This window comes from Nitrosopumilus sp. Nsub (assembly GCF_001541925.1).
Classification (GTDB): domain Archaea; phylum Thermoproteota; class Nitrososphaeria; order Nitrososphaerales; family Nitrosopumilaceae; genus Nitrosopumilus.
The window spans coordinates 1-56,405 of sequence record NZ_LQMW01000009.1 but is presented as its reverse complement, the minus strand read 5'-3'; the positions used below and the strand labels follow the sequence as shown (position 1 = coordinate 56,405).

71 protein-coding genes, 2 tRNA genes and 2 pseudogenes (1 of these 75 running past the window's edge) are annotated in these 56,405 nt (G+C 31.2%); 32 read left to right on the top strand and 43 right to left on the bottom strand.

Translation table 11 applies throughout. The features are described from left to right. Positions 1-38 carry the 5' portion of a chromosome segregation protein ScpA gene (locus AW732_RS01930; protein ID WP_067957737.1) on the bottom strand. 643 nt of this gene lie to the left of the window's left edge, so only the first 38 of its 681 coding nucleotides appear in the window; it begins with the start codon at positions 36-38; its stop codon lies off the left edge, out of view. A gap of 94 nt (positions 39-132) precedes the next feature. Here AW732_RS01930 and AW732_RS01925 point away from each other — a divergent pair, with 94 nt between their 5' ends. Then, the gene (locus AW732_RS01925) at positions 133-1,182 is read left to right on the top strand and encodes an alcohol dehydrogenase (RefSeq protein WP_067957733.1); all 1,050 of its coding nucleotides are present in this window, start codon (positions 133-135) and stop codon (positions 1,180-1,182) included. Between the two features lie 7 nt (positions 1,183-1,189). Here the strand turns inward: AW732_RS01925 and AW732_RS01920 are convergent, their stop codons facing one another. Next, a complete protein-coding gene (locus AW732_RS01920) occupies positions 1,190-1,753 on the bottom strand; it encodes a YkgJ family cysteine cluster protein (protein WP_067957730.1) in 564 nt (187 codons plus the stop codon). Positions 1,754-1,850: 97 nt separating this feature from the next. Between AW732_RS01920 and AW732_RS01915 the strand changes: the two genes are divergently transcribed. The 3 genes and pseudogenes from AW732_RS01915 to AW732_RS09050 all read left to right on the top strand — a co-directional run bounded on the left by AW732_RS01915 (position 1,851) and on the right by AW732_RS09050 (position 3,606). Next, on the top strand, positions 1,851-2,162 hold the full coding sequence (locus AW732_RS01915) for a translation initiation factor eIF-1A (protein ID WP_067957868.1): 312 nt from the start codon (positions 1,851-1,853) through the stop codon (positions 2,160-2,162). Between the two features lie 49 nt (positions 2,163-2,211). Further along, positions 2,212-2,403 carry a cold-shock protein gene (locus tag AW732_RS01910; RefSeq protein WP_067957727.1) on the top strand — a complete coding sequence of 64 codons (192 nt, stop codon included), beginning with the start codon at positions 2,212-2,214 and terminating at the stop codon, positions 2,401-2,403. A 394-nt stretch (positions 2,404-2,797) separates the two neighbouring features. Next, positions 2,798-3,606, top strand: a pseudogene (locus AW732_RS09050) (V-type ATPase subunit). Positions 3,607-3,651: 45 nt separating this feature from the next. Here AW732_RS09050 and AW732_RS01895 read toward each other — a convergent pair. Next, positions 3,652-3,778: transfer RNA gene (locus tag AW732_RS01895), tRNA-Tyr, on the bottom strand. A 95-nt stretch (positions 3,779-3,873) separates the two neighbouring features. Between AW732_RS01895 and AW732_RS01890 the strand changes: the two genes are divergently transcribed. From AW732_RS01890 to AW732_RS01865, 6 genes are all read left to right on the top strand, one after another. Continuing rightward, on the top strand, positions 3,874-4,485 hold the full coding sequence (locus tag AW732_RS01890) for a hypothetical protein (RefSeq protein ID WP_067957719.1): 612 nt from the start codon (positions 3,874-3,876) through the stop codon (positions 4,483-4,485). 30 nt (positions 4,486-4,515) lie between these two features. Continuing rightward, the gene (locus AW732_RS01885) at positions 4,516-4,929 is read left to right on the top strand and encodes a translation initiation factor IF-5A (RefSeq protein WP_067957715.1); all 414 of its coding nucleotides are present in this window, start codon (positions 4,516-4,518) and stop codon (positions 4,927-4,929) included. A gap of 189 nt (positions 4,930-5,118) precedes the next feature. After that, a complete protein-coding gene (locus AW732_RS01880; protein WP_067957713.1) occupies positions 5,119-5,808 on the top strand; it encodes a diphthine--ammonia ligase in 690 nt (229 codons plus the stop codon). Then, positions 5,801-7,126: a signal recognition particle receptor subunit alpha gene (locus AW732_RS01875; protein ID WP_067957710.1), complete on the top strand. Its 1,326-nt coding sequence runs from the start codon at positions 5,801-5,803 to the stop codon at positions 7,124-7,126. Before AW732_RS01880 ends, AW732_RS01875 begins: the two co-directional genes overlap by 8 nt. Before the next feature lie 22 nt (positions 7,127-7,148). Further along, on the top strand, positions 7,149-8,303 hold the full coding sequence (locus AW732_RS01870; RefSeq protein ID WP_067957707.1) for a tRNA pseudouridine(54/55) synthase Pus10: 1,155 nt from the start codon (positions 7,149-7,151) through the stop codon (positions 8,301-8,303). A 162-nt stretch (positions 8,304-8,465) separates the two neighbouring features. Next, positions 8,466-9,176, top strand: a complete 711-nt coding sequence (locus AW732_RS01865) for a hypothetical protein (protein ID WP_082697390.1) — start codon at positions 8,466-8,468, stop codon at positions 9,174-9,176. A gap of 19 nt (positions 9,177-9,195) precedes the next feature. On the opposite strand, the gene AW732_RS01860 is transcribed toward AW732_RS01865, so the two are convergent. After that, a complete protein-coding gene (locus AW732_RS01860) occupies positions 9,196-9,381 on the bottom strand; it encodes a 30S ribosomal protein S27ae (RefSeq protein ID WP_067957704.1) in 186 nt (61 codons plus the stop codon). Beyond that, positions 9,381-9,752 carry a hypothetical protein gene (locus AW732_RS01855; RefSeq protein WP_067957701.1) on the bottom strand — a complete coding sequence of 124 codons (372 nt, stop codon included), beginning with the start codon at positions 9,750-9,752 and terminating at the stop codon, positions 9,381-9,383. Before AW732_RS01855 ends, AW732_RS01860 begins: the two co-directional genes overlap by 1 nt. Before the next feature lie 82 nt (positions 9,753-9,834). Between AW732_RS01855 and AW732_RS01850 the strand changes: the two genes are divergently transcribed. Further along, positions 9,835-10,395 carry a DUF309 domain-containing protein gene (locus tag AW732_RS01850; protein WP_067957699.1) on the top strand — a complete coding sequence of 187 codons (561 nt, stop codon included), beginning with the start codon at positions 9,835-9,837 and terminating at the stop codon, positions 10,393-10,395. Here the strand turns inward: AW732_RS01850 and AW732_RS01845 are convergent. After that, entirely contained in the window at positions 10,367-11,665 is a 1,299-nt protein-coding gene (locus AW732_RS01845; RefSeq protein WP_067957862.1) for an alkaline phosphatase family protein, read from the bottom strand. The genes AW732_RS01850 and AW732_RS01845 overlap by 29 nt on opposite strands. 187 nt (positions 11,666-11,852) lie before the next feature. Here AW732_RS01845 and AW732_RS01840 point away from each other — a divergent pair, with 187 nt between their 5' ends. Together AW732_RS01840 and AW732_RS01835 are read left to right on the top strand one after the other, a co-directional pair. After that, complete coding sequence (locus tag AW732_RS01840; RefSeq protein WP_067957695.1) at positions 11,853-12,866, top strand: HIT domain-containing protein; 1,014 nt, start codon at positions 11,853-11,855, stop codon at positions 12,864-12,866. Positions 12,867-12,907: 41 nt separating this feature from the next. Continuing rightward, positions 12,908-13,351 (top strand): hypothetical protein, encoded by a 444-nt coding sequence (locus tag AW732_RS01835; protein WP_067957689.1) that lies wholly within the window; start codon positions 12,908-12,910, stop codon positions 13,349-13,351. Here AW732_RS01835 and AW732_RS01830 read toward each other — a convergent pair. From AW732_RS01830 to thiD, 3 genes are read right to left on the bottom strand one after another with little or no spacing between them, the layout of a single operon-like run. After that, positions 13,348-13,785, bottom strand: a complete 438-nt coding sequence (locus AW732_RS01830) for a GNAT family N-acetyltransferase (protein WP_067957686.1) — start codon at positions 13,783-13,785, stop codon at positions 13,348-13,350. The two genes, AW732_RS01835 and AW732_RS01830, sit on opposite strands and share 4 nt — an antisense overlap. Next, complete coding sequence (locus AW732_RS01825) at positions 13,782-14,483, bottom strand: nucleotidyltransferase family protein (protein WP_067957683.1); 702 nt, start codon at positions 14,481-14,483, stop codon at positions 13,782-13,784. Before AW732_RS01825 ends, AW732_RS01830 begins: the two co-directional genes overlap by 4 nt. A gap of 48 nt (positions 14,484-14,531) precedes the next feature. Further along, positions 14,532-15,833 carry a bifunctional hydroxymethylpyrimidine kinase/phosphomethylpyrimidine kinase gene (gene thiD / locus AW732_RS01820; RefSeq protein WP_067957680.1) on the bottom strand — a complete coding sequence of 434 codons (1,302 nt, stop codon included), beginning with the start codon at positions 15,831-15,833 and terminating at the stop codon, positions 14,532-14,534. 100 nt (positions 15,834-15,933) lie between these two features. On the opposite strand from thiD, the gene AW732_RS01815 reads away from it, so the two are divergent. The 3 genes from AW732_RS01815 (at position 15,934) to thiC (ending at position 17,900) form a co-directional block, all read left to right on the top strand. Next, a complete protein-coding gene (locus tag AW732_RS01815; protein ID WP_067957676.1) occupies positions 15,934-16,125 on the top strand; it encodes a hypothetical protein in 192 nt (63 codons plus the stop codon). Further along, positions 16,122-16,346 carry a hypothetical protein gene (locus AW732_RS01810; RefSeq protein WP_067957673.1) on the top strand — a complete coding sequence of 75 codons (225 nt, stop codon included), beginning with the start codon at positions 16,122-16,124 and terminating at the stop codon, positions 16,344-16,346. The genes AW732_RS01815 and AW732_RS01810 overlap by 4 nt, the downstream gene beginning before the upstream one ends. Positions 16,347-16,571: 225 nt before the next feature. Beyond that, positions 16,572-17,900 (top strand): phosphomethylpyrimidine synthase ThiC, encoded by a 1,329-nt coding sequence (gene thiC / locus AW732_RS01805; protein ID WP_067957669.1) that lies wholly within the window; start codon positions 16,572-16,574, stop codon positions 17,898-17,900. Here the strand turns inward: thiC and AW732_RS01800 are convergent. The 10 genes from AW732_RS01800 to AW732_RS01755 all read right to left on the bottom strand — a co-directional run bounded on the left by AW732_RS01800 (position 17,883) and on the right by AW732_RS01755 (position 27,231). Next, positions 17,883-18,287 carry an NUDIX domain-containing protein gene (locus AW732_RS01800; protein WP_067957666.1) on the bottom strand — a complete coding sequence of 135 codons (405 nt, stop codon included), beginning with the start codon at positions 18,285-18,287 and terminating at the stop codon, positions 17,883-17,885. The genes thiC and AW732_RS01800 overlap by 18 nt on opposite strands. 3 nt (positions 18,288-18,290) lie before the next feature. Continuing rightward, positions 18,291-19,142 carry a prephenate dehydrogenase/arogenate dehydrogenase family protein gene (locus AW732_RS01795; protein WP_067957663.1) on the bottom strand — a complete coding sequence of 284 codons (852 nt, stop codon included), beginning with the start codon at positions 19,140-19,142 and terminating at the stop codon, positions 18,291-18,293. Further along, positions 19,139-20,509 carry an aminotransferase class I/II-fold pyridoxal phosphate-dependent enzyme gene (locus tag AW732_RS01790; protein WP_172790370.1) on the bottom strand — a complete coding sequence of 457 codons (1,371 nt, stop codon included), beginning with the start codon at positions 20,507-20,509 and terminating at the stop codon, positions 19,139-19,141. The genes AW732_RS01795 and AW732_RS01790 overlap by 4 nt, the downstream gene beginning before the upstream one ends. Positions 20,510-20,513: 4 nt before the next feature. Then, positions 20,514-21,611: a chorismate synthase gene (gene aroC / locus AW732_RS01785; protein WP_067957660.1), complete on the bottom strand. Its 1,098-nt coding sequence runs from the start codon at positions 21,609-21,611 to the stop codon at positions 20,514-20,516. A gap of 133 nt (positions 21,612-21,744) precedes the next feature. Then, positions 21,745-23,013 (bottom strand): 3-phosphoshikimate 1-carboxyvinyltransferase, encoded by a 1,269-nt coding sequence (gene aroA, locus AW732_RS01780; RefSeq protein ID WP_067957656.1) that lies wholly within the window; start codon positions 23,011-23,013, stop codon positions 21,745-21,747. Continuing rightward, the gene (locus AW732_RS01775; protein ID WP_067957654.1) at positions 23,003-23,857 is read right to left on the bottom strand and encodes a shikimate kinase; all 855 of its coding nucleotides are present in this window, start codon (positions 23,855-23,857) and stop codon (positions 23,003-23,005) included. The genes aroA and AW732_RS01775 overlap by 11 nt, the downstream gene beginning before the upstream one ends. Continuing rightward, positions 23,857-24,675: a shikimate dehydrogenase gene (gene aroE, locus AW732_RS01770; protein ID WP_067957651.1), complete on the bottom strand. Its 819-nt coding sequence runs from the start codon at positions 24,673-24,675 to the stop codon at positions 23,857-23,859. The genes AW732_RS01775 and aroE overlap by 1 nt, the downstream gene beginning before the upstream one ends. A gap of 40 nt (positions 24,676-24,715) precedes the next feature. Further along, entirely contained in the window at positions 24,716-25,393 is a 678-nt protein-coding gene (gene aroD / locus AW732_RS01765) for a type I 3-dehydroquinate dehydratase (RefSeq protein WP_067957649.1), read from the bottom strand. A gap of 1 nt (position 25,394) precedes the next feature. After that, positions 25,395-26,456, bottom strand: a complete 1,062-nt coding sequence (locus tag AW732_RS01760) for a 3-dehydroquinate synthase II (RefSeq protein ID WP_067957647.1) — start codon at positions 26,454-26,456, stop codon at positions 25,395-25,397. Continuing rightward, positions 26,449-27,231 (bottom strand): 2-amino-3,7-dideoxy-D-threo-hept-6-ulosonate synthase, encoded by a 783-nt coding sequence (locus AW732_RS01755; protein WP_067957644.1) that lies wholly within the window; start codon positions 27,229-27,231, stop codon positions 26,449-26,451. The genes AW732_RS01760 and AW732_RS01755 overlap by 8 nt, the downstream gene beginning before the upstream one ends. 145 nt (positions 27,232-27,376) lie before the next feature. Between AW732_RS01755 and mqnC the strand changes: the two genes are divergently transcribed. Then, positions 27,377-28,495 (top strand): cyclic dehypoxanthinyl futalosine synthase, encoded by a 1,119-nt coding sequence (mqnC, locus tag AW732_RS01750; RefSeq protein WP_067957641.1) that lies wholly within the window; start codon positions 27,377-27,379, stop codon positions 28,493-28,495. Here the strand turns inward: mqnC and AW732_RS01745 are convergent. Continuing rightward, on the bottom strand, positions 28,490-29,932 hold the full coding sequence (locus AW732_RS01745) for a menaquinone biosynthesis decarboxylase (RefSeq protein ID WP_067957855.1): 1,443 nt from the start codon (positions 29,930-29,932) through the stop codon (positions 28,490-28,492). The genes mqnC and AW732_RS01745 overlap by 6 nt on opposite strands. A gap of 60 nt (positions 29,933-29,992) precedes the next feature. Next, positions 29,993-30,367 carry a hypothetical protein gene (locus tag AW732_RS01740; RefSeq protein ID WP_067957852.1) on the bottom strand — a complete coding sequence of 125 codons (375 nt, stop codon included), beginning with the start codon at positions 30,365-30,367 and terminating at the stop codon, positions 29,993-29,995. 96 nt (positions 30,368-30,463) lie between these two features. Here AW732_RS01740 and AW732_RS01735 point away from each other — a divergent pair, with 96 nt between their 5' ends. Next, positions 30,464-31,414: a trans-sialidase gene (locus tag AW732_RS01735; RefSeq protein WP_067957638.1), complete on the top strand. Its 951-nt coding sequence runs from the start codon at positions 30,464-30,466 to the stop codon at positions 31,412-31,414. 14 nt (positions 31,415-31,428) lie between these two features. Here AW732_RS01735 and bcp read toward each other — a convergent pair whose 3' ends face one another. Continuing rightward, the gene (gene bcp, locus AW732_RS01730) at positions 31,429-31,887 is read right to left on the bottom strand and encodes a thioredoxin-dependent thiol peroxidase (protein ID WP_067957635.1); all 459 of its coding nucleotides are present in this window, start codon (positions 31,885-31,887) and stop codon (positions 31,429-31,431) included. 120 nt (positions 31,888-32,007) lie between these two features. Between bcp and AW732_RS01725 the strand changes: the two genes are divergently transcribed. The 5 genes from AW732_RS01725 (at position 32,008) to AW732_RS01705 (ending at position 34,564) form a co-directional block, all read left to right on the top strand. Beyond that, a complete protein-coding gene (locus AW732_RS01725; protein ID WP_067957632.1) occupies positions 32,008-32,721 on the top strand; it encodes an aquaporin in 714 nt (237 codons plus the stop codon). Positions 32,722-32,768: 47 nt separating this feature from the next. Next, positions 32,769-33,203 (top strand): hypothetical protein, encoded by a 435-nt coding sequence (locus AW732_RS01720; protein ID WP_067957630.1) that lies wholly within the window; start codon positions 32,769-32,771, stop codon positions 33,201-33,203. Beyond that, complete coding sequence (locus AW732_RS01715; protein WP_067957627.1) at positions 33,196-34,032, top strand: hypothetical protein; 837 nt, start codon at positions 33,196-33,198, stop codon at positions 34,030-34,032. Before AW732_RS01720 ends, AW732_RS01715 begins: the two co-directional genes overlap by 8 nt. Before the next feature lie 22 nt (positions 34,033-34,054). Beyond that, positions 34,055-34,129, top strand: a tRNA-Arg gene (locus tag AW732_RS01710). Between the two features lie 36 nt (positions 34,130-34,165). After that, positions 34,166-34,564, top strand: a complete 399-nt coding sequence (locus AW732_RS01705) for a CBS domain-containing protein (RefSeq protein WP_067957623.1) — start codon at positions 34,166-34,168, stop codon at positions 34,562-34,564. Here the strand turns inward: AW732_RS01705 and AW732_RS01700 are convergent, their stop codons facing one another. Further along, positions 34,565-34,990, bottom strand: coding sequence for a hypothetical protein (locus AW732_RS01700; RefSeq protein WP_067957620.1), 426 nt, complete (start codon positions 34,988-34,990; stop codon positions 34,565-34,567). Positions 34,991-35,041: 51 nt separating this feature from the next. On the opposite strand from AW732_RS01700, the gene AW732_RS01695 reads away from it, so the two are divergent. The 3 genes from AW732_RS01695 (at position 35,042) to AW732_RS01685 (ending at position 36,360) form a co-directional block, all read left to right on the top strand. Next, entirely contained in the window at positions 35,042-35,596 is a 555-nt protein-coding gene (locus AW732_RS01695) for a DNA-3-methyladenine glycosylase I (protein ID WP_067957617.1), read from the top strand. A 67-nt stretch (positions 35,597-35,663) separates the two neighbouring features. Continuing rightward, positions 35,664-35,948, top strand: coding sequence for a hypothetical protein (locus tag AW732_RS01690; protein ID WP_067957614.1), 285 nt, complete (start codon positions 35,664-35,666; stop codon positions 35,946-35,948). A 40-nt stretch (positions 35,949-35,988) separates the two neighbouring features. Further along, a complete protein-coding gene (locus AW732_RS01685) occupies positions 35,989-36,360 on the top strand; it encodes a carbonic anhydrase (RefSeq protein ID WP_067957611.1) in 372 nt (123 codons plus the stop codon). A 9-nt stretch (positions 36,361-36,369) separates the two neighbouring features. Here AW732_RS01685 and AW732_RS08655 read toward each other — a convergent pair whose 3' ends face one another. The 5 genes from AW732_RS08655 to AW732_RS01670 form a co-directional block, all read right to left on the bottom strand. Continuing rightward, the gene (locus AW732_RS08655) at positions 36,370-36,543 is read right to left on the bottom strand and encodes a hypothetical protein (protein ID WP_172790369.1); all 174 of its coding nucleotides are present in this window, start codon (positions 36,541-36,543) and stop codon (positions 36,370-36,372) included. A gap of 35 nt (positions 36,544-36,578) precedes the next feature. Beyond that, a complete protein-coding gene (locus AW732_RS01680; protein ID WP_067957608.1) occupies positions 36,579-36,878 on the bottom strand; it encodes a hypothetical protein in 300 nt (99 codons plus the stop codon). 18 nt (positions 36,879-36,896) lie between these two features. Further along, complete coding sequence (locus AW732_RS08650; protein ID WP_172790368.1) at positions 36,897-37,055, bottom strand: hypothetical protein; 159 nt, start codon at positions 37,053-37,055, stop codon at positions 36,897-36,899. Between the two features lie 55 nt (positions 37,056-37,110). Continuing rightward, complete coding sequence (locus AW732_RS09045; protein ID WP_348625410.1) at positions 37,111-38,232, bottom strand: CFI-box-CTERM domain-containing protein; 1,122 nt, start codon at positions 38,230-38,232, stop codon at positions 37,111-37,113. Positions 38,233-38,327: 95 nt separating this feature from the next. Then, a complete protein-coding gene (locus AW732_RS01670; RefSeq protein WP_067957604.1) occupies positions 38,328-38,510 on the bottom strand; it encodes a hypothetical protein in 183 nt (60 codons plus the stop codon). Positions 38,511-39,031: 521 nt separating this feature from the next. Between AW732_RS01670 and AW732_RS08505 the strand changes: the two genes are divergently transcribed. The 3 genes from AW732_RS08505 (at position 39,032) to AW732_RS01665 (ending at position 39,898) form a co-directional block, all read left to right on the top strand. Then, the gene (locus AW732_RS08505; protein WP_156416047.1) at positions 39,032-39,202 is read left to right on the top strand and encodes a hypothetical protein; all 171 of its coding nucleotides are present in this window, start codon (positions 39,032-39,034) and stop codon (positions 39,200-39,202) included. An 18-nt stretch (positions 39,203-39,220) separates the two neighbouring features. Next, positions 39,221-39,355, top strand: coding sequence for a hypothetical protein (locus tag AW732_RS08970; RefSeq protein ID WP_256381630.1), 135 nt, complete (start codon positions 39,221-39,223; stop codon positions 39,353-39,355). Positions 39,356-39,451: 96 nt separating this feature from the next. After that, the gene (locus tag AW732_RS01665; protein WP_067957602.1) at positions 39,452-39,898 is read left to right on the top strand and encodes a pyridoxamine 5'-phosphate oxidase family protein; all 447 of its coding nucleotides are present in this window, start codon (positions 39,452-39,454) and stop codon (positions 39,896-39,898) included. A gap of 5 nt (positions 39,899-39,903) precedes the next feature. Here the strand turns inward: AW732_RS01665 and AW732_RS01660 are convergent, their stop codons facing one another. The 8 genes from AW732_RS01660 to AW732_RS01625 form a co-directional block, all read right to left on the bottom strand. Next, positions 39,904-40,665, bottom strand: a complete 762-nt coding sequence (locus AW732_RS01660; RefSeq protein WP_067957598.1) for a DNA repair protein — start codon at positions 40,663-40,665, stop codon at positions 39,904-39,906. 37 nt (positions 40,666-40,702) lie between these two features. Continuing rightward, positions 40,703-40,903 carry a hypothetical protein gene (locus AW732_RS01655; RefSeq protein WP_067957595.1) on the bottom strand — a complete coding sequence of 67 codons (201 nt, stop codon included), beginning with the start codon at positions 40,901-40,903 and terminating at the stop codon, positions 40,703-40,705. A gap of 2 nt (positions 40,904-40,905) precedes the next feature. After that, positions 40,906-42,498, bottom strand: a complete 1,593-nt coding sequence (lysS, locus tag AW732_RS01650) for a lysine--tRNA ligase (protein WP_067957592.1) — start codon at positions 42,496-42,498, stop codon at positions 40,906-40,908. A gap of 9 nt (positions 42,499-42,507) precedes the next feature. Further along, positions 42,508-44,094: a tRNA uridine(34) 5-carboxymethylaminomethyl modification radical SAM/GNAT enzyme Elp3 gene (locus tag AW732_RS01645; RefSeq protein ID WP_067957588.1), complete on the bottom strand. Its 1,587-nt coding sequence runs from the start codon at positions 44,092-44,094 to the stop codon at positions 42,508-42,510. 29 nt (positions 44,095-44,123) lie between these two features. Further along, positions 44,124-45,374, bottom strand: a complete 1,251-nt coding sequence (locus AW732_RS01640) for a cation:proton antiporter (RefSeq protein WP_067957585.1) — start codon at positions 45,372-45,374, stop codon at positions 44,124-44,126. 74 nt (positions 45,375-45,448) lie between these two features. After that, positions 45,449-46,471: a phosphoribosylformylglycinamidine cyclo-ligase gene (purM, locus tag AW732_RS01635; protein ID WP_067957582.1), complete on the bottom strand. Its 1,023-nt coding sequence runs from the start codon at positions 46,469-46,471 to the stop codon at positions 45,449-45,451. A gap of 48 nt (positions 46,472-46,519) precedes the next feature. Then, on the bottom strand, positions 46,520-47,245 hold the full coding sequence (locus tag AW732_RS01630) for a PAC2 family protein (protein WP_067957579.1): 726 nt from the start codon (positions 47,243-47,245) through the stop codon (positions 46,520-46,522). A 21-nt stretch (positions 47,246-47,266) separates the two neighbouring features. Beyond that, positions 47,267-47,614, bottom strand: a complete 348-nt coding sequence (locus AW732_RS01625) for a DUF4364 family protein (RefSeq protein WP_216634404.1) — start codon at positions 47,612-47,614, stop codon at positions 47,267-47,269. 223 nt (positions 47,615-47,837) lie between these two features. Between AW732_RS01625 and AW732_RS01620 the strand changes: the two genes are divergently transcribed. After that, on the top strand, positions 47,838-48,773 hold the full coding sequence (locus AW732_RS01620) for a calcium/sodium antiporter (protein WP_082697389.1): 936 nt from the start codon (positions 47,838-47,840) through the stop codon (positions 48,771-48,773). Between the two features lie 20 nt (positions 48,774-48,793). Here AW732_RS01620 and AW732_RS01615 read toward each other — a convergent pair whose 3' ends face one another. Genes AW732_RS01615 through AW732_RS01590 form a run of 6 tightly spaced genes read right to left on the bottom strand, consistent with a single transcriptional unit; the run spans position 48,794 to position 55,487 of the window. Further along, a complete protein-coding gene (locus AW732_RS01615; RefSeq protein ID WP_067957574.1) occupies positions 48,794-50,155 on the bottom strand; it encodes a TldD/PmbA family protein in 1,362 nt (453 codons plus the stop codon). Next, on the bottom strand, positions 50,156-51,415 hold the full coding sequence (cofH, locus tag AW732_RS01610; RefSeq protein WP_067957570.1) for a 5-amino-6-(D-ribitylamino)uracil--L-tyrosine 4-hydroxyphenyl transferase CofH: 1,260 nt from the start codon (positions 51,413-51,415) through the stop codon (positions 50,156-50,158). Next, positions 51,412-52,581 (bottom strand): 7,8-didemethyl-8-hydroxy-5-deazariboflavin synthase subunit CofG, encoded by a 1,170-nt coding sequence (cofG, locus tag AW732_RS01605; RefSeq protein WP_067957566.1) that lies wholly within the window; start codon positions 52,579-52,581, stop codon positions 51,412-51,414. The genes cofH and cofG overlap by 4 nt, the downstream gene beginning before the upstream one ends. Before the next feature lie 47 nt (positions 52,582-52,628). Further along, a complete protein-coding gene (locus tag AW732_RS01600; RefSeq protein ID WP_067957563.1) occupies positions 52,629-53,792 on the bottom strand; it encodes a trypsin-like peptidase domain-containing protein in 1,164 nt (387 codons plus the stop codon). 43 nt (positions 53,793-53,835) lie between these two features. Further along, on the bottom strand, positions 53,836-55,044 hold the full coding sequence (locus AW732_RS01595; RefSeq protein WP_067957560.1) for a glycosyltransferase: 1,209 nt from the start codon (positions 55,042-55,044) through the stop codon (positions 53,836-53,838). A gap of 2 nt (positions 55,045-55,046) precedes the next feature. Beyond that, on the bottom strand, positions 55,047-55,487 hold the full coding sequence (locus AW732_RS01590) for an SRPBCC family protein (RefSeq protein ID WP_253805527.1): 441 nt from the start codon (positions 55,485-55,487) through the stop codon (positions 55,047-55,049). A 148-nt stretch (positions 55,488-55,635) separates the two neighbouring features. On the opposite strand from AW732_RS01590, the gene AW732_RS01585 reads away from it, so the two are divergent. After that, entirely contained in the window at positions 55,636-55,833 is a 198-nt protein-coding gene (locus tag AW732_RS01585) for a hypothetical protein (protein WP_067957556.1), read from the top strand. Positions 55,834-55,870: 37 nt separating this feature from the next. Continuing rightward, on the top strand, positions 55,871-56,200 hold the full coding sequence (locus tag AW732_RS01580; protein WP_067957553.1) for a tRNA-binding protein: 330 nt from the start codon (positions 55,871-55,873) through the stop codon (positions 56,198-56,200). Between the two features lie 11 nt (positions 56,201-56,211). On the opposite strand, the pseudogene AW732_RS01575 reads toward AW732_RS01580, so the two are convergent. After that, positions 56,212-56,405 (bottom strand): annotated as a pseudogene (locus AW732_RS01575) (TATA box-binding protein); the annotation flags it as partial.

Here is a 56,405-nt window from a genome sequence, read left to right as displayed (position 1 = left end):
TCTTGAGAAATACTGTTTGGTGTTTTAGATTCATTCACAAATTGACTATTTTATTATTCCATAATATCTAATTACTCTACTTTTTTCTTACTTCCAGTCAACTCTTATATTGCAAAATAATGAATTCATTTTATGAAAGCAGCACGAATTATTGAACCTGATAAACCACTTGAACTAAATCAAGTTGAAATTTCTGATCCTACTGGAACTCAAGTATTACTCAAAGTTATTTCCACAGGTGTCTGTCACAGTGATCTTCATCTTTGGGAAGGTGGATATGATACAGGTGATGGATTCATGAAGGTAACAGATAGAGGTGTAAAATTCCCTGTTACTCCTGGTCATGAGGTTGTTGGTACTATTGAAAAAATTGGTGAATCTGTAAAGGATGTGAAAATTGGTGATACTGTCTTAGTTTACCCTTGGATTGGATGTGCAAAATGCCCAACTTGTGAAAAAGGTGATACAAATTTGTGTGAAACTCCAAAATCATTAGGTGTTTTTCAAGATGGAGGATATGCTGAAAAAGTTATTGTTCCTGATTACAAATTTTTAGCAAATATAGGTGATGTCGATCCTGATTCAGCATCTTCACTAGCATGCTCTGGATTAACTGCTTATACTGCAGTCAAGAAAGCATTAGTAAATAACCCTGAATCAATTTTGATTGTAGGTGCAGGTGGTTTAGGTTTGATGGGTGTTCAGATTGCAAGCCATATGGCAAAATGTAAAATCATTTGTGCAGACATTGATGATGAGAAACTAAAAACTGCAAAAGAATTGGGTGCAACTGATGTTGTTAACACAAAAGAAAGTGGTGCATCACAAAAAATTATGTCTATCTGTAATGAAAAGGGTGTTGATAGTATAGTTGATTTTGTTAATGCACCTCCAACTGTAAAACTTGCTTTATCTGTTGTAAGGAAACGTGGAAATATTATCTTAGTTGGTTTGTTTGGTGGTTCTGTAGATTTACCATTAGTTTCTGTACCGTTAAAGGCAATTACAATTCAAGGTGCTTATACTGGAAACTACAAAGACATGGTTGAATTAATTGAACTTGCAAAACAAGGTGTTATCAATCCAATTGTATCAAAACATTATACTTTGGATGAAGCAACCGGTGCTTTAGATGATCTAAAGAATAGAAAAATTATTGGTCGTGCAGTAATTAATCCTTAATCAAAACTTATTCTTCTAAAATCCAACCTTTCTTGATTATTTCTTTATCTTCACTTTCACCAATTCCAGTTGCATATCTCCAAATATGACTTGCGTTAGTTTGCATATTGTTTTTAATTTTTAATAGTGACTCTGTTTCAAATTCTAAATTTTGATTTGCAGTTCCACATTCTTTACAAAATTTACATTTTTCATCTAATGTGATTGGATTTGATTCAATAAGTGGATAAGCACTACATGCAAGTGGCTTGGTTTTGTATATTTTGCATGGATAACCTCCATGAGTTGATTTTTGTCCACTTTTAGTATCTAAAAAGGGACACGTATTGCCATTATCTTCGATTCCAATTAATTGATATGCTAAAATTTCTGTGGGAAGTTGATTTGGATTTTCTGAGACCCCTATCCTTGGTAAAATTTTAATTTTGATTTTATTGTCTTCAGCAATTTTTTCTATTTTTTCTTTTTCATCTGGTAAAATCAATACGCCTATTTTTCCAAATTGTTTATTTGGATAATATTCCCTTTTAACGCAACAATCAGAGCATTCTTCGACACATCTAAACTCCATATCTTGTTTATTCTTGAAATAGATAAAATTCCTTCTACTTTTTGTTTTAGTTTTTTAAGACCTCATCAGTTATATGGTTACTAGATCTAGACTTTTTGTGGGTAAGCGTCAAGTAAAAAATGAAAGTGCACTAAAAGAGATTCGTCTTCCTGAAGAAGGTGAATTGTTTGGACGAGTCTTGAAAATGATGGGCGGAGAAAATGTTATGATAAAATGTGATGATAATGTTACTAGGAGAGGTAGAATTCGTGGAAAATTAAAGAGACGTGTATGGATTCGAGATAATGACATTGTAATAATTGCTCCATGGGATTTTAATGATAACGAACGTGGTGATATTGTTTGGAGATTCACATTGCCACAAGTAGAGTGGTTAAAAGATAATGGCCATATTGCAAAAGATTTCTAGAATCAAAATATGCCTTAGTTAATATAGCGAATACATTGTTTTAGAGTTTATGGAACAAGGTACCGTAAAATGGTTCAACCGTACTAAGGGCTTTGGTTTTATCGAAAGAGAAAGTGGCGACGATATGTTCGTACACAAATCTGACGTTGATGGATTCATTAACGAAGGCGATAAAGTCGAGTTTGAAATCGGAGAAGGCCAAAAAGGCCCAGCAGCACAAAAAGTCAAAAAATTAGAGTAGACAATTGAATTTTTAAATTAAGATTTCATCTATGTTTTCTTAAACAGTCTATTTTTTTATTATTTTTAAATTAAATGTAAAAATTACATTTCTTTTTGAAATTTTCACATCTCTATGTTCGATAATCGTGAGGAATTCTTAAATTCATACTCTTCATTAGAGTTCAATGGTTGTAGGGTCCTTAATGACATACGCTACTGTAAAGGCATATAGTTTAAAAGGTAAATTACTTTCAAAAAAAAACATTTCAAACATTAGCAGAATCTAGAAACCTTGATGAATTTACAAGTCGTTTAAACAGTACTTCTTACTCTGATTACATTCGGAAAATTCCAAAACCTTACACTTCAAATAATCTTTAGATTAGTTTTAGGTGAAAACAATCTGAATTGTATTGCATGATGAATTCTGTAGGCGGTTCAAATTTACTAATGGCTTATTATTAAAAATTCATTTTAAAAATTTAAAAAATTTTCTTAAAGAAAAAATTTTGAGAAAAACTCAATCTGAGATAGAATCTACAATGGGATTAAAGACTGAAGAATTAATTCCACGTAGAGATGTTACACTGAAAACTTTAACTTCAAAAAATGTTGAAGAAGTAATTAGTAATTTAAAATCCTGTAATTTTGGAAACGATATTGAAAAAGCAGTAGTGCTTTACAATGATTTGGGTGAAATTGGTGTAATTGACACATATCTTGATAAAATTTTATATCAAAATTAGCTGATAGTATCAAAAGTAAGGTGGATTTAAATCTGTTAAAATTATTTGGAACTGAATTTGATTTGTATAATATCACAAATATTGTACGTGGAAAATTTTGGAATTTAAATGAACAATCCCTTCATGACTTGTTAGTTTCTCATATTTCTGGTAATAGTGATGAATTACTATCCAAGATGATTTCTGCTGAAAATCTTAAAAGTAGTTTTATGGAGTTATCTAAAACAAAATTTTCTGAAATTATTCCTTCTGAAGCAGATGATATTGTTATGATGAATGAATTTGATAGAAAATCTGATTTATTTTTGTATAATTCATTACTTCGAGAATTTACAAATATGTTCAAATTATCTACTGTGGTGTCTGTTGTTAGATTATATGATTATGGGATCATAAATTTATCTTCAATTTCATATGCCGTTGAAAATACCATTTCCAGCAATATTGTTGTGTCAAAAATAATCACTTCGGAATGACCAATATTTTGTTTAATGTGGATCTCTTTTTTTGTAAAAATTTTGTGGTCCCGCGGGCATGAATTGAACATGCGACAACCCGGTTTCTGTATGCCTGATATGCTGTTTTTCGGTCAGCCATCTTAAGCCAACAACTACAGCCGGAAGCTCTACCAGGCTGAGCTACCACGGGACAAAAATTATGTGTATTGAGTTATTAAAAAACCATCGTGCTTTTTTAATTTGGTCTAATATATTGATAAATACTCTAAAAATTTCTCATTAATAATGTCTGAATTAAAATTGTCTTATTCGGGATATGTTTGTGCACCTTATTTACACAATCGTGATTCTCTTGAATTAAAAGAATCTTGGTCAAGTTCTAAAAATATTGAAAAATTATTTTTTGTAACTGGAACTTTTTCAAGTGATAGTCAACCCTATTTTTCAACTTCAGCAAACCACTACTTATTAGCTAAATTTAAGGACAGTTCAATTGTAGAAAAAGAATTATCTCAACATGTACAAGAAAAAACTTCATTTGTTTTCAATATTCATGATGATCTCTTCGAACGGGAAGTTTTAGGTGAAACAAATTTCATTTCTATTTATTATCTAGAATATGGTGAAGATATGGATGATTTAGTTGAAATTGCTGGCTTATTATTAAAAAGAGAAAAAATTGAAGTTGCTGGAATTGGAAACATGACTACTACTTGCTCTATTCCTTCAAAATTTACGTTCCCCTATTCTGAAAATATGATTGTAATTGAAGTGGCAAGTGAAAAAAGTCATCAAAGCGTCAAAAAATATTGTGATCAAACACAACGTGATGTAACTAGGAAAGGTTTTACTTTATCAAATCTCTTGAGTCTTTCTATTCTTGATCAACTAAAGTAGAGTTAAATATTCGAGCAAAAACTGAATTTTATGAGTAAACCATCTGATTTGGGTTCATTGAAAATTGGATCATACATTCTACTACCTCACTCTGATCAACCTAGTGGGGAACCATGTAGAATTATTGAGTACGATACTTCAAAACCTGGAAAACACGGTGCAGCAAAAGCTAGAATCGTTGGTCAGGGAATTTTTGATGGCAAAAATAGACCTCATGTTGGACCTGTAAGTATGCAAATCCATGTTCCAATGATTAACAAGAAAGTTGGTCAAATAATCTCAATAAATGGTGATACTGTACAAGTTATGGATAATGAATCCTTTGAAACTATTGACATTGCAATGATTGACGACTCTGTTCAAGGAAAATTGGAAAACGGACAAAATGTTGAATATTGGGTTGTAATGGATAATACAAAAATCATGAGTATTAAAAATAGTTAAACTTAGAATTCTGCAACATATTTTCATTATTTGATTTCAATCATAGCACTAAAATTCTATAATTGTAACACTATTACAGATGCTGATGATTATCGGAAAAGCCGTCTGATTTGTGATGACGATTATGAGTATTGAGGCATCTCAATCAAAAATTTTAGAATTTTATTAGAGTCTCATTTTTATTAATTGATGAAATTAGCTTGTCTTTTTTCTGGTGGGAAAGATAGTACTTATGCAATTCATCTTGCTAAAAAACAAGGACATGAGATTGTGTGTCTCTTGAGTGTTTTTGCAAAATCTGATGAAAGTCATCTTTTACATCACCCAAATTTAAAATGGACAAAATTACAATCTAAATCCTTGAAAATTCCTCAATTAACTATCTCTTCTTCTTCAGATGAAACAAATGATGAATTAATTGTGTTAGAAAAATTATTGAAAAATGCTATAGATGAATTTAAAATCGAGGGATTGGTTCATGGTGGAATAAAAAGTAAATTTCAAAAAGAAAAATTTGAAAGTTTGTGTGGGAAATTAAATTTGATTTCTGTTTCCCCCTTATGGGAAAGTGAACCAAAAAAATACATGAATGATTTGATGGAATCCAATTTTCATTTTATTATGACTACTGTTTCATCTGATGGTTTAGACGATCAATGGCTAGGAAAATTAATTTCAAAATCTGATATGAAAAAATTAGAAATTTTATCTGACAAATTTGGATTTAATTTGAATTTTGAAGGTGGAGAGGCTGAAACCTTTGTTATAGATTGTCCTTTATTTTCTAATTCTATTAAAATTAATAAATTCACAAAAAATTGGGATGGTTATAGAGGAAGGTTTGAAATAGTGGATGCGGAGTTAAATTGCAATGCTTGATGGATTAAAAAGTAGCTTAGGAGATGCAATTAAAAAAATTGTTAAATCTTCAGGCATTGATGAGGAATTAATTAAAGATCTTTGTAAAGATGTTCAACGGGCTTTATTGACCTCTGATGTCAATGTTCGACTAGTACTTGAAATTACTAAAAGGTTAGAAGAACGCTCGTTAAATGAAACTCCTCCTCCTGGATTATCTCGTAAAGATCATATTGTGAAAATTCTATATGATGAATTATCAAAATTATTGGGTAACGAGTCTGATTTCGAACTTAAACCTGGAAAACAAAATAAAATTATTTTATTGGGAATTCAGGGAAGTGGTAAAACTACTGTTGCATCAAAACTTGCAAAATTTTTGACTGGACAAGGTCATAAGGTTGGTGTTGTTGGTGCTGATACTTATCGACCAGGTGCATTGGTTCAATTAAAAATGATGTGTGAAAAATCAAATGTCGAAGTTTATGGTGAAGAAAATAATAAAGATTCTCCAAATATTGTCCAAAATGGATTAAAACATTTTGCAGGACAACCTCTTGATGTAATAATTATTGATACTGCTGGTCGTCACAAAGAAGAACAAGATTTACTTGAAGAGATGAGTAGAATCAATAAAGTTGCAGATCCTGATTTAGCTCTACTTGTAATTGATGGAACAATTGGTCAACAATGTTTCAATCAAGCTGAAGCATTTCATAAAACTATCCCTGTTGGTGGTGTTATAATTTCAAAATTAGATAGTTCTGCAAAAGGTGGCGGCGCATTAGCTGCATCTGCAGCAACTGGTGCTCAAATTATGTACATTGGTACTGGTGAAAGAATTGATGATTTAGAAAAATTTTCTCCGACTAGATTTGTTGGCAGATTACTTGGGATGGGTGATATTCAGGCTGTATTAGATTTAGCAAAAAGATTAGAAAATGAAGGTGATGATGTTAGAATGAAACGTATTTCCAGTGGAAAAATGAACATGGATGATTTCTTTTATCAATTAGAAGAAGTAACAAAAGTTGGTTCACTAAAAGGACTTCTTGACAGTATGCCGGGAATGTCTGGAATGGTAAAAGAAGATCAAGTTGATCAAATGGAAGACAGAGTATCCAAATGGAGATACATTATTCAAAGTATGAATAAAGATGAAAAAGCAGACCCTGATTTACTCAATTCTTCAAGAATCAAAAGGATTGCTAGAGGTTCTGGATGGCCTGAAAGTGAAGTAAAAGAATTAATGAAAAATTATAAAAATTCAAAGAATTTGATGAAAGCTTCTAAAGGTCGTCAAATGCAGGGCACTTTAAGAAAAATGGGTTTGGGATAACTGATATTATCTCAAATCAAAAATGTCTAAATATTCTACTGTCCTTTCTTCTTCAAAGGAAATTATTGAAAAATATGATTTATGTAATTTTTGTTTAGGTAGATTATTTTCAAAACAACTTCGTTTATCTTCAAATAAATTACTTGGTAAAAAACTAAAGAATGGTCATAGTTCCAATAACCCATGTCACATTTGTAAAAATCTCTTTGATAATTTGGATTATTTTTCAAAATTAATGCTAGATTCATCCTTAGATTATGGATTTGATACTTTTAGTATTGGAACAATAGTTAAGCCTTCTATAATTGATAGAGATGATGCTTTAAAATCTGAATTTAAGTTACGAGGAATTGATGGTATAAAATCTGATATTGCAAAAGAATTGGGAAAACTTTTTTCAAAAAAGACAAAAAAAATTATTAATTATATTGATCCAGATGTCATTTTTACTGTTAATCTCAAAGAACATTCTTGTAATCTATATTCAAAACCTCTTGTTATTTCTGGAAGGTATACTAAATCTAAACGAGGATATTCTCAAAAACAGAAATCTTGTGATAATTGTTCTGGAAAGGGATGCAGAACTTGTAATTTTCATGGAATTACAGAATTTGATAGTATTGAGGGAATTATCTCAAAATTAATTTTTAAAAAATTTGGTGGAACTACGACAAAATTTACTTGGATAGGCGGTGAAGATAAATCTAGTTTGGTATTGGGTTCTGGTCGGCCTTTTGTAGTTAAACTCCAAAATCCTGTAAAAAGGAAAAAAAGACTTTTTGATTTTCTTTCTGATTCTATCTCTGTTTCAAATATGAAAATAATCGATGATTATCCTAAAACTCCTTTGAAGTTTTCTTCTTTGATTTCTATTAAAATTGCTACTGATTCAAAATTTGAATCCAAACATCTGAAAAAATTAAAAACTCTCAAAAATATTCCTATTATAATTTCTGAAAAATCTGGAAGATCTTACGAAAAAAAAATTTTTGATTTGAGTTATAGAAAAAACTCTGATCATTTGATAGTATTAAAAATTAAGGCTGAAGGTGGATTGCCAATTAAACGATTTGTGACTGGAACTAACGTTGAACCTAATGTTTCTGTAACTATTGGAACTAATTGTATTGCTAAGGAATTTGATTTTCTCAAAATTTTTGTAAATGATAACAATTAACTAGCACTAAATATCGTAATTTATCATGCCAATGAGAAAAAAAGGTAAACATCAAAGACATGCTGATCAAAGAGCAAATACTCGTAGAGTAAAAAAAGCAAAATGTGGAAAACCTAGATCGTAAGAAAATCAACATTTTTACATTAAAATTTTTAATAATTAATGTTGGATCCTTTAGTTCGTTTTAGAGATGCATATTCTAAGGGTCTTATACCTGAAGATGTTTATGATCTTACTTTGAAGCGTTTTCCAATTACAGTTGCTGGAATTAATCGAATTGAAAAAGCATCTGGTATTCAATACCCTGTAGCATATGTTGAACCTTCTTTGGTACTATCTTCATCTGATCCAAATTCATATGAATATGGAATTTTATTTGCAAGGACAATTCCTGTAATGTTTGAGGAAAAATTTCAAGTTGTTATTCAAATTTCTGCTCCTTTGATTGCTTATGGGTTGAAAGGTACCATACATGCAATTTTGGCTCATGAATTTTTACATTTTTTAGAATTAATTAGAAAAATCTCAAAAATGGAATTAATTTCTGACGAATTATCTGGAAATTTATTTGAAAATGTGTATAGTGATGAAACTAGATTGTTTGAACCTCGAGCTGTTTTTAATGATAGAACATTACTAAATCATATCACAAAAAAATTTCCATCTGGTTTTCGTGATTACAAACTTGAAGATAAAGTAATAAAATTTTGGTCTGATAGAAATTTGCCTAAATCTAATATTTCTTTAGATGCCAACAATGTGAAATTATCTGCTGAATCTTTATCCAACATTAAACTTGATCCTAAATTTATTTTAAAAATTACTGAGCTGGAAGAAAAAAGTGCAAAAATACGTAAAAAAATATTGTACTAAATAATTTATTTTATTGATTTTATTGTTTGAATTCTGTCAAACCACATTTTCCACATGTGTTTCTATCTTTATGTTCAGACATGTATACTCCTTTTCCACATCTTGAACAATTTTTCTTAGTTCTTGTTGCTTTATCGCCATCAATTTTGAAATAACCATAAACTTTTGGACTAGAACCTTTGCTGCCTTTTTTCTCTACAGGCATTATTCTGTTTTCTCCTCTGTTGGTGCTTCAGCTGCTGCATCTTCTGTTGGTGCTTCAGCTGCTGCTTTTTCAGCTTCAGCTATTTTTGCTTTAGTTTTTTCTAATCTTGAAAAGATTGTTGGATTGATGTGTTTTTTTGCCAATCCTTCATCATCATAAACATAGAAAGTTCCTGTAACTTTTGACATTCCAACATGAGTTTTTAGTCTCATTGGTATCACTACTTTGCCATCTAGTTTGAATTCTTTTGTAATCATGTCTACTGCTTCCATATTCTTTAATTTTCCACCTAACCCTGGAAAATCACAAGTTAATTCTCTTCTTGATAAGAAGGTATTATTGACATCTGAAAGTGTCTCAATAGTTGACATGTATCAAAAATCCTTTGGATATTTCATATAAACCTAGTTGAATTTACACAAGAAATTTAAGAAAATGGGATGAATTCATGATATGGAGCGATATTTGATTCATTTAAAAAATGAAAAATTTATTCCCATGAATTCTCGTGAAGTTCTTTATCGTGCAAGAGATCTGATTACTGGGACCGATGCTCATATTCGACTTTGTAGAGTTGCTACTAAATTTATTGAATTTGATGTAGCTATTGAAACAAAAGATGTAGATGAACTAGTTAAGAAATTGTCTCCAATTGGTGAATTAGATAATATTCGACATGTAATAGAAGAAGAAATTGAAATAGATCAAGGAATTAAGGACGGAATATTTTATTTTAACAGTGAACGATTTTGGGAATGTCATGAGGCATTTGAAGGTGTCTGGAAACAATGCTTTGGACGTGAAAAAGAATTAGTGCAAGGAATAATACTTGTGGCAGTAGCATATGCTCATGCTCAAGAAAATGAATTGAGTATTGGGGTTGCTATGCTTACAAGAGCATTAGAAAAATTAGGAACTTCCCCTTCAATATATCACTCAATAGACATTGAAAGAATTCGGGAAAAATCTATTGAGATGCAGAAAATTAATGATCTGGTTTTATTTGAGATCTGATTAGTTCTAATGATTTTGTAACAACTTCTGCCCCTTGTAATAATCCGATACTTCCTTTTTTTGCTTGATCTTCAGTCATTCTTGTGGTACCATCATTTTTGATAAAATCTGCTGAAACAACTACTGGCACTGGATCATCACTATGTCCTTTGTTAATACATGGAGTTGAATGGTCTGCAGAAATAATTATTGCAACGTTGTTTGAATCTATATTTTCTACTAGTGTTTTGAAAAATCTTTGATCAATTTCTTCTATGTTTTTCATTTTACCAATTGCATCCCCATCGTGGCCAAATTCATCAGGTCCTTTAAGGTGAACATAAATTGCATTATGTGTTTCCATTGCTTTTGCAGCAACTCTTGCTTTTTCCTCATAATCTGTTAAACCTCCTGCTTCAAATGCTTTCATTTTTAGAACTTCTGAAATTCCTAACTCTACTGGCATGTCTACAATACATGAAAATTTCATTTCATGTTTTTCATTAATTGGTGGCACATCCGGGTATTTGTTACCTGCATCTCGAAGTAGAATACAACTTAGTTGTTTTTTGTTTAATTCTTTTCTTTTTTTATTAATTTCACTGTTTCTCATAATTTTGATAGATTGTTCTGAAAATTCATTTACTAAGTTTGATGTAATTTCAGCATTATCGATATCTTCTAACGGTAAACATTTTTCAACTTTCAAATTATCTCCTATCTCTTTTGCTACACCCATTCCTCCAATGTTGCTATATGCAGGATCTGTATTTGTAATTCTTGATGATAATTTTTTAGACTGTGCTCTAATTCTAACTGTCACTCTGTGTCCTATTGTTGGTGCAACAACAACTTGAGTATCTGGTACTGAGAACTGAATTTTTTCTTCTAATTCTTTTGCAATTCCTTCTGCGTCTGCTTTTTCTATGTGTCTTCCAGCTCTTCTATCTGTAATAATTTCATTATCGTCTAATGTTGAATAATTTCCTCTTAATGCTAAATCCCCATCTTTAAAATCAATTCCAACTCCTATTGCTTCTATAACTCCTCTTCCAGCATAATCTGCATGTTCAAATTTGTAACCTAACATATTGAATACTGCAATATCTGATTCTGGGGCAATGCCTTTTCCTACTGAAATCACTTCCCCGATGACACCATTGCTTGCAATTTTGTCTAAAGTAGGCGTATTTGCTGCTTCTAAAGGTGTTTTTCCATCTAAATCTGGATGCGGTAGATCTCCAACACCATCTAAAAGAACATAGATAATGTGTGTGTTAGAATTGTCCATTTGAACTCTGATTGTTGGATTCTTTGATCTCTGTTTTAAATCTTGCAATGCCTTTTGCGATCAGTAATTTATTCTAGTGTTTTGGAAAATCAGTTATCCTAAAACAAAAATTATTTTTTCAGATTTGAAATAATTTTATTTTATTTTCAGTAAACATTTTAACATACAGTTACTTTCAATAACAATTATGGGTGATATGCGCAAGGATTATGTTTCTGAAAGATTTATGATTGTTTCAAAAAATAATAAATCTGTAGACGGTAAAAAAAATCCTTTTGCACCTGGAAATGAATCTCTTACCAATCCTTCGGTTTTATCTCTTGTTGAAAAAGATGGAATGTTACAACGTCTTCAAGACAGTGAAGATGATTTTGTTGAAGGTTGGTCTATACGTGTTTTTGAAAGTAAAAATCCTGTGGTTTCAGTTGAAACAGAAAACTCTTACAGTGAAAAACCATTTTACAGTGAACCCAATTATGGATATCATTATGTCATTGTAGCTTCTCCAAACACTAAAGATACTTTTTCTACAATTACTCCAGAACAATGGTCAAATGTTTTAGTTGTTGTTCAAGATAGATTACGATGGCTTTATACTCAAAAGGGTGTCACTTACGTCTCAATTTATGGTGATAATGGTGAGTTGGCAGGTAGTACTAACCCTCACCCTCACTTGAATATTCTAACTCTTTCTACTATCCCTCCTGTAATTGATGCAGAGGCAGAAGCTTCTCATAAAATCTTGAATGAAAAAGGAGTATGTCATATGTGTCAAACGATTAATGAGGAATTGAGCGGACCTAGACAAATACTTCAAACTGATGGATTCATTGCTTTTTCCCCTTGGGCTCCATCATATCCGTATGAATTTTGGATTGCCCCTAAAAAACACACAACTAGTTTCTCAAAAATCACTCAAAAAGAAATTAATGATTTGTCCCTAATTTTGAGAGCCACTTTAGGTGGTCTGACAAAAACTATCAAAAATGTTTCATATAATCTGGTTTTTCACCTTTCGCCTGAAAAGAAAAATACTAGACAAATTCATTGGCACATTGAAATTTATCCAATAACTAAACCCTGGTCTGGGTTAGAACGTGGTTATGGAATATTTTTGAATGATGTATCGCCTGAAGATGCTGCTGAAAAACTTGGAATAGCTTGTAGGAAAGAACTAGCTAACCTTGTTGGAATCCTTTAATTTCTGAATGGTTTATTTATCAACTCTATTTACTTCTGCTAATGGGGAATGTTGAAAAATGGCTTGCAGTAATTAGTGTCGCTCTTTTTGCAATGTTTGCTGGTGAATTGATCTCTGTTTATTATTTTATGTTGACAGTTCCTGAAGATGCTGTTATTGCACAAGGATTTGCTCCTGATCCAAAACTAATTCAATTTGTTTCCATTGGTGTTGCACCGGCTGGAATTTTAGCTGCAGTTGCTTACATTATGTCAAGGAATTATGGTTCAAAACAAATTGGTGGTTTAATTATTGTTGGAGGTATTGTTTTACTTGCCGGTAATCTTGTAGTTTTTTCTTGGGTTGACTCTGTTCCAGAAATTTATTTAACAGATGCAGTTCAATATCTGCCAATCTTATTCATAATCTTATCTGCTCCTGTAATGGCTGTTGGTGCATCTTTGATTCTGAAACGTAAAAAACGTCCAACGAAAGAATATTTTTAGTTGTGTTCAAATCTAAATTCATTTGAATGATATTTGAAACCTATTTTTTCATAAAATTGTTTAACTTCATCTGAACAATTTAGAATTGTTTTATAACAATTCTGTTTCTCAGCAATTTCTAATACATATTTGATAATTTTTTCGCCTATTTTTTGACCTTGGAACTCTTTACTAACTACTACGTCCTCTATGTGTCCTACAAATCCACCTTGATGAATGAATTTGGGCTCAATCAGAAGAGTTGTAGAACCTACAATCCTGTTATTCATTTCAGCAACAACAATAATGTGATTTGGATTTGATTGAATGTTATTAAAAATTTCTAATGCTTTCTCTTTGGTAATGTTACTAGCTTCTCTTAATGTATCCAATGAATTTAGGAAACCTTTTTGAAAATCTTCTTCTTGTAATTTTCTAACGACTGGTTGATTCATTTTAACTTGCTCTTTTGTTCGTACTCTTTACATGCCTGCATGTATGATTCTTTATTTCCAATATCTGTAAAACCTTTTTTTGTAACAAAACTTTTCACTGATTGTTTTTTCTTCATTGCTTTTTTTATCACATCATCCATTCCATATGGTTTATTCTTTGGAATTAAATCAAAAATCTTTGGATTCATTATGTAACAACCCATGTTTACATTTGCTTTTATTTCTGGTTTTTCATTCCAGCTAACCACTTTTCCATTTTTAGATGTTTCAATTACACCGTATGGTAAATTTGTTTTATATTCATTTAAGCCCATTGTAACAAATGGTTTCTTTGTAACATGTTGTTTGATCATACTTCTTAAACTAAAATTAAAAATTGAATCTCCATACATACATACAAAATCGTCATCGATAAATTCTTCTGCAGTTTTGAGTTGCCCTGCTGTAGCTAATGGTTTATTTGAAATTGCATATTCAATTGTTACTCCAAATTTGCTTCCATCACCAAAGTAATCTTCAATTGATTTTCTGAGGTAACTAACACAAATTACTATTGATTTGATTCCTCCTTTTTTTGTCCATTCTATTAGATGCTCTAAAATTGGTTTTTCACCAACTTGTAGCATCGGTTTGGGTTTGTCATTGGTTAATGGTCTTAATCTTGTTCCTAGACCTCCAGCAAGAATAACTGCTTTCACAAACGTTATTTCAAATTTGAGTATTTATGTTCAAGGATGGATTTATTCCTATTTTGATAATTTTTGTATTTTTTTAATTATTGCTTCTGGAGTTTCTCCAAATAATATTATCATTGGTTCTTTTCCAAAACCCCCTTTATGAAAAATTACATCCGGTGCTTTTTTTGAATTTTTAATAGCATTTTTAATTCCCCATTCTATTGTGGATCCATTTTTTTTAATGTTTTCTGGTTCCTGACTTCTATCATAATCATATGTATTCCATTTCATTTTTTTTATTTTCAAAATTGTTGATTCCCTAAATTTTAAATTGATTGCAGATTGAACTTTAGAATATTTTTTATTTACAGATAATAGTGCTGTTGCAACATGTTTTGAACCTCCATATTCTAACTCTCCTGCTACTATGACTTCTTTACCTGCTTTTACAATTCTTCCTGAAATTCCAAGTATTTCTTTAATAGATTTTGGTTTATGTTTTGAAAAAACAAAATTAGTTTGACATTCTGGTATACTTTCAAAAATGTTTTTTATTTTTGTAAAGTCCTCAATTGCTTTAGTTAATTCAATTCTATTGCTGTCTAATTCATCAAAGTTTGTTACTTCAAAACCTTTTCCCACTCTCTTTGAATTTTTTATTGAGTTTAAAGTGACTTGTTTTGCAAACTCTAATGATTTTTTAATATTTTTGAATTTGATAATCCCATATAGCGCCATAGATGAATGAATGGATCCACTACCACGATTAATTTTTGAAATTTTTTTATCATTAAGAAAATATTTTTTATTAGCCTCTAACACAAAATCTGAAATTTTGTTATTTTTCTCCTCTAAACCAGTTATTATCACATTTCTTGCTCCCATTTTTTGAATCATTTTTGCAATTTTTTCAGGCTTATTTTTTGAATTAATTTTTGCTTTAGTTAAGATTTCTGCCTCAAATCTGTTTGGTGTAATTATTGTCGCAAGAGGAATAATGTATTTTTTAAAATCAATTATTGATGATTTTTCAATTAACATTCCCCCTGTTGTTGATTTTATTACAGGATCAACAACAATTGGAATATCTAATTTTTTGAAATATTGGTAAATCGTTTTTATAATTTCTGAATTGTACACCATTCCGATTTTTATCCCATCAATTTTGAAATCTGAAATTAATGACTCTAATTGATTTTCTAAAATTTTTTTTGTTACTGGTTCTATCTTTCCAAAATTTGAAGTATTTTGACTTGTAATTGCTGTAATAGCTGTCAAGCATTGAACATTAAATTTTGTAAATATTTTGACATCGCTTTGAATTCCTGCCCCTGATGATGGATCTGAACCTCCTATTGATAATAAATTCACATCATTTACTAATTTTTAACACTAATCTATTTTTCTCTATGAATAATTTTTGATTTTAAATCAACTTATCTATTTTATACTTGAATAATTTTTTTATTATATGAGTAAAATTCCAATGGTTGATGATCGTATTCCAGATCAATTACAGTGTACAAATTGCTTACTTCCTATGCAATATCAGGAAAAAAATAACGGAAAATTTCTTTGGCAGTGTTTTAAATGTGGAAAAAAATATTTTGTTTCTCACAATATTGATGATGAAATAGAAGAAAGTTGGAGTCCACCAAGATGACTGATTCAGAAAAAAACCTTTCACAATCAACTCTACAACAATTTGATGATTACAAATCTTTGATTTCTGCTGAAATTGAATTAATTCAACGAATTCTTGAAATTCGACAAAATTTTTCCAATTCCAGTGATTTGGAACGCATAATTGAGCCTATTATGCAAAGAATTCATCAAATACGAGATGAAAAATCAATTATAGAAAAGAATTTGAATTTATTCTGATTATGATGTGGATTGCGTAACACATTCGAATGAGCAAAATTCATCTCTCATACTGTGAAATTCTTTTCCACAATACATGCACTCTCTAATCATTTTCATAAAATTATTAGGTGTATTTTGAATTTAAACATGAAATTTTTATTAATATGATGCTAACCCATAATACGATCAAAATAATCTCTTTTTCTCACGATTGTTTAAATCAGGTAAAAACTAGATTGATACATGGCAACTCAAATGACTTCTGCACGTCGTGGAATTGCAACTGATGAAATGAAACAAGTTGCAAAAGATGAAGATGTTTCACTTGACTGGTTGATTCCAAAAATTGCTAGAGGTTCAATTATTATTCCAAGTAACAATGTTCGGCCTCAAAAAATCCATAATGTTGGAATTGGTAAAGGAATGAAAACTAAAGTCAATGTCAATATTGGAACTTCTACTCTAAATGTAAATTTGGATGAAGAAATTGAAAAAGCCAAAGTTGCCATAAAATATCATGCTGATACTATGATGGATCTTAGTGATGGTGGAGATGTAAAAGAAATTAGACGTTCCCTTTTAGATGTTGCACCTATTACTTTTGGAACTGTTCCAATTTATGAGGCATATAATTACGGCGTTGAAGTTCATAAAAATCCTCTTAATTTAACTGAAGATGATTATCTTAATGCTTTTGAAAATAATGCTAAAGATGGAGTCGATTATACCACAATTCATTGTGGAATAACAAAAGATATTGCTAAAAGAATTCTGAAAGTTCAAAGATATGGTGGAGTTGTAAGTAAGGGTGGAACAATTACTGCTGCATGGATGTTAAAACATGATAAAGAAAATCCTTACTTGACTCATTACGACTATCTACTGGAAATTGCCAAAAAATATGATGTTACTTTCAGTCTTGGTGATGCACTAAGACCTGGCTCTATATTGGATTCTCATGATGAATTACAAGTACAAGAAATGATCAATATTTCTCAATTAACAAAAAGAGCACATGAAAATGATGTTCAGGTCATGGTTGAAGGACCAGGACATGTTCCATTGAATGAAGTTGCTGCAAATGTTAAATTGGCAAAATCTCTTATTGGTGATGTCCCTTACTATGTTCTTGGTCCTTTAGTTACTGATATTGCGTCTGGACATGATCATATAGCAAGTGCAATTGGTGCAGCAGTTTCAGCAAGTGAAGGTGTAGATTTATTGTGTTATCTTACTCCTTCTGAACATTTGGCATTACCAAATGCTGAAGAAGTAAAATCTGGATTGATTGCATACCGAATTGCAGCTCATGCTGGTGATCTTGTAAAAATGCGAGATAAAGCCATTAAATGGGATATGGAAATGACTGAAGCTAGACGAACATTAGATTGGGAAAAACAACTTGCTTTATCTATTGATCCAGAGGAAGCCGCAAAAATCCATGGCAGAACTGGTCAACATCCTGGAAATAATGTGCCTTGTACTATGTGTGGTGGTGCATGTGTTTACATGATGTTGCCTCAACAAAAAAAATATGAAAAAGAAAATGAAAATTTAAAGCAAATTGAGTAATATTTTTTCAAGACTAGGAACTGTTTCATAATTCTTTAATTCTTTAGGCAAAATCCATTTAAAATCTGAATTTTCCCAATTTAGTTTAATTTTTTCTTTTTCTGTTTCAAATAAAAATGGAAAAATTTCCCATTCGTGATTTTTGTATTGTGGGGAAGAAATTATTATTTTTTCTGATTCTTTGATGAGGATGATTTTATTTTCTTTCATTCCTACTTCTTCAAAAATTTCAATTTTTGCTCTATCTAGTGGGACTTCATTATTTTCAATCATACCGCTAACTCCTGACCATAGGCCTTTCATTGATCTTACTTTTTGACTTCTTTTTAGAATTAAAATTTGATCAGACTTTTTTAAAAAAGATGTAACTATTCGTGTTGAACGCATTCCTTATTTTTCAACAGATTTGACCATCTTTGAGAGTTTCTTATATGACTCATCAAGGTCAGTATGTTTTGAAAGTCTCTCTTGACAATTTTTAATATATTCTATTACTTCTTCTGTTTTTGATTCTTGAACTGATGTAAGTAATCTACCTATATCTTTCCATAATTCTTCAGCTACTCTTCTAATTTCTGGATTTGCAATAATTGTTTCAATTAATTCTGGAGTTTCTGTCATGATGCTTTCTGCTAATGTTTTTTGTACTCTAAATGTAGTACCAGACATTTTTTCTGTCAATAACATTTTTTCATCTTTGGAAATTATATTTGCAAAAACTAAATTCATAAGATGTGTTAATCCTAAAATCACTGCAATTTTTTTATCATGTTCAATTGCATCTATTGTTACAAAATTTGCTCCTTCAAATAATGTTTTAGCTACAGTTAATTCTTTTTTTGCATCCTTAATTGGAACTGAAATAATATTTTGATTCTTTATAGTTTTAATTCCTGGACCAAACATAGGATGAATACAAATTGGATTGATTTTATCTGGCATTTTTGATAATGATGAAACAACTTTTGATTTCTCTGACGAAATTTCAATTAGATATGTTCCTTTTTTCATTTCTTTTGCAATTAATCTGATAATTTCTGGTGTTCTTCTAGTTGGTGTACATAATACTACGTAATCTGTTTTTAGAATTGCGCCTACTAATGATTCTGAAACTAATACATTTTTACCAAAACTTTTAGTTTCAGTATCAAATCCTGTAACCTCAAAATCTGAATCTGCAAAATACTTTGTAAACCATCGGCCCATTTGCCCTCCTGCACCAATTACTGTTAATTTTTTCACTGTTTTTCACTCATGATATTGCCTAGTATATGCATTCCTTCCATTAGTGTTTTCTCATCTTGACATGCTGATATTCTGATAAAATTCTTATAATTGCCAAAACCCTCTCCTGGTGCTACTGCTAGACCTTTTTCTAATGAATTATTGGCAAATTCAACTCCATCAAAGTCTTTTTGATTAATTTTTGCAAAAATGTACATTGCTCCATCTGGAATCATAAATTCTAGTCCCATTTCTTTTGCTTTATCTGATAATTTATCCAATCTATTTTGAATTAATTTTGAATTATTTGATGTGTCTGATTCTAATGCTTTCATGGCAACATATTGAATTGGTTCAGATACATTTGTTAAACAAAGTGCTTCCAATTTGACCATTTTTTCTATTATTTCTTTAGATGTAATTGCATAACCAATCCTGAAACCTGTCATTGCATGTGATTTGGAAAATGATTGTGTAATTATGCTTTTTTCATAATTGTAACTCAGAATGCTTTTCCAATTAGTTTTTGCATATTGCGAATAAATTTCATCACTTAAAACATAGAGGTTATTTTCTTTTGCTAAGTCTATGATGGCATCTTGCAATTTTTCTGGTAATATTTTTCCTGTTGGATTATTTGGATAATTGAGAACAATCATTTTTGTATTTGAATTAATTGTATTTTTTATTTCTTCGATTGAAGGTTCCCATTTTTTCTCTAATGTTGTATTAATTGTTCTAATTTTAATTCCTGAATTTAATGCACAATCTTTGTATGCTGGCCATGCTGGTTCTATTACAATCATTTCATCGCCTGGATTTAGTAATGTGGTGATTGCTGAAAAAATTGAAAATCTTGCACCTGGGCTAACAATGATGTTTTCTTGTGTTATTTCTGCATTGAACTTTTGTGAAACATATTTTGCAAGTGCTTCTCTGAATTTTGGCATCCCTCGTGCTTGACCATATTTCATAAATCCTTCATCAAAAACTTCTGATAATGATTTTTTGACAATTTCTGGAGGAGTAAAATCTGGTTCTCCTACTTCCATATGGACAATTTTTTTCCCTTCTTGTTCTAATGATTTTGCTTTTAAAAATATTGAAAGATGTGTTTGCTTATTTTTTGATTGAACTTTGATTGATTCATTTAATAAGAAATTCAAAAATTTTGCTGCTAATGTCTCATCTAATCCTATTTCTTGAGTGACTTTCATAATTTTTTTACGTAAATTCTCTTCACGTTCTTCATCTGCAATTCCTTTTCCAATACTTTTTTTGACTTCTCCAATTTGTTTTGCAATATCTGTTCTAGTTTTCAGTAAATTGATCATTTCTAATGTTACTGCATCCATTTCATTCCGAAGTTCATTAATGTCTGACATTTTTTTATAAACTTGGTTTGATTGCACCTGTGATAAGTGCATGATCTGCAATAGTTAGAGCTACTAATGAATCGACAACTGGTGCCGCTCTAGGAACCACACAAGGATCATGTCTGCCTTTTACTTGTAAAACTACATTCTTCTTATTTTTGATATCTACTGTATTTTGTTTCTGAGCAATGGATGATGCTGGTTTAAATGCAATTCTCATTGTAATTGGCATTCCATTAGAAATTCCACCTAAGATTCCTCCTGAGTTATTTGTTTTTGTTACAACTTTTCCTCTTTTCATTGCATACAAATCGTTATTTTTTGAACCAAATAATTCTGAACCTCTAAATCCTGACCCAAATTCTATTCCTTTAACTGATGGGATTGAAAAAATTGCTTTGCTTAAATCTGATTCTAGTGAATTAAAAATTGGTTCTCCTAATCCAACTGGAACATTTGTTGTAATTGATTCAATAATTCCTCCTAGAGAATCTCCTTTTTTCTTTGCACTTAGAATTGACTCTCTCATTTTTTCAGCTGTTTTTTCTTCAGGACATCTTACTTCATTTTTATAAATTAATTTTGACATTTTTTCATTGAATTCTTTTTCCATCTTGACTTTTCCTATTTGCGATGTGAATGAATTAATTTTAATTCCTAATGTTATATCAAGTAATTTTCTTGCTATTGCTCCTCCCATCACATGTGTTGCCGTTAATCTTCCTGAAAATCTGCCGCCTCCTCTGTGATCATTAAATTGATTATATTTCATCATTGCAGGATAATCTGAATGACCTGGTCTTAATTTTGTTTTCAAGTTTTCATAATCTTTTGATTTTTGATCTGCATTCCAAATTAACATAGTAATTGGTGCACCCGTTGTAAATCCTCTAAAAACTCCTGATACAATTTCTACTACATCTCCTTCTTTTCTTTGGGTTGAAATAATATTCTGACCTGGTTTTCTTAAATCAAGCATTTCTTGGATTTCTTTTTCATCAATTTCTAATCCTGCAGGACATCCGTCTAAAACTGCACCAATTGATCTTCCATGACTTTCACCAAAACTTGTCAAAACAAGACGCTGACCAATAGAACTTCCCGGCAACACATTATCTAGTTAAGTGATGTTTATAATTCCTCGTGGTTTTTGCTGATCCCTATCTGTAAATCTATTTTATTTGGTAAAAATTATGATTATGGGCTTTTCTTAGTGATTTTTAGAGTGATTTTTTGATTTATGGTTATAATGTCTCGATTTTTGCACCTAATCTATTCATTTCTTCTATGAAATTTGGATATGATACTTCAACTGATTTTGAATCTGTTACTGTACAATTTCCAATATATGTTCCTGCAATGCAAAATGTCATAAACAATCTGTGATCATTCTCTGAATCTAATTTGGCTCCTGTAAGGTTATCTGAAGATTTCAAAACCAATCCGTCCTCTTTTTCTTCCACAATAATTCCTATTTTTGGTAATTCTCTTGCAAGAATAGAAATTCGATCTGTTTCTTTTAATCTTGCATGTTTAACATTTACAATTTCAATTGACTCAGTTGACATTAGTGACAAAATTGCTAATGGTGGTAGAAGATCTGGTGAATTTCTTAAATCAAAAGTTCCTCCTGTTAATTTTTCAGGTGATTTGATTTTTATTTCATTTTCATTAATTGTTACTGAAACTCCTAATTGTTCTAAAAAGTCAATGAATGCTTCGTCTCCTTGAGGTAGATTTCCCATACTGCCCTTGATTGTTACATCTTCTCCATTGAGCACAGTAAAAGAAAGTAGTAATGCTAAACTTGAAAAATCAATTGGAACATTGAATGTTGTATTTTTATAAATTTGTGGTGATATGTTATATTTTTTGTATGGAATTAATGTTTGAACTGACACTCCAAATTTTCTCATTGTTGCAATTGTTGCATCTAAATATGGTTTTGATACTAAATCGCCCTCAACTGTTAAATTAATCCCATTTTTTGTTAACGGTGCAGTAATTAACAATGATGAAATAAATTGACTTGATAAATTACCTGGAATTGTAATGTTTCCTCCTGAAATATTCCCTTTAATTTTTACTGGAGGTTTTCCATCTGTTGAATTACATTTGGCACCAATGCTTGTCAATGCATCTAACAATGGTTGCATGGGTCTTTTTTGAATACTATCATCTCCTGTCAAAATTATTTCTTCTGAAAATAGACTTGCAATTCCAATAGCAATTCTGATGGTAGTTCCAGAATTTTCAGTATTTATTTCTGGTACTTTTGAACCTATTTTGATAGATTCTTTTACAATAACTGTTGAATCATTTACTTCTAAAGTTGCTCCAAATTTTTTACATGCTTCAATGGTTGCTTTAGTATCTGCTGAAAGCAGAATATTCTCTACTTTACTGTTTTTGCCTGCAAGTGATGCTAGGAAAATTCCTCTATGCGTATAACTTTTGTTTGAAGGGCAATCAATGATTCCATTGATTTTTGATTTCTCTACTTTACAGTTCATGTACTTCTGCCTTTTTGTTATTGATTTTTGAAACAATGATATTTCCTTCTAAATTTGAAAATATTTTTTTAACATTAGAAATATTTTCTTTTTTTACAATTGCTGCAATAGATGGACCATTTCCTGAAACTGATGCTCCAAGTGCTCCTTTATCAATTAAATCTACTATGATTTTAGGATCTGAATTTAGAATAGGGGATGTGGCTAATCCGTTAATTATCATTGCTTCCCAATATTTTTTCTCATTTGCTAATTCCCATGCATTATTAAATATTGATGATAATATTTTTAATTTTTTAAGATTTCCTCTCTTTCTATTTTTTGGAATAAAAATAACTGCATTTAGATTTGATGGTATTTTTTCAAACTTTCTTCGATTTCTCTTTCCATTATCTGTTACATTAAATCCTCCGTAATAACATGAACATGCATCATCATATGCTCCAGTAATACTGATTTTAGTTTCAATTGATGCATCAACTCCTGCTAACAGAATTTGCTTGTCTGTTAATTTTGGTTTGAATATTTTTGCACATGCTAATGCAACTACTGATGAGATTGCACTAGAACTTTTTAATCCGTAACCTGTTGGAATTTCTGAAGTTAATGTAATTGTGATTTTATTTTTTTCTAAATCTTTTTGTGAAACAATTTTTTCAATTGTCTTGTTGATTAATCGGGAACTCAGACTCTTGTTTTCAGACTGAATGCTGATTCCTTTTCCTTCTGATGTCTCTACAATTGCTTCAACTTTTAGTGATATTCCTAATGTTGCCCCTTTTTTACTTGCTATGGCACTAACTATGGAAACTGCACCATGTACAGTAGCTTTTACTTTTGCCATCAAAACCCTCCTAACAATGCTTTTTTCATCGCATTATAAGGTGCTTTCATCCCATGCCAAATCTCAAATGCTCTAGTAGCCTGACCTAAAAGCATCTCGTATCCGTAAATAACATCTAATTTTTTCTCTTTAGCTTTTTTAATGAAATCAGTATTCATTGGTGAATATACTATATCGTAAATCACCGTATTTTCATTTGTTTGTTCAAATGAAATTGGACTTGATTCGTTTTTTAATCCTACTGATGTTGAATTAATTATGGCATCGTAATTTTGTAAATTTTTGATTTCTTCTATTTTTTTTACATTTGTTGACAATCCAATCCGTGTAGCAAATTCTGATAACTCCTCTGCATTTTTTGTTGTTCTGTTTGCAATGTCTACTTCTTTTGCTTTTTCTTTAGACATCCCTGCAATGATGGCTCTTGCTGCCCCTCCTGCTCCAATTAACAGAATTTTTTTATCTTGAATTGAAAAATTTCTTTTTTTTAATGGTTCCAAAAATCCTTCCATGTCTGTGTTGTATCCTTTTAAAATTCCTTCATCATTTACAACAGTATTTACTGCACCAATGATGCTGCATGATTCATCCATTTTGTCTAAATATTTCATCATTTCAATTTTGTGAGGAATGGTGACATTGAATCCAGTAATGTTGATTTTTTTAAGTCCTTCAACTCCACTTTCTAATTCTCCTTTTGGAATTCTATATCCAATATATGATGAATCTAAATTCAGTTCTCTAAATGCTGCACTGTGTATGATTGGTGATAAAGAATGATTGATAGGATCTCCGATTACTGCAAAACTTTTTCCCATACGTTTTTTGAGAAATAGATTGATTTAAACTCTCAATTTCTTATTTACTACTTTTTAGATTGATTATTTTGTTTACTTCATCTACGCTGAATTGTCCTGGTGCTACTGCTTTTCCTAATGAGACATATGTGTATGGGCTGCCCAAATACAGGCACAAAATTCTAGAAATTTTGCCTGCATCCCCCATCGCAAATGAAATTAAATTATTTTTCCCTTTTTTATTATACAATTCTAGCATTCTGGTTGCATCGTCTATTGATTTTGCTGTACTTACGATTTTAACATTATTTGAAAATTTACTCATTTTTTTTATTTTACTTTTTAATTCTGTTGTCTTAGGAGTTTTTTTAAAATCATGCCAAGAAACTAATAATTTTGTTTTAGTACTGTTGAGATATTTTGATAATTCTTTATTTTTATTTAATGTATTGAATTCCACATCTAATAAAAATGGGTTATACTCTGCAATTAATTTCAATATTGCAATTCTTTCTTTTTCAGTACCTGGAAATTTACCGCCTTCATTTTTTGGTCTTAAAGTACACACAATTTTTTTCAAATCTTTTTTAATAATCTCTAGCGTTTCAGGAATTTGTTTTGTTTTCAGAAAGTCTAATCTTACTTCAACGTAATCTGATTTTTTCAATGATTCTTTTAATTTATTTTTAATTTTATTTGGAGAATTCTCTGCAATTGAAATGCATGTTTTGTATTTCATTTTATTTTTCTAATATGTATTCATCTGAAACTTCCATTCCAAAATGTCTGCCTGTTGCAGGTTTTGCATGTGCCATTACGATGTCCCCTTTTTTGAGATGTGTTACTGAAACTAATTGGCCGTTAGGTTTAACGAATCTGATTGTTTCTGCATCTTGTGCAATAATTCCTCCGATTTCATTTCCTACTGATGCTTTGATCATTAACATTGGTCTTCTTTCTATCTTAGATCTTCCTACTGTAGCTCTTCTTGCTTTACCTTTGGAATTTAGAATTAATACTTCAGAACCTGTTTCTACTTCTGATAAATAATTTGTTGTACCGTCTGGAGATAACGTGTAACAATGGACTGCACCTGCATTTACTCTAAATGGTCGTGGTGATGTAAATGATGATCCTACTGATTCGTTATGTACAAGAAATAAGAAATTTGATCTACTTCCAATTAACATTCCTTCTCCTTTATGTAACATTGATGCGGTATCTACACAAACTCTTTCTCCGTCACCTACTTCTTTAATTTCAAGAATTTTTGCTGGTTTCATATCGAAACTTCTAGTACCTAGGTATACCATTGCTTCTCTTACTTCATTAATGGATGACGTACTGAAAATTACTCCATCTACTCCTACTTCTAAAATTGAAAACATTTTTCTCACCTCTTCAGGTGTTCTAGCAATTGCAAAAATCTTTGTATGTATTTTATGCAATTTTGCAATAATGTTTTCTAACGGAATAATTTTCCAGTCTTTTACTTCTATGATGACAAAATCTAATCCTTTTTTTGAAATTGATAAGACGTTGTCAATATCTGCATTTGATAATACTTCAAACTTAATTCCAACTTTTTTGCCTTTTGGTTTTGTTGAATTTTCTTTTTCTAATACAACATAGTTTGATGAATTTGATGTTGATATTGTTTTTAATTTTGTTTTTTTCTTATCTAGTTTTTTTGGATCTAGAAAAACTGTTTTAATTCCTTCTTCTTCTAACTGAGGTAAAAATTTTGTAAGTTGTGCCTGATTTACTTTTGGTAAAATTATTAATTCTCTTGTTTTACTCAATTTTCTTCATTGCTTCCTTTGCAGTTCCTTTTTTGAAAATTATTTCTGACAATGCTTGAACCATTTTTTCTGGTTTTTTATGTGCAAAAATATTTCTTCCATATGTGACTCCTTTAGCTCCTGCAGTAATTGCATCTTCCGTCATCTGAAGTATGTCTAAATCTGTTTTAGCTTTTGGTCCTCCGGCAATAACTATTGGAACTGGTGTGCTTTTTACAATTTTTGAAAATGAATCTACATCTCCGGTGTACAATGTTTTTACAATATCTGCTCCACATTCTGCACCGATTCTTGCAACATGTCCTACAATTTCTGGATCATGTGGATTAGGAACATTTTCTCCTCTGGGATACATCATTGCTAAAAGTGGCATTCCCCATCTATGACATTGGTCTGCTGTTAATCCAAGTTGTTCTAACATTTCTGGTTCTTCTTTTCCTCCAATATTGATATGTAGTGAAACTCCATCTGCACCTAATGCTACAGCTTCCTTTACTGTACCTGTAAGCATTTTTCGATTTGGTGATAATGATAATGCTGTACTGCTTGAAAAATGAACTAAAGTTCCAATTTTTGGTGGTTTTGGTAATGATTTGAGAATTCCTTTGTTAATGATGACACTAGTTAATCCGTGTCCTTCACATTTGTAAATTGTATCTGCTGGATTTTCAAGTCCTTCGATAGGTCCATTTGAAATACCATGATCCATGGGAATGCATAACATTCTTCCTTTTCTCATAATTCTACTTAATCTAATTTCATTTGCTGATACCATGTGTTGTTTTGTTCTTTCAGCCCTACTTAAAAATAATGTGTATCTGTATGCTCAAAAATATTTTGAATTCTCTGTGAATTTTACCTCAATTTCCATCCTTTATTCTATCAAGGAATAAATAGAAATTTTTAAGGATTAATGATAATTGAGTCAGACAACTGAACAGATACAAAAAAGTGATATCAAAGATATTTTAGAAAATTCTCTTAAAGGAAATAGGCCTAAATCTGAAGATATTTTGAGATTGTTAGAATCTGACGATGTTCATTTGATGGGATTAGTCTCTGGCTATCTATCAAAGAAACAATTTGGTAATAAGGCATCTTTTGTAAATAATATAATTTTGAATTATACTAATGTCTGTATAACAGATTGTAAATTTTGTGCATTTTATAGATCTCCTGGTGCTGAAGATTCTTACACTTTATCTCTTGATGATATTGAAACTCGTGTTAAAACATCATATGACATGTTTAAAATTCGTCAAGTTTTGATTCAAGGTGGACATAATCCAAGTTTGAAAATTGAATATTATGAAGACGCATTTAAAATGATTCGCGAAAAATTTCCAAATGTAGGTGTTCATGGATTATCTACATCTGAAATTGATATGATTGCCAAAGTTGAAAAATCATCTACCAAAGAAATTTTGTCCAGATTAAAAGAAGCAGGTTTACAATCCATTCCTGGAGCTGGAGCTGAAATTTTGACTGATTCTGTTAAGGAAATTATTAGCCCAAAGAAAATTTCTAGTGATACTTGGATTAGAATAATGGATGAATCTCATTCTGTAGGAATTCCTGGTTCTGCTACAATGATGTATGGACATGTTGAAAACAATAATGATATTGTTGAACACTTTTCTAAAATTGTTAAACTACAAGAAAAGACTAATGGTTTTATGGCTTTCATTCCTTGGAATTTTGAACCAAATAACACTTTGATGCAGGATGAGGGAATTGTTGAATATGGAACAGGTGGAATTCAACTCTTGAAAATGATTGCAATTTCTCGTTTGGTGTTTGATGGATTAATTCCTCACATTCAATCCTCATGGCTAACAAACGGAATTGGAATGGCTCAACTCGCACTACAATACGGTGCTGATGATTTTGGTGGAACCTTGATTGGAGAGGAAGTTGTTTCATGTACTGGTGCACGATCAACTGAATTAACTGATAAAATAATTGTAGATGCAATTCATCAAATTGGTTATCATGTAGAAGAGCGAGATAATTTCTATAATCCTATTCGTACATTATAGTCCATAATCAGACCATTTAGAATCTACTAACTTTTTTGTTTCCTCATCAACTTTTACCTGTTGTTGAATCTCTCTCATGTATCCTTCTTCTTTTGTTTTTTGAGTCGCATCAATTCCAATTTTAGATCCTAGATTGACTAATGGTGATGCTGGATCTAAAGTATCTGTTGGTGTATTGTTGATTATTGTTGTATCTCTTGCTGCATCTGCTCTTGTGGTAATTGCCCAAATTACATCATTCATATCATGCACATTGATATCTTCGTCTACTACCACGAACATTTTGGTTAGTGTAAGTTGTCCTGTTCCCCATAACCCCATCATTACTTTTTTTGCTTGACCTGGATATCTTTTTTTGATTGAAATTACTGCAAAACCTTGGAACCATCCTGCAGCTGGCATGCTAAAGTCTACTACTTCTGGATGAAACATTTGAATCAATGGTAAGAATGAGCGTTCAATCACTTTTCCAATGTATGCATCTTCTAAAATTGGTTTACCGACAACTGTTGTCAAATACACTGGATTTTTTCTTCTCATAATTCCTGTTAGAGTAAATGTTGGATATGGTTCAACTGGTGTATAATACCCTGTATGGTCTCCAAATGGACCTTCATCTCTAATATCTGCAGGGTCTACATATCCTTCTAAAACAATTTCTGCATTTGCTGGAACATCCAAATCGATTGTTTTACATTTCACTGTTTTGATTCCTTCCTTTCTTGTAATCCCTGCAAATAGATATTTGTCTAATCCTTCTGGCACTGGTGCAATTGATGAAAATACTGTTGCAGGCTCACCTCCAAAAATTATTGCTGTTGGAATTTTTTCTCCTTTATCTTTTGAAATCTCTCCGTGATTTGCACCTCTCTTGTGTTTTTGCCAATGCATTGATGCATGTGTTTTATCTATTATTTGCATTCTGTAAACTCCTAGATTTCTAACTCCTGTTTCTGGATGTTTTGTTGCAATTAATCCTAATGTGATAAATCGTCCTGCATCATTTGGCCATGATTTGATAATTGGTAAATCATCAAATGATGCATCTGTTGATGTAACTTCTGTAACTAACCCGCTAGATTCTGGTTTTGGAAAAGAAGCTGTCATTTTTGAAAGTTCTGGAAGTTTTTTTATTTTATTTAGAAAACCTGATGGCATATCCATTTTTGTCATATCTGTAATTCTGTGACCAATTTCGGTAAAGTCTGTCATTTCAAGTCCTATCTCAAGTCTTTTCATTGATCCAAATGCATTTCCTAAAACTGGCATACTGTGACCCTTTACATTTTCAAAAAGAATTGCAGGTCCGTTGGAATACATCTCTCTTCTTAAAATTTCTGCAATTTCTAAATCTGGGTCAACTTCAGTTTCTACTCTTTTTAACTCTCCATGTTTTTCAAGTTCATTGATAAATTCTTGAGTATCTTGTATTGGCACACTCAAACTCTTTTTAGATCAGGTATAAGCTTAACTGGATTTTTCTCACTTTGTTACTATCTACATTGGTGGTAATTCTGTTTTTTTATCATGACCGCCAGAACCAAATTTACAGTAAAAACATAATTCTGATTCCATGTATTTTAATTGCTCAATTTTGATTGCACCTAATTTTAATGCAATTTTTGTTAAAATTCTATACTTTAATGGCATTGCTGGAATTACTTCATCTAAGTATACTCTGTAATGATCTGGGCAGAATTTTAGCGTGACTTTAGCAGGTTCTTTTCCTTTCTCATTGACTTGTTTTGTAAAATTGATTTGTTCTCTAATGTACTCATGTTTTGGGCATGGACAATTTCTGCCTCCTGGATGTTTATATGCAGGTGTATTTTTCCAATCAAAATCTGGAAATTCTTTCTCAAAATCATCCATGACAGAGATTGTCTGATTGGACATATAAAATTGATCATACTTTTACAACTAGATCAAACCAAATGTACATAAACCCCGAATTGTGCATGCAAATTAATGGCAGCTGCTAAAAAGCAAACAAAAAAAGATCTTGAAGACAAGATTGCAGAATTAGAGGCAAAATTATCAAAATTATCTGATCAGCTAACCACCAAACCAGCAGAAACTAAACCTGCAGAGACAAAACCAGCTGAGACAGCAAAGCCAAAACCTACACTTCCAAAAGGTTCTGAAGCAAAACCAAAAGAAACTCCAAAACCAGCTGAGAGACCTGCAGCAACAACCAAACCAAAAGGTACACTACCTAAAGGATTTGAGACACCTGCAGAGACAAAACCAGCTGAGACAACATCGCAACTACCAACAACTGTTCAAGATGCATTAGAAAATGCATACATGACTGCTGCAACATCTGATTTCCATCAGTACAGAGCAAAAGTTACTGGATATTCGCCTGCACCTAACAGATACTTTGTTAGAAGAACAGCTCCTGTAGGAAAGGTACCAACTAAAAACTGGAATGATCAAAAAGCAACAGTAACTGGTTATACCGCAGTATCTAATCAATACTTTGCAACAAGAGCTAGAATGGCATATCATCCAGCAGATAAAACATTTGGAAGTTTCAGTGGTGTCGCTATGACTGTTGATGGCGTTGATGCAAAAGCAAAACAAGCACCAACATCAGAACCACCAAAGCCTAAAAAAGGTACACTACCAAAAGGAATGGAACAAACCCAAACTACTCAACAAACAGAACAAACAACTTATGTTGATGATGGGAAATCTAAATCCGAAAAATTGGCAGATTATGAAGCTGATTATCTGAAAAGATTGGAACAACAAAAAATTGATGATGCAAAAGCTGCAGCAGAAAAAACAGCAGCAGAAGCCGCAGCAAAAGTAGCAGCTAATAAGAAAGGTGGTGCATTACCAAAAGGATTTGAAGCAAAGGCTGAAACAGAACCTGCTAAACCTTCAAGGGGAACACTACCAAAAGGTTTCTAACCTTTTCTTTATTTTTATTCTGTAAAATCTTTTAAAACTTGTAATGCATGTCCTTTAGGTTTGACCTTTGGATACGTCTTGAAAATTTTTCCTTTTTCATTTACTAAAAATGAACTTCTAGTAACTCCCATGTATTCTCGTCCCATGAATTTTTTCATCCCCCAGACACCAAATAGTTTTGAAACTTCTTTTTCTGAATCTGATAATAATACATATTTGATTCCCATTTTAGAACAGAATTTTTTGTGAGATTCTACGTCATCTGGACTGATGCCAATTATTTCTATTTCTTGTTTTTGAAATTTTTTATATTCTGTTGAAAATTCATCTGCTTGAGTTGAGCATCCTGGGGTGAAATCTTTTGGATAAAAGTAAATGATGTGTTTTTTACCTTTGAAATCTGTTGATTTTATTTTCTCTCCTTCTGAATTATTTAAACTGAATTTTGGAACTGAATCCCCAACCTCGATCATGTATGCATCCCAATAATTTTCATATTGATACAGTATTTAATTTTCATCATACTCCTACCTTTATTTCATAATTCAATGTTAACCACATCTTTTATATTGAAATCTTTTGGGGATTGCTTGATGGTTAATCCTAGAGCATGGCTTGCTGAAGCAATTGCAACATTTGGACTAGTATTCTTTGGTCCGTTATCTGTAATATTGGCTGCAGCATGGTATGGTGATGGTTTATCCACAGAAGCAATAATTTTCATTTCGTTAGGTCACGGTGGTGCAATTGCATTGATGGTATATGCATTTGGCCATGTTTCAGGCGCTCACATTAATCCAGCTGTAACTATTCCTATGATGATTACCAAAAAAATTGGAATTCAAGATGGAATTGGATATATTCTATTTCAAATAATTGGTGCAGTAATTGCAACTGCCACACTTGCAGTAATATTTCCAGAAATTGGAAAACAAGTACTTTGGGGTGCTCATGGTGGACCAAGTGAAATAATTAATGGCAGTCTAGTCTCTGCTGTTGTTTTAGAGGCCATTTTCACTTTCTTCTTAGTAGTTGTAATCTTTATGACTGCTGTTCATAAAAAAGCACCCAAGAGTGTTTATGGTGCAGCAATTGGTGGAATGGTTTTCTTACTACACTTAATCGGTGTACCTTTAACTGGTGCATCTATGAACCCTGCAAGATCTTTTTCACCTGCATTAATTTCTGGTGATGCTGGATTATGGGAGGTTCAATGGATTTATTGGGTCGGTCCAATAATTGGTGGTATAATTGGTGGTGCTTTGATGACTTACATTTACGTTAACAAAGCAGAAAAAGAAGATTAATTTTTCAAATACCAACATTTTTAAAAATTTAAAATAATTTTTCCGTAATGTCCTCAAATGATCTAATTGAATTATTTAATACGGAATTTGGAAAATTAGAAAATTTGGTTAATGAAGTAAATCTTGAAGATCAATTATCTGTGAATCAAATTATTTCCATTTATTATCAAATTACAAGTGTTACCTCAATGATTGAGGTAATGAAACAACAAATTGATAATTCTGATTCAAACTCTCTTGAAAAAATTTCTAATGCTGAACATTTTATTTCTAAAAAATTTAATTCTGTTATTCATCCTAAAATAATGACAAATATTACAAACTCTATTTCTGAAATTACTGAGAATTTACAATCCCTAAATTCTGAACAAAAATCAAAACAAACTATTGAAAATGAGGCTAAATTATATGAAAAACTACGTGAAATTATGAGTACAAAAGAATTTGTAAAACAATATGATGCAGGTTTATCTGATGATTGAAAAACTTGCTGAAAATTTAATTAATTTAAAAAAAGAATTTGCTTCTGAATATGATGGTTCTAGCCAAATTCAAGAATTTCTCCCACTTTCAAGTTCTGATTTATTCCCCATTAATGAAAGTGAACTAAAATTATTACATAATTTTGCAGAAAAAAATCCTATTTACTATAACTCATTTGAAAAAACACTTGGTGACATACCTTGTATTGTATATGAAGGTGATATTAACAAATATTGGTTAAACAGTATTCAACACGATTCAAGTCGTGCTCCTTTTTCTCCTACTTGGATTATGTCTGGATATATTATGACATTATTTGCAAAAGAAAATGGTTGTTCTCAAATAATTGATATTGGTTCTGGTGATGGACGTATTGCATATTGTGGTAAAGTATTGGGTGTTGAATCTTTCAGTATTGAACTTGATGATCAATTAACTGATATTCAAAAATCTTTAACTGAAAATATTGATTTTAATCCTTACTGCTTTGATGCAACTCAATTTGACTATTCTTCATTAAATTTAACAAAACCCGTATTTTTCATTGGAGGTCTTGCTCAAATGGGTGGCGTTGAATTGGCAACAGGTGTTCTAAAGAAAATAAAATCTGAATCTCATTTGATGTCTAATTCTAGTTGGGTTTTTGCAGGTACTATTTCAAAAAAATATCATCCGGATCCAAAAAATATGTCTGGATGGGGTAGTTTCATTGAAAATAATAATTTGAAATTGATTCAAAGTATTTCTTTACCTACTGCATGGTCGTTTAAAGAATCAGATGACACACAATACGTTTTTTCAAAATTTCATAATAGCAATCCAAATTAAGTGTACCATTCTCAATGTTCTTGGACGTATAGCTCAGCTTGGATAGAGCGATAGATTGCGGATCTATAGGTCGTGGGTTCGAATCCCATTGCGTCCTGTTTATTCTTAAATATGATGATTTCTCACTAAATTGATGAGCCGCCAAGATTTTGATTCCTCTTCAATTTTAGTCAAGGATATCATGACAAAAGCAATCATTTCTGTACCTGGAGAAACAACTGTTTTTCAAGTTGCAAAGATGATGGAACAAGGTGGAATTGGTGCAATTCTTGTAAAAAAGGATGGTCGCCTTAATGGAATAATTACTGATAGGGACTATGCAACAAAAATTGTATGTAATAATTTACCTTCAGATACTGCTGTGCAAAAAATAATGTCTTCTCCGTTGATCACAATAAATTATGATGAAACCATCTCTGCTGCAGCTGAAAGAATGACTAGTAAAAAAATTAGAAAACTGGCTGTAACTGATAATGGAAATGTTGTTGGATTAATTACCTCAACTGATTTAGTAACTCAGCTAACTAAATGATTAGAATGTTTTAGTTTTTCTTAGAAAAACTGTCACTGACGTCATGTAACATGTTGTTGCAATTACCTCTGAAATTATTGATGCAAGATATGGTTCTATGCCTATCTCTAAAAAATAATATAAGCTTGGCCATCTAATTCCTAAATATATTATCTCTCCAACCCCAAATGATGATACTAATTTTAATAATTCTTTTTTGATTAATTTGGATTCCATAGTTTTGTATCTTTTTTTGTTATCCATGTAAAACAAACTGGAAAATAATCCAAAATAAATTACATATCCAATAATTATTGTTATTGTAGTATTTTGATAATTTTCATAATCTGCTAACAATTGAGCAGCTACTGCTGATAATGATGCAGAAGCAATAAAACAAATTATGAAATTTCTATTAATTTGTAATAATTGCTTATTTATCTTCATACTCATTTCAATTTTTTTAGAATTAATATTCTGTATCAATTGTAAGAAATTATGAAAAAACGATGTGAATGGGCTAAAAATGAGCCTAATTTGACCTATCATGATGCTGAATGGGGCATTCCTCGACATGATGATCAAAAATTATTTGAATTTTTAATTTTAGAAGGTGCTCAAGCTGGATTATCTTGGACTACTATTCTTAATCGTAGAAATGGATACAGAAAAGCTTTTTGTGATTTTAATGTTAATGCAGTTTCAAAATTTAATCAAAAAGATGTCAAAAAATTACTCAATGATGATTCAATTATTAGAAATAAGCTTAAAATAAATTCTGCAATCAATAATGCCAAACAATTTATTCAAATTCAAAAAGAATTTGGAACTTTTGATAAATATTTGTGGGCATTTGTGAATTACAAACCCCTTAAAAATAAATTCAAAACACATTCTGATTTACCTGCATATACTGAACTTTCTCAAAAACTCAGCACTGATCTTAAAAAACATGGATTTACTTTTGTTGGACCTACTATTTGCTATGCATTTATGCAGGCAGTAGGAATGGTAAATGATCATACTGTTAATTGTTTCAAATATTCGAAATAATCTATTCTCATAAGACTACAAAAATCTAAAAGATCAAAAATAAATTTAAGAAAATCATTAAGAGTTAGTGTCAAAATTAGATCCAGTAGTTGAAAAATTAATTAGAGAAGCCAGAAATAAATTGGAGAAAAGAAATTTATCTCTTCAAAATTCTGTTGATGATTTTAAAAAGGAACTTCCAAAACATGAATCGTTTCCAACATCTAAAGACATGCTTACTTCCTATATTGGAATCTACCAAAATGAAATTGCTTCTAATATCGATATCTTGGAAATGCTGGAAAAAGCTGATGAAATTTTGCTTAGATGTGATGTGGAAAATTATTTTTTTATTATTTCACATTGTTCCTAAAATTTAATATTTGGAATAATTTTGAGGAATATTGAATATCTTGGCTGACAAATCTTTTGCAACCTCATTATCTTGTATGGATGGAAGAGTTCAAATTCCTATGAATGACTGGATTAAGGCAAAATATGCTGTAGATTTTGTTGACACTATCACTGCTCCTGGTATTGATAAAGTAATGTTTGATGGTAATGTTGAATCACTTAAAAAAAGTGTAATGATTTCTGTGACTAATCATAAATCAAACCATATTGTTGTTTCAGGACATTTTGGTTGTGCTGGAAACCCTGTTTCTGATGAAGAACATTTTATCCACATTAAAAAAAGTGTAGAAATAATTTCTTCTTGGAATCTGGATGCAGATGTAGTTGGTGTGTGGATTGATGAAAATTTTGTTCCACATTTAGTTGAATAATTTTTTAATCTAACCATAAATCATACAGTGTTCGCATTCACAAACATCTTGGTCTTTTGATTTTTTCAGGCATTTTCTATGTTGACCTGCTTGGCATTGAACACAAACTTCATCAAGGTTTTCAACCTCTGTATATTTTTTTGATTGATCAAATCCGAATCCTCCATCTTGTGGTCCTACCATGTTATTTCAATAATTTCTCTAGTATTTTTAGTTCACTAATTTAATACATTTTTGATAGTTTCTTGAAGTTGGATTTTATTTTCTTCAATAATTCCTCTAATTTCAAAAGTATCTACATATCCCCCTGCAGATGCACGTGTGGCTTTTAACAAATAGTGTAATGCTCCTTCTTCAATCTTTCCTACATAATACCCATATAGAAAATCTAATTCATTATTGCATTTCCAAATTTTTCTAATATTTGGAAAAGTTTGTTCAATCTCTGTTGGAATTTCTTTAATTCGTCGCTTGATGTATTCATCTAATGATTTTCTAATTGTTGAATCTTGAAGCACTTCTATTCTCTCTCTTGTTTATTTTTTAGTATTTTTATTTCCTGAATCATTATTTCCATCCTCTACGTTATCCCACATATGCATAGTTCCTCTAATCATAAAGGAACCGACAATTATTGTTCCTATTCCTACTACTACAAAAATGAATAACTTGCCTATGTCTTTGATGCTTACCAATTCTATTTCTTTATTGTAATCGTAATTATAATTGTCTTTAAGTTGACAAAAATTACTAAGTTAATGTTTTCCTAATTCCAACAATTACAATAACTGGAACCCCTAGATACATTCCGATGTTTAGTGCAATAATTGAAATCCCCATACCCAAAACTTCTGATTCTGAATTAGCGTTTTCCATTAGTGATAGTGAGGAAATCATTGGTGTGATTGCAATCTTGACAGTCTCTTTGAAGTATGAGTTTTCACGCTCATAATCAGCAATTATTGGACTAAATGAGTAATAGATGTCGTTGAATATTCCCATGAATGCAGTTCCAGATTCTGTTTGCATTAATTGATTATCTCTTAGTTCTCGTAACTGTTGTACTTGTGGTGCAAGTTCTGAGCCATATGTTGCTGTTGCAATTAGGCAACCTCCTCCTGGAGGTGTGGGCGCCGAATTAGATAAACAACTATCTGTAATGTATACTTCTCCAAAACTTGCTTCAGTAAAACCTTGAGATATTATTTTTTGATTTTGAATTACATAAAGTTCCAAGTATCCATCTTGTGTTAATTTTTGAATTTTTGCACCAAATAGAGCTTGACGTCCTAAATTAGAATTACATTCAAAAATAACATCATCATCGTTTTGACCTGATATTTCCATGACCTGTATGTTTGAAGATTGGTATGCTCCAGCCCATTCCGTATCTGAAAATATCAATAATTTTGCTTGTCCATCAGGTACATTTTCATTTAATTCTGATTCTACTGTTTGTTCTATTGTTTTTGTTTGAACTGTAATTGCAGGTTGTGAAAACATATGTGTTCCAACAATAGTAAATTCGTCATTTGATCTTTTGAAAGGAATTGTTACTGTTCTATCATAAGGAGTAATGGTTTCTTCATATGAGGAAAGTTGTATTCCTCTAATGAACACTTCAAAGTCAGTATCTTCAGAACCTATTTTTGCATCAATTATGGCTCTTGGTAATGTAATGATTAGTTCTCCTCTGGCTCTTGCATCGATAGAAATGAGTAATGCTGTATTTTCTGAGTCTAATTCAAAATTTAACACTTCTCCACCACGAATACTGTAATCAAAATCATCAAATTGTTGTGCAAAAACATTTGGAACCATAACCCCAATAATGACAATAACTGTCAATGGGATGATGAATATTGGTTTCAATACCTACTTCAAAAATATCTAGTATTTATTTTGATTTTAAAGGGACTCTTCTTTTAGGATGTGGGCCAAATGGGCGGTTATTTTTTTATAGACTATTATTCCTCTTCTTCAATTTCTTGATTTTTTATCTGTTCTATGGTTGCAAGGATGTCCTCTTGAGACATACCTTGAGCTTTCATTCTAGTCATGATTTCAGCTACAATACCGTCCATGACTTCCTTTTTCTTTTCAGGATCTACCATGTCAGGTATAGAATTGAGGGATATTTGAATAGACATGACCAGATTTCCATCTGGTTATATTGTGTAAAAGATGTCGGGTTGTTTGTAAAAAAAATACCTGAAGAAAATACAGTTTGGTTTGTTGACCCTATCTGTAAGTTCTATTACCTTGGAAATCCTATTCTGATTTTTTACATCGGCGCAATTTCTTCAACACAATCTTGAACTCTTCTAGATTTTCACTGGTAAACTTCATCTTCAGATATTATTTCTCTGCATTTCCTATTAACATAAAGAAGAATATCAAAAGTTGCTCTATGTTCAAGAATTATGAATAAAGAAAGGAAAGAGTTACTTAATTTTTGAATAATAAGGAACTGTAACATTAGATATTTTTGATTAATAATTGTCTTAACTTACCAATTAGATTCAATAATGAGTATTATTTTTTTATTTTATGAATAAAAAACAACAAGTTATTGCCTGGATTGCAATGATTGGTGGAGGAATCGGATTTTTCTTTTTCTCTATGGAAATGGCTGAATTCATGCGTTAAAATTCTAAAAAGTGATGAATGCATGAGTACATTTGCTATAAATGGAATTGCTGGATTTATTTTAATTGGAATTTCTATCCTAATCGGATATTTTCTATTCCCTTCATTAGATTATTTGTTGCCTATTGGCAGTATTTTGATCATAATCGGAGTAGTTACTATTTTACAACTAAGAATAGCTAATAAATTATAAAAATTCTGAAGTTTCTATATGGGTGGATCAAAAAAGAAAGTAGATACCAGAAAACGGAAAGGTCAAAAAGAAGCTGAACAAAAACAACGAATTAGAAATTATAAAAAGAAACAGCAAGAAAATACAAAGAGAAAAAAACCAAAAAAATATTAGCAGATTATTTGATGTTTGAAATCATTTTAAAATAAATCCATTTTTGATTAATTAGATAATCCTAAAATTAATTATCTTCAATTATTTACAATTATTGTGTCTATTCTTTCTTTAAAAGTCAAGAATTTTTTAAATTCTCAAAAATTAGGTTATGTTGCAACTGTTTCATCTGACGGAAAACCCAACATCTCTCCAAAAGGAACTATAATTTCATGGGATTCTAATCTTCTTGCATTTGCAAATATTCGCTCACCTGATACTATCAATAATTTGAGAAATAATCCTTTTATAGAAATTAACGTAATTGATCCTTTATCTCGTAAAGGGTATTTGTTTTCTGGAACCGGAAAGATCATTAAAGATACTCCTTTGTATGATGAAATTTTGTCTTATTATCGAAAAAGTGGAATTCAAAGCCCAATTGATTTTATTGTAATTATTGATGTTTCATCTATTTCTGAAGTAACTTCGCCTCTATATGACTTGGGTAAATCTGAGAATGAGATAAAATTACGATGGAAGAAATATTTCAATGATTTATGATTGGTTTAATTCTTTTCAGATTTAATTTTCATTAATTCTTGCCTTGTTTTTTTATGTGCTTCTCGTTCTTCTTCTAAAAGTCCTTGAATTTGTTCTAATTCTTTCTGTGCTGTGTTTAATTTTGTTTTTAATGAACCTACAACTACACTAGCTGCTTCAATTACACCTGCATTAGCTTTTTCAGTAGATGAATTATTTTTAATTTCTTTTTTCTCTTTTGTTGTTAAGATACTGGTATCTTGAAATTGATCTTTTTTATCTAATTCTTCTTTTGCATTGTATAATCTTGAATTAGCTTCGTCTAGTTCTTTTCCTACATCTATTTGTTGTTTTCTTAATCCTTGTAATGTGCTTTGTTCTTTTGTAATTTCATTTTTAATCTTATTTTGTTCTTTTACCATTTGCTCTAATTCTTCTTTTATTTTTTTGAATTCTTTTTCAGTTTTATTAAATTCGTTAATTGATTTTGTATCTTTAATTTGCTGAGCATTTTTTATTTTCTCTCTCATTTCTCTATACTCTCTTTGCACTGTGTCTAATTCCATTTTCTTTTGATTGAATTCTTTTTTTATCATCATGAGGTTACTAACTGTAGTATCATACTCTTCTTTCACCGTTTCAATTTTTTCAGTAATTTTTACTATTTCTTCTTGTTTAGTTCTAAATTCAGTTTGAAGATTTTCCACTTCCGTTTCTAACTCTTCTTTTAATATTGATTCATTCTCGTTTTCATTTTTCTTTTCTTTTTTCTTGCTAAAAAATCCCATTTTCTTATCACATATGTCCCAAAAGTTGAATATTTCTTTATTGCCGTTTAACTCTATTTCTAACGAATTTTAGGTAAAATCCTGTGCCTCCAATAATTATGCCTCCTATCCATACAATTATGCTCAAACTTTGTGGGATTATTGCTTCTTGAGGTCCTACAATTAACATTAATGCTCCTAAAATTATTAATGCAAATCCTCCACTGTTTTTACTTTTATTGTGATCTCCGTGAACCATTGTTAAACATGCTCTGCTAGTGTTTTGGCAACTTGCTTTCTTCCAATATCTGTGATAAATGGTCCTATCTTTGGTCCTCGTGAAGTTCCTAAAATTATTTGATATAATGTTTTAAAGAAATCTTTTGGTTTGACATCGTTTCCTTTTGCAATTTGATATATCGTATTTTGAATATCTTCTGGTTCCTCATCCTTTTCTAATTCTGTTATGAGTAATGATAGTGCTTTTTTAGATGTATTATCTATCTCTATTTCTATTTTTTCTTGTTCATCAAACTCATCAGAATAATTTCCTGCAATTTCAATTAATTTCTCTATTTCTTGATTGCCTTCTTCTTTAATGACTCCGTAATCGATTAATTTTTTCACTACTCTTTCATTTCTGTTTTCTTTGAAAATTTTTGTTAATTCAATTAATAATCTATAATTTACATGAGTGCTAGACTGTTTTGGTGGATTAAGTAAATTTACGTATTCATAAAGTCCTTTTAATCTGGTTAATTTTGCTTGATTATCTACTTTGATTCTTCCAAAGTATGTGTCTTCAAGTTCATTATATTCATTCATCAAACCTGGTATGTCATCAAATCCTAATTCTCTTGCCCCTGTAATTCTTTTGTACAGTAATAGTAAAATTGATTTTGAATTTCCAAATTCTAACCATTTTTGTGCAGTAATTACATTTCCTAATGATTTTGAAATTTTCTTTCCTCCTTTGTCTAAGAACATTTCATATTTTACATGATGTGGATGTGGGAATTGTAGTACGTCATCGGCTACCCAATCATTTACTTTGACTGAATCCATGATGTCTTTTCCATATGCTTCAAATCTAATGTCAAATGCTGACCATCTTGCTGCAAATTCTACTTTCCATGCTAATTTTCCTAAATCTTTTGTAATGTCTGCCTCCCCTTGATGACCACACCCTTTGATCATTTTAGAACCAATTTCTGTATCATGACAATTGTATTTGACAATTTTTTTGTCTGGTAGATATTCTGTAGCTTCTGCTGTGTATAGTCGATTACATTTCTTACAAACTGGAAAATATGGCAGATATTTTTGATATTTTTCCTGTCCAACTAATTCTGAAATTTTATCTCCAATTTTTGTACTATTTTCTAATATTGTATGAATTTGATCTTTTAGACGTCCTTGATTGTAGGTATCTTTTGCTCTTCTAAATTCATACTTTATTCCCACCTTGTCTAATCCATCTAAAAGAATACTGCTCATATGCATTCCGTAGGAATCATGAGTTCCATAAGGATCTGGAATTAATGAAACTGGTTTTCCTATATGTTCTTCTAGGCCAAATTTTTCCATTCCTTCTGGAATTTTTCTTAATCCATCTAGGTCATCTGAATATGCAATTAATTCTGATTTATATCCTAAATTTTCTAATGCGAGCTTAACTCCATATGCTCTGACTGCGTCTCCTAAACTTCCTATGTGGGGAATTCCTGATGCTCCTAACCCACTTTCTACATTAATTACATCTAAATTTCTTCCAAGTTTTTTTTCACGTTCAAGTAATTCTGATGCTAGTTTGTCAATCCATGTTCCTTTTCCAATAATTTTTTCTTCAGACATATCTTTTCCTTAATTCAATATTTTGGACATATATGGCCCATATAACGAATACCCTAATTTTTGATAATATTCTCTAGTCCCTACTGCACTAATCACTAGTATCTTTTTTGCGTCAAATTCTTCTCTTGATATTTTTTCAGCCTCTTTCATCAAATTCTTTCCTAATCCTGAGTGTTGGATTTCATCTGTTTCTTTTTCTCCTAATTTCAAAGATTTTCCATACACATGAATCTCTCTAACTATGCATGTATTTTCATCAATTTCATCTCTATGGGCCTCAATACTTGGATTTCTTAATCTTAAAAATCCATAAATTGATTCATTTTTGTCTTCATATGATAAGAAAACTTCTTTTCCATTTGACGAATCATAATCTATTCTTTTTAACATAATTTCTTCACTGTCTATTTTTTTGTCTGTTAATCCTGCTTCTCTACATCTAATACACTTACATGATAACCCCTGTTTGGCAAGATTTTGATGCACAATTTGTCTAAGGTTTCCGGATTTTGGACCTGCTATGATTTCTTTTGGTGAGATTTCTCTTTGAACTCTCATTATTCTGACCCATTTTGGAACATTCTTTTTTGCTTCTGTTAGTACCTTGATCATTTCTTCATCAGAATATGGTGTATACCTTTCTTGTTTGTATTCTTCATACAATGGTGTGTTTTCAATTACAAGAGATGGATAAATTTTCAACATGTCTGGTCGTAACTGTGAATCTGAAAATAATTTTTTGAAATCTGCAATGTCTTCTTCTGGAGTCATTGTGGGTAATCCTGGCATCATATGTGCAACAATTTTGTATCCTGCATCTTTTGAAATTTGAAATGACTCTGTTACGTCATTGTAATCATGTCCTCTATTGGTAATTTTGTAAACTCTTTCTTGTAATGATTGAACCCCTATTTCGACTCTTGTGACTCCATAACTTAACATTAAATCAACATGTTCTTTTTTACAATAATCTGGTTTAGTTTCAATTGTAAATCCTACATTTCTTATATCTGCATGTTCGTTATTTGACTTGGCTTCCTCTAAATTTTTTGAATCAATCCCGTTTTGTGCATCATAACATGATTTGATAAAGTCTTTTTGGTAATCTTTTGGCATGAATAGGAAAGTTCCACCTACAATTACTATCTCCATTTTTGATGGATCATGTCCAAATGCAATCAATTTTTCAATTTTTGATGTAATTTGTAATTTAGGATCAAATTCATTTTCGATTGCATTTAATGATGATGGTTCTTTTCCTGTATAGCTGTTTGGAGAATTAAATTCAATTCCTCCCGGACAATATGTGCATCTTCCGTGAGGACATGCATATGGTTTTGGCATTAATGCTACTACTGATACACCTGATGCTGTTTTTGCCGGTTTTCTTATCAGCACTCTTTTTAATTTATCAAAATCAGAATTGCTTGCCATTGATAATATTTCATAATTTTTTGGAATCCTTTCTAATGCATATTTTGTACAAATTTTAATAATTTCTTCTTTCACTTGTTTTTTTGTTGGTTGATTAATTGTTAATAGATTCTTTGTGATTTCAGAACAAGCTTTACTCAATTCTGGATCCAATTTATTCATGATTATTGATTATGTCTCTCTGTTAAAATTTATTCTGATTTTTGTTCTACTGTTTTATTTGATTCGTTGTTATCGTTTTTCTGCTCTTTTCTGTACTCCATTTTCAACCAAATTGGTGTAATGATTGTTGTTACTGCTACCATGATTACTATTGTGGAATATACTTCTGATGATAGAACTCCTGCTGTGACTCCTACTCCTGCTACAATTAATCCTACTTCTCCTCTTGAAATCATTCCAATTCCTACTCGCATTCCTTGTGCCTTGCTTTTCAAAAATAGCATTGCAGGTAATCCGCATCCAAATAATTTGGTTACAACAGCTACTGCTATGACTACTCCACTTAACATCAAAATATTGATATCTACTGCCCTAAGATCTACTTGTGCTCCAATTATTGCAAAGAATAATGGAGCAAAAATCAATCCAATTTTTCCAATGAAGTTTTCAACTTTTTCAAATACTTTGGTGGTTGAAAGCGCCATTCCTACTGCAAACGCTCCTACAATTGGTGACAACCCTATTGATCCTGCTAGCGCTGCAGCTCCAAAGAACGCCGCAGTAGCTATTCCTTCTACACTACCCTTTGCTTTCCATAGTCTTGGTGTGATTATTTTTGGAATTACTACTACTGCAACAACTAACATTATTGCAAAGAATCCTAATACTTTGAGAATTGTAATTATTACTTCGGCAATGTCTATGCTTTCTACTCCTGCATCTGAACCTGTAATTGAAATTACTACTGATAATACTGCAATTGCTAAAATGTCATCTACTACGGCTGCACCTATTATCAATCTGGCCTCTGGGGTTTTGATTTTTCCAAATTCATTTAGCACTTGAATTGAAATTGCGATACTTGTTGCAGTAAGCGCTGTTGCAATCAACATTGATTCTAACGCTTCAAACCCAAACATTCCAAATACTGCAAGACCTGCAAAGAATGGAACTACTACTCCTAATGTTCCTACTGTAAATGATGCTTTACCTCCTTTCAGAAATTCTTTTGGTGTCATTTCTAACCCTGCCATAAACAAAATGACAATTGCACCCATTTCTCCTAAAATTTTGATTTCATCGTTAATGTGTAAAAGCTGTTTACCATCAATTATGAAAAATTGTCCTAATGCAAATGGACCTACGATCATTCCTGCAAGTAGTTCTCCTAATACAATTGGTAGTTTTAATCTGAGGAAAAGCTCTGCCATTAATTTGGCTGCAAATAGAAGTATGCCCACTCCTATGATTGTTTCAATAAAATGTGCTTCTGCTGCCATCTTTTCCTAATGTTTGATGAAAAATCTGTCATATAAGGTGATATCGAGTTGAAAATTATTTTGCTGTTGTAAAATTAAGCAATTCTTGCTGAATTTACTGTGACTCCTTTCTTTGTAACAATTTGTCCAATTTGTTGACTTTTGATCTTATGCTTTTTGAAAATTGATATTACTTTTGTTGCTTGTGATTTTGGAGCTACCACACAAAATCCTACCCCCATATTGAATGTCTTGTACATTTCTTCAGGTTTTACTCCTTGTTCCTCTATTAAACCCATAATTGGTGGGATTTTTGGCAGAGAATCTATCTCATATCCAATATTTTTTAGGCGTAATAATTTGGTAAATGCTCCTCCTGTAATGTGTGCTAAACCATTTATCTTACATTTTTGCACCATCTCTAAAACTGGATTGGTGTAGATCTCTGTTGGTTTGAGTAATGCATCTCCAATATTTCCTACTCCTTTCACTTTATCTTTAATTGAATATTTTTTTAATAATGCCTTTCTTGCAAGTGAATAACCATTTGAATGAATTCCTGTACTGTTTGCACCTATAATGACATCTCCTCTTTTTATTTTATTTCCTAAAACAAGATCTTTTTTCTCTACTAATCCTACTACCATTCCTGCCAAGTCAAATGCAAACCCTTTACCTTCTATCACATCTGGCATAATTGCTGTCTCTCCACCTACTATTGGCATTGAAGATTTTTTTGCACCTGTAACTAAACCCTCTACAATTTTTTTGAATATTGGTACATCGTTTTTATTTGCAGCAATATAATCTACAAAAGAAATTGGTGTTGCACCGATACAAATTATATCATTAACATTCATTGCAACACAATCAATTCCTATTGTATTGTATTTTTTCATCATGTTTGCAATCACCACTTTAGTTCCCACTCCGTCTGTATGGGTTGCTAACATTTTCCCTCCTGGAATTTCTACAATCCCTGCATAATGTCCAAATCCATGAGCTATCTTTGCTTTTTTCTGAAGTTTATGAGTTGACGTAATTAATTTGCCAATTGCCTTTTGACTTTGTTTAATTTTTGAAATATCTACACCTGCTTTTTTGTACGTTAAAGCCATAATTTGTTCCGCATTTATTATGAATAAAAGAATTTGCTATTACTTCGATCACATATACATTCCAGATATTTCTTCTCTATGTTCCACATATTTTTGAGATAATTCGCTGAATTCCGAATGTATTCTTTCTTTCTCTTCTTGCAGATCTAATGTGTCAATTTCCATCTCATAAAATCTGTTTAATGCCTCAATTAGAGTTGCAGCCGCACCTGAATCTGGCTCTATTTTATTTGCTTTTGCCAATAATGTTAATCCTTGAATTTCTCTGACTAGACATTCATTTAGAATACCTCCTGGAATTCCTGTGATGAATCCTTGTGGAATTAAACTAATGTCTTTGTCTGCCATTGTTCTAACTAAATCTTCTTCTGCTGCACAATATGCTTTGTCATCATGTTCTGTACTTGCAACTCCATCTAAAATTACTATTTCTTGTGATCCCTTTTTTTCAGCCCAATCTAAAATTGATGATACTAATGAATACAATCCTTCCATTCTTAATGTAATCTCACAAATTATTGCACAAAGTGTTCCATCTTCATTTGCATAGAATCTGAATGGATGACGTAATCTTCCTCTCATAAAAACTGTTGACGGTGGAAGATATTTTGATCTCATTACTGCAATTTCTCTCATTTTTAATTCTGTAATTATATGATTAATTGCTAATGGTCCTACAAGACCTGCACCTACAAATCCTGCAAAAATTATTGGATTCTTTAATTCTGTTTTTTTAATCTCAAATACTTCTGCTTCTGGAAATCCTTTTTGCACAATTTCAACGCTATACTCTATCTAATTACTTTTTTGCATGAATAGATTTAGCATCATTCTTCCCTTATCTGTAATTGTATAGATTACATTTGGTCCAACTGTTTCTTTTTCTATGAAATTGTAGTTTACACAAAGGTGCAAGTAATTCAAAAATGATTTTTTCATTCTAATTTTTGATTTTGAATATAGATGTGAAAATGTCATTGGATTTCCTTTGAGGTGATATAACAACTTTAACAAAGATAACGTGCTGAAATCTTTGGTTCTTGCTTTTACTGCATCTAGAATTTGCTCTTCTCTTTCTATGATGAAGTCTTCGAATTGATCTGCCACTTCTAATGGCACATAAGTTAGTCTTGCTTTCATTATACTGTATGGTACGGTACATTACCTTATTAGTCTTTGACTTGTCTATTTTTTATCTATCTGGGTAGTTTTTTTACACCTAATTTGGTCATTTTAAGGATTCAAGTTCATAAAATAAGACTATTTTTACAAACATTTGGTATTTTTTGAACTTAACTTGAATTGGTACATTTGTAAAAATATGGTGAATCATCTCCTTTAAACAACCATTGTATAAAATTTTGTTGTGGAAGTTGTACTGAGTACCGCATTACTTGTTGTAGGATTAGTTATGCTATGTTTTGGTGGAAATTGGTTAGTCAGTGGTGGTGTTGGCATTGCTAAAAAATTTCGAATTAGTAATCTTGTGATTGGTATGACTATTGTAGCTTATGGAACTTCTACTCCAGAACTTGCAGCGAGTATTGCAGCTGCCGGTGATCATGGTGCAATAATTTTGGGAAATATTATTGGAAGTAATATTGCAAATGTCGGTATGGTAATTGGTGTGTCTGCAATTTTAATTCCTATTGCAATTAAAAAATCTGTCTTACGAAAAGAAATTCCAATAATGTTGGGTGTTTCTTTGTTACTTGTTTTGCTTTCTATTGATGGGGAACTTTCTCGATATGATGGTGGGTTACTTCTTGTTGGATTGGGTATTTTTGCTTTTTTTACTTTTAGAGATGCTTTAAAACAAAGAATAGAAATTGAAGATGAATTTGAAAATACTCAAAATAATAGTTATCTAAAATCTTTTGGACTAATTGGAATTGGTATTGTGGTGTTGTATATTGGAGCTATGCTTACAGTTGATAATGCTGTAGTTATTGCAGCTGAATTTGGTTTATCTGAAAAAATTATTGGATTAACTGTTATTGCAATTGGAACGTCTCTTCCTGAATTGATCACTTCTATTATTGCAATCCGTAAAGGACATGCCGATGTTGGAATTGGAAATATTATTGGAAGTAATATTTACAATATTTTGATGATCATGGGGATAGGTGCTGCTCTTGGTGGTGTTTTGGTAACTTCTGATGTTTATGTAGATTATGCGATAATGATTATCTTTAGTCTTTCATTGTTGATTGGTTTGAAAACCAAAATAATTAACAGGACTATGGGTATAATTTTAACTGCAGGATATGTTCTATATTTGGCGACCACTTTTTTTAAATAATTTGTGCCTAAATTCTAGGCCTAAATTGAATTTACTGAGATATTTTCAACTTTGATTGATGGGGTGATTGAAGGCAATGATGCCCATTGAATTACTCTACGTTGATCACTTCCAATATCTGTAATGTTATTCAACAATTTTGGAAGATTGTGCACTATTCTTACTGATTTTCCTGGTGCTACAATTTCGCCATTTTCTATGATTTGTATTCCACTTCTTGCAGTACATGAGAAATCTCCTTTGATTGGGTTGACTGCATATGTATACCATAATCTTCCTATCAATAAACCGTGTTTGATGTCTTTGATCATGTCTTCTTGTGTACTATTACCTGGTGTAACTATCAAATTATGTGGAGCTGAAATTGGAATTGGTTCTGCACTATTTCCCATGGGTGAGCCCATTCTTATTCCATTTCCTGATGATTCTTTTTTACCTTCTTTGAAACTATCATAAAGATTCGAAAAAACATTTGTAAAAATTCCTTTTTTAATTAGTGTATTTTTCTTAGTTCTTATTCCTTCACTGTCTACTGATTTGGTTCCAATCCCTTCTGGTATGTGTGGATCATCTGTTAAATTGAATTCTTCGTTTGATATTTTTTCTTTAAAATTATTAGAAAAACAACTTTTTTTTTCTTTGAATGTTTTAAAATTAAAATTTGATGCTATTACAAATGATAATAATTCTCCAACTGAATAGGAATCAAAAATTATAGAGAATGTGTTGGAATTAATTTTTTTTGGATTAATTGAATTAATACACATATTTTTTGCATCTGCTCCTATTTGCTCTGATGAGAATTTTGATAGTGTTCTTCCACATGCATGACCAATTCCTGAAACTGGTAGTGTACTTTGTTCTGATTCTGCATTGATGATTCCTGAAACGTATGTTGCTTCATTATTGAAATTGAGTCCATTGGAGTTGCTTAATTCGAAATTTTCATAAACTAAATTTAGTGAACCTGTAATTGTATCAATTTTATCATTTTCAGAATTATTAATCATATTTTGAGCGATATCTGCAGCTTTTGAACCTGAAATGTGCTTAATTTTTTTATCAAATATTCCTTCTAATTGTTGAAATTCTTTCCTTTCTGGTAACTCATTCCAAAACTTTCTTGGTTTTAGATTTTTGATTGATTTCATTCCTTTGGTAATTGCATCTGAAATACTTTCTTCGTTAGTTGTTTGTATTGATGCGATTTTTTTACCATGTATCAATCTGATACCAAAATTTTCATCAAAATTTTGTTTAATTTCTACAATTTCTGAATCTGTAATTCTTACTGTTGTGATATTTTTTTTAACATTTACAATTTCACATTCATCGATTCCAATTTTTTTTGAATATCTAATTGCCTTTTCTAAGGCTGACAATTATTCTTCTCTGGGGTTTTTGTATCTGAATTTATTAATTTTAATTAATTCTTTATATGATCCAAATTGAGAATTATTTGTTATTTTATCTAATCCTTCTTCTACCCCATTTTCTGTTTCAAACTTTTTTAACATTTTATATTGTGTATTTCTTTCAGCTGGGATTCTTCCAATTTCTCTTACCATTCGTCTAATTTCTTTTGGTTTTAACAATTGTCCATGTTCTGATCCTGCTGATGTGGATATGCTTTCATTGATTAAAGTCCCTCCAAAATCATTTGCCCCCCACATCAATAACAATTGGGACATTTTTTGACCTTCTTTTACCCAGGACATTTGTATATTGTCTATTGTATTATTGAACATAATTCTAGCAATTGCATGTGTTAACAATACGTCATTACCACTTCCACCTTGTTGTATTCCTTCATGTAATTGATGTTTATACATAGGTGCTTCTGAATGGACAAAATTTAATGGAACAAATTCTGTAAATCCTGATGTCTCTTTTTGAATTTCTCTTAATTTCACAATATGGTTAATTCTTTGCTCTAAAGTTTCTAAATGACCAAACATCATAGTGGATGTTGTATTGATTCCAATTTTATGGGCCATTTTTATCACTTTTTCCCATTGTTTTACTGTAATTCTTCCTGGAGATATTTTGTCCCTAAGTTTTTGATCTAATATTTCTGCTGATGTTCCTGGTAATGTGTCGACTCCTGCTTCTTTCATTCTTTTTAGAAATTCTTCAATTGTGATGTTTGATCTAGTTGCTCCGTATAGGATTTCTTCTGGTGAAAAACCATGAATGTGTATTTCTGGTATTTCTTTTTTGATTTCTCTACATACCTTTTCATACAAATCCCCTTCCATGTCTGGTGGCAATCCTGCTTGAATACACACCTCTGTTGCACCTAGATCATGTGCTTCTTTCACTCTACGCACAATTTCTTCAGTTGGTAGGAAATACCCTTCTTCTTCTCGAAAATCTCTGCTGAATGCACAAAAACCACATTGTTTGATGCACACATTTGTAAAATTGATATTTCTATTTACTACATAAGATACAATGTTGCCCGCTCTTCTTTTTCGTAATTCATCTGCAACTAGCCCTACTAAGTGAAAGTCAATTCCCTTTGTTTTATAAAGTTCTAATCCGTCTCTTGCAGAAATCTCTTTTTCTGACAAAGCATTGTTTAAAATTCCAGATATTATTGGATCTGCATTTCTAAACAGTGAATCTATGTTAATTGTCATTTCCAATATTCTTCCTTTACGTACCCATCATCATTTTGAATCACTGCTATTTTATCCCTTAACTTTTTACTAATAAAAGAAAAGAATTCTGGATAGATTGGGAATCTGCATTTTAAATCAAATCCTGCTTCCTTTGAATAATCTTCAACTTTATTAATTTCTGGCCAAGAAAATTCTGGATTAACAAAATCTGGTGTCAATGGTGAAATTCCTCCCCAATCATTAATTCCAACTTCTAAGAAACTTTGATATGATTTTGGAGACAGATTAGGTGGAATCTGTATGTTCATTTCTGGCATCATAATTCTTGACAATGCCACAATTTTCTTAAAATATTTTTCATTAGCTGATGGGGTATCTTTCATGATTGTATCTGGTTTTGGTTGAAAATTTTGTAAAATTACTTCTTGAATATTTCCATATTTTTTATGAAGATCCTTTATAGCTAATATTGAATCTATTATTTCTTCGATTGTCTCTCCAATTCCTACAAGAATGCCTGTTGTCATTGGAATTCCTAATTTTCCAGAGTTTTCTAAAATTTTTAATCGTGTTTGGGGTTTTTTACTTGCAGCTAAATAATGTGGCATGCCCTTTTCTGTTAATCTTTCACTAATGTTTTCTAACATTATTCCCATTGAGACATTAGTTTTTTTGAGTTCTTTCATTTCATCATAATTTAAATTTCCTGCATTTGTATGTGGGAACAAGCCTAATTCTAACGCCTCTTCAGATGAATGAATGAGGTATTCTACTGTTGATTTGAAACCATTTTCTTTGAGCCAATTTCTGGCTTCAGGATATTTTTTTTCTGGTTGTTCCCCTGTTACAAACAATGCTTCCACACATGTGTATTTTTTTGCTAATTGCAATAATTCTTTTATTTGTTGTTTTGACATTAAAGAAATTTTTCCTTCTCCTGGTTCTGCTTTGTATGTACAATATGAACAAGTATCTTTGCAGAGATTAATAATGTTGAAAAATGCTTTTTTTGAAAATGTTACTGTGTTGTTTTTATTTTTTATTCGAAGTTGTTGTGCTGTAAGAAATAATTCGTTTGAATTCTCTAGTGATTTTTGATAAATATCAATTATTTCTTGACGATTAATTGATTTATTTTCTAATACGTTGTTTAAGATCTCTGATTCTAAAACCAAATTGGTCATTAGAAGAATTTTTTAGTAGATGTATTTATGCCTGTATCTTTTTATTTCTAATTTGGTCTTTCTTGAAGGATAACTGTTACATTTGTAGTCCTACCGTCTCTTAAAATTTCTAAATTCATTTCATCTCCAATTGTTTTAACTCTTTGAAGATGTACTAGGATGTCATCTATTTTTCTAACATCCATTCCATCAACTGCAACAATTATGTCTCCTCCAACTGGATACTCTTTTCCATCCACTTCGATTGTTTTATCTGAACCAATCAGTCCTGCATCTTCTGCTGGACTGTTTTCTACTACTGTAATGATTAGAAATCCTAATGCATCTTTTAATCCCAACACATTAGCTGTATCTGGATCAATATCTCTGCCTGAGATTCCAATCCATGGGTGCTTGTATTCTCCTTCACTGATTAGAGTTGGAACAATTTTTGCAACTGTTTGTGACGGAATGGCAAATCCTACTCCAGTAAATTCACCTGTTGTAGATTGAATTGCAGTATTAATTCCAACAATATTTCCTCTCATGTTTAATAATGGCCCTCCTGAATTTCCTGGATTGATTGCTGCATCTGTTTGAATAACATCTGGAATTGAATATCCTGAACCAGATGGTAGTAATCTTCCCATTTGACTAACAATTCCTGATGACATGGATCCTGATAATCCAAATGGATTTCCTATTGCTGTAATTGGTTCTCCAACATTAAGATTAGATGAATCTCCTAATGATAATGGTCGTAGTAATTTTAAATCTGCATTAACTTTGATAACTCCAATGTCTGTATATTCATCCATACCGATAATTTCTGCATTATATGATCTTCCATCTAAAAATGTAACAACTGTTTTTGTTGAACCTTCTATTACGTGTGCATTTGTAATAATGTGTCCCATTTTATCAAAAACAAAACCTGAACCTACTCCTCCTGTTTCATTCATTGTTTGATTTCGAATTGTATTAACTCGAACAACTCCTGGTTCTGCTTTTTCAAAAATCTCCGTTAACGATAACGTTTTTGACTCTGCTGCAATTACATTATTGATTTCATCTATTTGACTCTGTACTTGTAATTTGTTTTCATCAATTTGATTTTGTATTTGTATTGTCATTTCATCGGGTTCATCTGGAATGATGAAAAATATTGAAAATATGATAAATACGCTAATACTACCAACTGTTGCACCTACAAACACTCCTGATTTGTCCATAAGGGGTTTCCTTGCTCATTTGTATGTAAAAGTATTCTTTTTTTCAAATACTGAGTGAACTTTGAGTATGATCTTTCATTGAATAACTCCTACCTCTCCATGACACTGATGATGACCCTTTTGCTTGAATTAGTCCTGTAAGAAATCCTAATGTAACTACTAATCCACCTAGTGGTGCAAATACTGCATAAATTAATCTTAATTTTAATCCCATTTTTACTTCAATAACTGCCCCAATGTAAATCAGTAAAGATGCAATTGCTGCTGAATAATATAGTATTGTTGTTGAGGTTGTTTCAATTGGAATTAAATTTGTAATTACAAATATTGGAAATGGAACAAATAGCAAAAATAACACTGCAAAAAAACTTCCTATTGCAATTTTCTCACTTTGCAAATAAAGTGGAATCATTAATCTCTTTAATGCATGCCACAATGTTTTGGAATCTCTTGCCCAAACTGCATCAATTAATTCATCCCCTCTAACAATTCTCATTTTATGCCCTGACTCTTTTACTTTTTTACCAAGTGCACCATCTTCTACAATTTCATGTTTTACTCCTTCGTGCATCCCGACTTCTTCATATGTTTTTTTTGTGATTATGAAAAAACTACCAAAAAAATATGCTGCTTTTTTCTTTGGATTGTTTACGTTAATAGCTGAAAATTTTGTATGCAAAAATGTTGATATCATTGGTAATGAAACTTTGGTTAGAAAATCAAATGTCAATAATCTTGGAATTGCAGATAGTGCATCTAACTGTAAACTCAATAAATGAGAAACTGATAACGATATAACTTGATTTGAATGCTTTGTATCTGCGTCTGTGAAAAGTAAAAGATCACCTTTTGCATGTCTATAACCTTCCATACATGCCCAATTTTTCCCCATCCATCCTTCTGGTTTTGAATTTGCTGAAACGTGAATGATATTGGAATTCTTTTTTGCATATTCTGCAATTATTTTTTCTGTATTATCTTCTGATGAATCATCAATTACTACAATTTCATAATTTTCATAATCTTGATCAATTAATGAATCCAAACATTTTGCAAGATACTTTTCTTCATTTCTTGCTGGAAGTATTATTGAAACTTTTGGTGTTGAATTATTTGTTTTTTCAAATTTGTCTAAATATGGTGTCTTTGTAAATGATTCAATCATTGATTTAATGAGGTATATCCATGCACCAATAATACCAATTAATATTATTGCAATAATGTATGTAAAAATTTCAAATACTAATTCCAAAATTACTTCTCAATTTCTCTTTTGATACTTTGCATTGCCTGCTCAGTCCCGCTTTTAATGTGGTTTTTAATTACTCCTGTAAACATATTCATCATTCCTGACAATTTAATTTCCCAAACTGTTTCCATGATAATGTTGTCATTACTAGGTGTTAGTGTGATGATCTTTGTTCCATTTAGAATTCCTTTGGTAAATTTTGCTTTAATTTCTTTTTTAGGTTTTAATTGAATTTCTTGTAAGCATTTTTGATCTCTAAATGCTATTGTGATTTCTCTTTTAATGACGTCTCCTTCTTTTGACAATATTTTTACTTCTTTTGTCCCCTTCCAAAATTTTGGTTCATTATCTATGTCTGAAATTACTTCCCATACTCTATCCAGGCTAGAGTTAATTTCTGTCTGAACCACAATTGTCGCCATTCTTGATTGAATTGATTTTTGCATCAAATATATTAGATTCCACTTTATATTGAAACAGACTGTGATGGGCCAATGCCTAAAATCCAGAACACTAACTCCGGTTCTAATGGCCTTGACCATTCTTCCGTCACAGTCCATTAAAATTTAAAAGAACATAGAATTTACTTACTATATGGCAAAAATTGCTACTTTTGATGCAGGAACTTTTTGGAAAAATGCATATGCCCACCAGCGTGGAAAATTGTTAAAAAAAGTCAGTGTCCCTGATGATCAAATTATTGAATTGGTAAATAAAAAATATCTTGAATTGCCTGCTGCTTTAAAATATGATATTGAAACCAGTGGAATTACAAAAAAAGAGTTGCAATAATGCAAATTCATTTTAAGCGGAAAATTATAGATATTTTATGACCACTGTTTCGTATGATGATTTTGCAAAATTAGATCTTAGAGTTGCTAAAATTATTTCCACTGAACCCATTGATGGAAAATCCAGAATAATTAAAGGTAAAATTGATTTGGGCGGTGATGATCAAAGAGATGTAATTATTGGAGGAGCTCAATATTTTCAACCTGAAGATATTGTTGGAAAAACTGTAATTGTTTTAGCAAATTTAGAACCTAAAACAATGGCTGGTGTTGAATCTAACGCAATGTTGTTGGCAGCTGATGTTGATGATAAACCATATTGGTTAACTGTTGAAGAAGATATTCCTTTGGGCAGTTCTATAAAATAAATAATTTTTAATTAATCGTAAACCATCAAGTCTTTTTCTTCTAATAATGAGTGGACATTGTTAACTGATCTGTATACTTCTTTCTCAAGTTTAGCTCCAACACAAACAAGTTTTCCTGATGCAAAAATCAAGATGACTGTTTTTGGGTCAAGCATTCTGTGAATCAAACCTGGGAATTGCTCTGGTTCGTACATGCTTCTTGGCA

Bases quoted from the DNA above. Each gene is read 5' to 3' on its own strand.
- AW732_RS01925 (WP_067957733.1), top strand. From the start codon at position 133: ATGAAAGCAGCACGAATTATTGAACCTGATAAACCACTTGAACTAAAT.
- AW732_RS01920 (WP_067957730.1), bottom strand. From the start codon at position 1,753: ATGGAGTTTAGATGTGTCGAAGAATGCTCTGATTGTTGCGTTAAAAGG.
- AW732_RS01910 (WP_067957727.1), top strand. From the start codon at position 2,212: ATGGAACAAGGTACCGTAAAATGGTTCAACCGTACTAAGGGCTTTGGT.
- AW732_RS01890 (WP_067957719.1), top strand. From the start codon at position 3,874: ATGTCTGAATTAAAATTGTCTTATTCGGGATATGTTTGTGCACCTTAT.
- AW732_RS01885 (WP_067957715.1), top strand. From the start codon at position 4,516: ATGAGTAAACCATCTGATTTGGGTTCATTGAAAATTGGATCATACATT.
- AW732_RS01880 (WP_067957713.1), top strand. From the start codon at position 5,119: ATGAAATTAGCTTGTCTTTTTTCTGGTGGGAAAGATAGTACTTATGCA.
- AW732_RS01875 (WP_067957710.1), top strand. From the start codon at position 5,801: ATGCTTGATGGATTAAAAAGTAGCTTAGGAGATGCAATTAAAAAAATT.
- AW732_RS01870 (WP_067957707.1), top strand. From the start codon at position 7,149: ATGTCTAAATATTCTACTGTCCTTTCTTCTTCAAAGGAAATTATTGAA.
- AW732_RS01865 (WP_082697390.1), top strand. From the start codon at position 8,466: ATGTTGGATCCTTTAGTTCGTTTTAGAGATGCATATTCTAAGGGTCTT.
- AW732_RS01860 (WP_067957704.1), bottom strand. From the start codon at position 9,381: ATGCCTGTAGAGAAAAAAGGCAGCAAAGGTTCTAGTCCAAAAGTTTAT.
- AW732_RS01855 (WP_067957701.1), bottom strand. From the start codon at position 9,752: ATGTCAACTATTGAGACACTTTCAGATGTCAATAATACCTTCTTATCA.
- AW732_RS01850 (WP_067957699.1), top strand. From the start codon at position 9,835: ATGGAGCGATATTTGATTCATTTAAAAAATGAAAAATTTATTCCCATG.
- AW732_RS01845 (WP_067957862.1), bottom strand. From the start codon at position 11,665: ATGGACAATTCTAACACACACATTATCTATGTTCTTTTAGATGGTGTT.
- AW732_RS01840 (WP_067957695.1), top strand. From the start codon at position 11,853: ATGGGTGATATGCGCAAGGATTATGTTTCTGAAAGATTTATGATTGTT.
- AW732_RS01835 (WP_067957689.1), top strand. From the start codon at position 12,908: ATGGGGAATGTTGAAAAATGGCTTGCAGTAATTAGTGTCGCTCTTTTT.
- AW732_RS01830 (WP_067957686.1), bottom strand. From the start codon at position 13,785: ATGAATCAACCAGTCGTTAGAAAATTACAAGAAGAAGATTTTCAAAAA.
- AW732_RS01815 (WP_067957676.1), top strand. From the start codon at position 15,934: ATGAGTAAAATTCCAATGGTTGATGATCGTATTCCAGATCAATTACAG.
- AW732_RS01810 (WP_067957673.1), top strand. From the start codon at position 16,122: ATGACTGATTCAGAAAAAAACCTTTCACAATCAACTCTACAACAATTT.
- thiC (WP_067957669.1), top strand. From the start codon at position 16,572: ATGGCAACTCAAATGACTTCTGCACGTCGTGGAATTGCAACTGATGAA.
- AW732_RS01800 (WP_067957666.1), bottom strand. From the start codon at position 18,287: ATGCGTTCAACACGAATAGTTACATCTTTTTTAAAAAAGTCTGATCAA.
- AW732_RS01790 (WP_172790370.1), bottom strand. From the start codon at position 20,509: ATGTCAGACATTAATGAACTTCGGAATGAAATGGATGCAGTAACATTA.
- aroA (WP_067957656.1), bottom strand. From the start codon at position 23,013: ATGAACTGTAAAGTAGAGAAATCAAAAATCAATGGAATCATTGATTGC.
- AW732_RS01775 (WP_067957654.1), bottom strand. From the start codon at position 23,857: ATGGCAAAAGTAAAAGCTACTGTACATGGTGCAGTTTCCATAGTTAGT.
- aroE (WP_067957651.1), bottom strand. From the start codon at position 24,675: ATGGGAAAAAGTTTTGCAGTAATCGGAGATCCTATCAATCATTCTTTA.
- aroD (WP_067957649.1), bottom strand. From the start codon at position 25,393: ATGAAATACAAAACATGCATTTCAATTGCAGAGAATTCTCCAAATAAA.
- AW732_RS01755 (WP_067957644.1), bottom strand. From the start codon at position 27,231: ATGGTATCAGCAAATGAAATTAGATTAAGTAGAATTATGAGAAAAGGA.
- AW732_RS01740 (WP_067957852.1), bottom strand. From the start codon at position 30,367: ATGGATGATTTTGAGAAAGAATTTCCAGATTTTGATTGGAAAAATACA.
- AW732_RS01735 (WP_067957638.1), top strand. From the start codon at position 30,464: ATGGCAGCTGCTAAAAAGCAAACAAAAAAAGATCTTGAAGACAAGATT.
- bcp (WP_067957635.1), bottom strand. From the start codon at position 31,887: ATGATCGAGGTTGGGGATTCAGTTCCAAAATTCAGTTTAAATAATTCA.
- AW732_RS01725 (WP_067957632.1), top strand. From the start codon at position 32,008: ATGGTTAATCCTAGAGCATGGCTTGCTGAAGCAATTGCAACATTTGGA.
- AW732_RS01720 (WP_067957630.1), top strand. From the start codon at position 32,769: ATGTCCTCAAATGATCTAATTGAATTATTTAATACGGAATTTGGAAAA.
- AW732_RS01715 (WP_067957627.1), top strand. From the start codon at position 33,196: ATGATTGAAAAACTTGCTGAAAATTTAATTAATTTAAAAAAAGAATTT.
- AW732_RS01705 (WP_067957623.1), top strand. From the start codon at position 34,166: ATGAGCCGCCAAGATTTTGATTCCTCTTCAATTTTAGTCAAGGATATC.
- AW732_RS01700 (WP_067957620.1), bottom strand. From the start codon at position 34,990: ATGAAGATAAATAAGCAATTATTACAAATTAATAGAAATTTCATAATT.
- AW732_RS01695 (WP_067957617.1), top strand. From the start codon at position 35,042: ATGAAAAAACGATGTGAATGGGCTAAAAATGAGCCTAATTTGACCTAT.
- AW732_RS08655 (WP_172790369.1), bottom strand. From the start codon at position 36,543: ATGGTAGGACCACAAGATGGAGGATTCGGATTTGATCAATCAAAAAAA.
- AW732_RS01670 (WP_067957604.1), bottom strand. From the start codon at position 38,510: ATGTCTATTCAAATATCCCTCAATTCTATACCTGACATGGTAGATCCT.
- AW732_RS08505 (WP_156416047.1), top strand. From the start codon at position 39,032: ATGAGTACATTTGCTATAAATGGAATTGCTGGATTTATTTTAATTGGA.
- AW732_RS08970 (WP_256381630.1), top strand. From the start codon at position 39,221: ATGGGTGGATCAAAAAAGAAAGTAGATACCAGAAAACGGAAAGGTCAA.
- AW732_RS01660 (WP_067957598.1), bottom strand. From the start codon at position 40,665: ATGGGATTTTTTAGCAAGAAAAAAGAAAAGAAAAATGAAAACGAGAAT.
- AW732_RS01655 (WP_067957595.1), bottom strand. From the start codon at position 40,903: ATGGTTCACGGAGATCACAATAAAAGTAAAAACAGTGGAGGATTTGCA.
- lysS (WP_067957592.1), bottom strand. From the start codon at position 42,498: ATGTCTGAAGAAAAAATTATTGGAAAAGGAACATGGATTGACAAACTA.
- AW732_RS01645 (WP_067957588.1), bottom strand. From the start codon at position 44,094: ATGAATAAATTGGATCCAGAATTGAGTAAAGCTTGTTCTGAAATCACA.
- AW732_RS01640 (WP_067957585.1), bottom strand. From the start codon at position 45,374: ATGGCAGCAGAAGCACATTTTATTGAAACAATCATAGGAGTGGGCATA.
- purM (WP_067957582.1), bottom strand. From the start codon at position 46,471: ATGGCTTTAACGTACAAAAAAGCAGGTGTAGATATTTCAAAAATTAAA.
- cofH (WP_067957570.1), bottom strand. From the start codon at position 51,415: ATGACAATTAACATAGATTCACTGTTTAGAAATGCAGATCCAATAATA.
- cofG (WP_067957566.1), bottom strand. From the start codon at position 52,581: ATGACCAATTTGGTTTTAGAATCAGAGATCTTAAACAACGTATTAGAA.
- AW732_RS01600 (WP_067957563.1), bottom strand. From the start codon at position 53,792: ATGGACAAATCAGGAGTGTTTGTAGGTGCAACAGTTGGTAGTATTAGC.
- AW732_RS01590 (WP_253805527.1), bottom strand. From the start codon at position 55,487: ATGCAAAAATCAATTCAATCAAGAATGGCGACAATTGTGGTTCAGACA.
- AW732_RS01585 (WP_067957556.1), top strand. From the start codon at position 55,636: ATGGCAAAAATTGCTACTTTTGATGCAGGAACTTTTTGGAAAAATGCA.
- AW732_RS01580 (WP_067957553.1), top strand. From the start codon at position 55,871: ATGACCACTGTTTCGTATGATGATTTTGCAAAATTAGATCTTAGAGTT.